The sequence below is a fragment of the Fulvimonas soli genome (assembly GCF_003148905.1).
Lineage (GTDB): Bacteria > Pseudomonadota > Gammaproteobacteria > Xanthomonadales > Rhodanobacteraceae > Fulvimonas > Fulvimonas soli.
Genome location: NZ_QGHC01000009.1, coordinates 1 through 53,794, shown reverse-complemented (window position 1 = coordinate 53,794; position 53,794 = coordinate 1). Strand labels below are relative to the sequence as shown.

The following is a 53,794-nucleotide window of genomic DNA, read 5'->3' as shown; positions in this document are numbered from 1 at the left end:
GGTGTACAGGTCGGCGGTGTCGATGAAGTTGCCGCCGGCCTCGAGGTAGCGGTCGAACATCGCGCGGGCGGTGTCCTCCGCCGCGCCCCAGCCCCAGTCCTCGCCGAAGGTCATGGTGCCGAGCGCGAGGCGGCTGACGCGAAGGCCGGAGCGGCCCAGGGTGTAGTACTGGTCGAGCGGCATGGCGGTACTCCCTCGGTGTGGTGAAGACGGGGCCAGTCTGCGCCTTGCCATTGCCGCGAAAAACCGCCAGCATCTTGAAGCGTCTTTAAGCTCGAATAATCAATCCAGGCCCCGCCGCGCCCCTGCCGGAGGATCCGCGAACCAGCCCGCGGCGCGGCGCCACGCCCCGCGGCAGCGGGCCTCCACCGCGGCCTCCGGAAGACGCGGACCTGGAGGCCCGTTGCCGCCGCACCTTCCGGAGCCCCCCATGCGCGACGACTACGCCCTGCGCACCTTCCGCGCCATCGCCGAGCACGGCAGCTTCACCCGCGCCGCGGCGGCGCTGGACGTCACCGCCTCGGCGCTGAGCCAGACCCTGCGCCGGCTGGAGCAGGACACCGGCACGCGCCTGCTCCACCGCACCACGCGGCGGGTCGGCCTCACCGAGGCCGGCCGCGAGCTGCTGCAGCGGATCGCGCCCGCGCTCAACGAGCTGGACGCGGCGCTGGACGCCCTGCGCCAGCACGGCGACCGCCCCGCCGGCCTGCTGCGGCTGACCGTGCCGGACGTGGTGGCCACCTCGCTGCTGGACCCGCTGCTCGGCGAGTTCATGGCGCGCTGGCCCGACGTGCGGCTGGACATCCACGTCGACAACGGGCTGACCGACCTGGTCGCCGGGGGTTTCGACGCCGGCATCCGCCTGGGCGAGCGCCTGCAGCGCGACATGGTGGCGGTGCCGGTGGGCGGCCCGATGCGCACGCTGGTGGTGGGCTCGCCCGCCTACCTCGCGCGGCACGGCCGGCCCGCACGGCCGGAGGACCTGCAGCGCCACGACTGCGTGAACTTCCGCCACGTCAGCAGCGGCGCGCTGTACCGCTGGGAGTTCGCGCACAGGAGCGGCCCCCGCAGGGGCCGCTGGTTCGAGATCGCGGTGAACGGCCGGCTCACCGTCAACAACCTTCCGCTGGCGCTGCGCGCCGCGCTCGACGGCATCGGCCTGGCCAACGTGCTGGAGCCGTTCGCGCGCGAGGCGCTGGCCGACGGCCGGCTGGAAAGCGTGCTGGACGACTGGCTGCCGCCGTTCGACGGCTTCTACCTGTACTACCCCAGCCGCTTCCAGGTGCCGCCGAAGCTGCGCGTGTTCGTCGACTTCCTGCGCGAGCGGCTGCGCCAGCCGGGCTGAGGCTCAGCGGTAGCGCCAGTGGCCATCCACCCAGGTGTGCGGGCCGGCCCAGTGGCCGGGCACCCAGACCCGCGCATGCTCGCGCGGCGGCACCACCACGCAGCCGGTCAGCGACAGGCCGGTGCCCAGCAGCAAGGTGGAAAGCAACAGGACGGAGGCGATGCGGCGCATGGGACACTCCTGCTTGGGGAACGTGCTCCCCGGAACGCCGCAGCGCGGCGGGCGACGACCGCCGCGCCCATCCCCGATGGCCCCCGTTCAGTCCGCGCCGGGGGAACGGTTCAGTTCCAGCGCCCGCCGCTGCCGCCTGCGCTGAAACGGCCGGCGCCCAGCAGCGCGACGGCCAGCGCGGCGCCCAGGTACATGCCCTGCAGCTCCAGCGCCCAGCCGCCGGTGTCGGCCAGCGTGAAGAACTGTCCCAGGTGCACCAGCGCGATCGCCACCAGCATGTTGACCGCGATGACCAGCGCCGCCGGCCGCCGGCCGGGTCCAGAGGCCGAGCATGACCAGCAGCGGCGCGGCCACCTCGCCGACGTAGGCGCCGTAGGCCAGCGCGGTGGGCAGGCCGGCCCGGGCCAGCTGCTGCACCACGAAGCCCGGCCCGTGGATCAGCTTGGAGACGCCATGGAACAGGATCAGCGCGCCCAGCGCCACGCGCAGCACCAGCTTGCCCAGATCGTTGCACGCCTGCATGGAACCCCTCCCCCGACGGTGCGCGGGCCCGCGCCCGCCGCCGGGGCATTCTAGGCCCGCGCAGGGTCCGGCTGCCTCGGAACGGGCGAGGCGCTCGCGCGGCGGGCGGAAAGGCCCGGCGCGGCGCGCGGCTTTCCGCACGCTCCTTGCCGGTCCTGTTCGTCGGCCGCGGCAACCGCGCGGACGCACGAACATCGACGCGGGACGTCGGCGCGCACGCTGCCGGCCGCTTCCCGGCCCGCGGCGGCTCAGCCCCCGGCCAGCCGCTCCACCGTGCGGCGGTAGCGCGCCGCGATGCGCTCCTCGTCGCGGTGACGGAAGTCGCGCACCTGCCAGCGGCCGCCGCACATCACGTCGCGCACCAGCGGCGCGTTGCCGGCGAACACGAAGCTGTCCAGCAGCGAGGTCTCGTCGCGCGCGGCGAGCAGCGGCGCGCGCTCGTCCAGCACCAGCAGGTCGGCGCGCATCCCCGCGCGCAGCTCGCCCAGCGGCAGGCCCGCCGCCTGCGCGCCGCCGCGCAGGGCGGCGCGCCACAGCGTGGCGCCCACGCTGTCGCCCGCCGCGCGCGCGGCGATGTTGCGGTGGCGCGTGGCGAGCCGCTGGCCGTATTCCAGCCAGCGCAGCTCCTCCACCGGCGAGACGGAGATGTGCGAGTCCGAGCCGATGCCGAGCGCGCCGCCCGCATCGAGGTAGTCGGCCAGCGGGAACAGGCCGTCGCCGAGGTTGGCCTCGGTGGTCGGGCACAGGCCCGCCACCGCGCCGCTGCGCGCCAGCCGCGCGGTCTCGTGGCCGGTGAGGTGGGTGGCGTGCACCAGCGTCCAGCGCGCGTCCACCTCGGCGTGGTCGAGCAGCCATTCCACCGGCCGCGCGCCGCGTACCGCCAGGCAGTCCTGCACCTCGCCGATCTGCTCGGCGATGTGGATGTGCACCGGCAGGTCGCGCGCCGCGCCGGCGGCCAGCACCGCGCGCATCGCCTCCTCCGGCACCGCGCGCAGCGAGTGCAGCGCGATGCCCACGCGCAGGTCGTCGCCCTCGTGCGCCTTCAGTGCCTCCAGCAGCCGCAGGTAGCCGGAGACGTCGTGGCCGAAGCGGCGCTGGCGCGCAGCGAGCGGGCGGCCGTCGAAGCCGCCGGTCATGTACAGCACCGGCAGCAGGGTCAGCGCGATGCCGGCCTCGCGCGCGGCCTCGACCAGCGCCAGCGACATCGCCTCGGGCTGCGCGTAGGGCGCGCCGTCCGGCTGGTGGTGCAGGTAGTGGAACTCGCACACCTGCGTGTAGCCGGCCTTGAGCATCTCCACGTAGAGCTGCGCGGCGATCGCCTGCAGTTCCTCCGGGCCGATCGCGGCGGCGAAGCCGTACATGGTCTCGCGCCAGGTCCAGAAGCTGTCGCCGCTCTTGCCGCGGCGCTCGGCCAGCCCGGCCATCGCACGCTGGAAGGCGTGCGAGTGCAGGTTCGGCATGCCGGGCAGCACCCAGGCGCCGAGGCGCTCGGCCGGTTCGCCGCCGTCCGCCGCGAGACGGCCGCGCGCATCGACGGCGAGGCGGGCGTCCGCCTGCCAGCGGCCGTCGCGCCACGCATGGTCGGCCACGTAGGTTGCTGCGTTCGGCGTCGTCTCGCTCATGCGTCGGTCCGGACTGGCGAAAGGCGCCAGTGTAATTGCCCGCCGCTGGAGTGGCGTGCCCCGCACCGTTGTCGGCGAGGACTGCCGGACAGGCGGAAGTCGGGGAATGGCTGGAGAAACCTTTCGCGGCCGGAGGCCGCGATCCCGCGCCACGGCGTCGGTCGGGCGCGATGCGCGCTGCGGCATAATGCGCCGATGGCGAAGAAGACTCCCGAGCAAGCCCCGAAGCTGCAGGTGCGCCCGGCGCGGCCGGAGGACATCCCCGCGCTGGTCGCGCTGACCGCGCGCGTGTACACGCCCGAGTGGGGCCATTCGGCGGAGATGCTGCGCTCCCAGCAGACGCATTTCCCCGAAGGCCAGTTCGTCGCCGAGTACGAGGGCCAGGTGGTCGGCTACTGCGCCACCTTCCGCATCGACGAGGCCGCCGCGCTGGCGCCGCACACCTGGGCGCAGATCACCGGCGGCGGCATGGCCTCGCGCCACAGGGCGGACGGCGACTGGCTGTACGGCATGGAGGTGGTGGTGCACCCGGACTACCGCGGGCTGCGCATCGGCCAGCGCCTGTACCAGGCGCGCAAGCGGCTGTGCACCGACCTCAAGCTGCGCGGCATCGTGTTCGGCGGCCGCATCCCCGGGCTGGCGCGGCACGCCGCGCGCTACGGCAGCGCCGAGGCCTACGTGCAGGCGGTGGTGGAAGGCCGGCGGCGCGATCCCACGCTGAGCTTCCAGCTCGCCAACGGCTTCGAGGTGGTCGGCGTGCTGCGCGCCTACGTGCCGTCCGACCACGAGTCGCTGGGCTACGCCGCGCACCTGGTGTGGCGCAACCCGCAGCGGATCGACCAGCCGGACATCCCCTCGATCCCCTCGCCGCAGCGCCTGCCCGAGTCGGTGCGGGTGGCTTCCGTGCAGTACCAGCAGCGGCGCATCCGCTCGTTCGAGGAGTTCGCCACGCAGGTGGAGTACTTCGTCGACATCGCGGCCGACTACAACGCCGACTTCGTGACCTTCCCCGAGCTGATCACCCTGCAGCTGCTCTCGATCGAGAACGAGGAGCTGTCGCCGGTCGAGGCGATCCGCAAGCTCAGCCAGTACACGCCGCAGGTGAAGGCGCTGTTCGGCGACCTGGCGGTGCGCTACAACATCAACATCGTCGGCGGCTCGCACCCCACCGCGCAGCCCAACGGCGACATCCACAACGTCTGCTACGTGTGCCTGCGCGACGGCTCGATCCACGAGCGCGAGAAGCTGCACCCCACGCCCAGCGAGCGCACGGTGTGGAACGTCACCGGCGGCGACGGCGCGGCCACCGTCCAGACCGACTGCGGCCCGGTCGGCGTGATGATCTGCTACGACTCGGAGTTCCCCGAGGTGGCGCGCCACCTCGCCGACCAGGGCGCGCTGATCCTGTTCGTGCCGTTCTGCACCGACGTGCGCGAGGGCTACCTGCGCGTGCGCTACTGCTCGCAGGCGCGCGCGATCGAGAACCAGTGCTACGTGGTGCTGTCCGGCAACGTGGGCAACCTGCCCGGCGTCAACAACTTCGACATCCAGTACGGGCAGAGCTGCATCCTCACCCCCAGCGACTTCCCGTTCGCGCGCGACGGCATCGCCGCCGACTCCACGCCCAACAGCGAGACGGTGCTGTTCGCCGACCTCAGCCTGGTCAGCCTGGCGCGCGCGCGCAACTCCGGCGCGGTGACCAACCTCAAGGACCGCCGCTTCGACCTCTACCAGACGCGCTGGACCAACAAGCCGGGGAACGGCGCATGAGCGCGCCCGGCGGCAAGGACGACGACGCGCGGCGCGGGCCGCCGCCCGCCAGCGGCTACCTGCGCCAGCTGCAGCGGCTGGGCGAGTCGGGGCTGTTCTCGCCGGTGCAGTGGCGCCGGCGCGTGCTGTTCTGGTCCGGCGCGGTGGTGGTGGGCCTGGCCGCGATCGGCATGGCGACCGCGGCCGACTGGCTGTTCGGCGTGTTCCAGTCGGTGGTCCGGCACAACCGCTACTGGCCGTTCCTGGTCACGCCGGCGGCCTTCGCCCTGCTCAGCTGGCTGACCCAGGGCGCGCTCAAGGCCACCCGCGGCTCGGGCATCCCGCAGGCGATGGCGGCGCTGGAGGTGGAGGACGAGGGCTTCCGCCGCAGCCTGCTGTCGCTGCGCGTGGCGGTCGGCAAGATGGCGCTGACCCTCGCCGCGCTGCTCGGCGGCGCCTCGGTGGGCCGCGAGGGCCCCACCGTGCACGTGGGCGCCGGGCTGCTCTACACGCTGGGCCGGCGCTTCGGCTTCGCCGACACGGTGGCCGCCGGGCGCTTCATCCTGGCCGGCGCGGCGGCGGGCCTGGCGGCGGCGTTCAACACGCCGCTGGCCGGCGTGGTGTTCGCCATCGAGGAGATGAGCGGCGCCTTCGAGCACCGCATGAGCGGCATCCTGCTCACCGCGGTGATCATCGCCGGCGTGGTCTCGCTGGGCATCCTGGGCAACTACGCCTACTTCGGCCGCTTCGACATCTCGCTGCCGCTCGGGCGGGCATGGCTGGCGGTGCTCGCCACCGGCATCGTCTGCGGGCTGGCCGGCGGGCTGTTCGCGCGGCTGATCCTGCCGCACGACCGCGGCCTGCGCGGCGTGGTCGGCCGCCTGCGCGCGCGCCAGCCGGTGCTGTTCGCCGCCGCCTGCGGGCTGGCGCTGGTGCTGCTCAGCCAGCTCACCCGCACCGGGCTCTACGGCACCGGCTACGAGCAGGCGAAGGAGATCCTGGCCGGCCACAGCGACACGGTGCAGGCCTTCGGCGCGCTGAAGTTCCTCGGCAACATCGCCTCCTACTGGGCCGGCATCCCCGGCGGCATCTTCTCGCCCGCGCTGGCGGTGGGCGCGGGGCTGGGCGCCAACATCGGCGCGCTGCTGCCGGGCACCGACCATTCCGCGGTGGTGCTGCTGGCGATGGCGGCCTACCTCTCCGGCGTGACGCAGGCGCCGCTCACCGCCACCGTGATCTCGATGGAGCTGACCGCCAACCAGCAGATGGTGCTGCCGATCATGGCCACCTGCCTGCTGGCGCGCGCGGTGTCCACCCTGCTCTGCCGCAAGCCGGTGTACCACGCGCTGGCCGACCGCCTGGTCGAGGGCTACCGCCACGAGCTGGCGCTGCGCGAGGCGCGCGAGCACGCGCAGGAAGCGCCCGCGCCGATGGTGGAGGACCCCGCCACGCCGCGCGTGGACGGCGCGCCGGAGCCGCCGCGATGACGCCGCCCTGGGACCTGCTGCTGCTCGACGCCGCCCTCGCCACCTTCGAGGGCCCGCGGCCCTACGGGCTGGTCGAGCGCGGCGCGCTCGCCGTGAAGGACGGGCGCATCGCCTGGACCGGCGCCGCCGACGCGCTGCCCGGCGCGCCGACGGAGCTCGCGGCGCGGGTCGAGCGGCTGGACGGCGCGCTGCTCACGCCCGCCCTGGTCGACTGCCACACCCACCTGGTGTTCGGCGGCGACCGCGCGCACGAGTTCGAGCTGCGCCTCAACGGCGCCGGCTACGAGGAAATCGCGCGCGCCGGCGGCGGCATCGTCTCCACCGTGCGCGCCACCCGCGAAGCCGACGAGGAGGCGCTGTTCGCGCAGGCGCTGCCGCGCGCCCGCGCGCTGCGCGCCGACGGCGTGGCCACGCTGGAGATCAAGTCCGGCTACGGCCTGGAGCCGGAAACCGAGCGGCGCATGCTGCGCGTGGCGCGGCGGCTCGGCGCGGAGCTCGGCCTCGAGGTGCGCACCAGCTTCCTCGGCCTGCACGCGCTGCCGCCGGAATACAGGGACCGCCGCGACGACTACGTGACCCTGGTCTGCGACGGGATGCTGCCCGCGCTCGCCGCCGAGGGGCTGGTGGACGCGGTGGACGCCTTCTGCGAAGGCATCGGCTTCACCCGCGCCGAGACGCGGCGGCTGTTCGAGCGCGCGCGCGGGCTGGGCCTGCCGGTGAAGCTGCACGCCGAGCAGCTCTCCGACCTGGACGGCGCCGCGCTGGTGGCCGAGTTCGGCGGGCTCTCCGCCGACCACCTCGAACACCTGAGCGAGCCCGGCGCCGCCGCGATGGCGCGCGCCGGCACCGTGGCCGTGCTGCTGCCCGGCGCGTTCTACGCCCTGCGCGAGACCCGGTTGCCGCCGGTGGACGCGCTGCGCGCGCACGGCGTGCCCATCGCCGTCGCCACCGACTGCAATCCCGGCACCTCGCCGCTGCTCTCGCTGCGGCTGGCCGCCAACATGGCCTGCACGCTGTTCCGGCTGACGCCCGAGGAGGCGCTGCGCGGCGTCACCGCCAACGCCGCCAGGGCGCTGGGGCTGGACGACCGCGGCACGCTCGCCGCGGGCCGGCGCGCCGACCTCGCGGTGTGGAACGCGCGGCATCCGGCCGAGCTGTGCTACTGGATCGGCGGCGGCCTGCTGCGTCGCAGCTACGTCGCCGGCAAGCCGGTCGGCTAGGTCGTTCCGGCAGGCGCCAGCGCTGCCGGGACGATCCCGAACGCCGGGCACCGCCGCCCCGTCCTCGCCCCACGTCCACCGTCATTCCGGCGAAAGCCGGAATCCAGTGAAATGGTGTCGTGCGCAGCACTCCGCAGCAGGTTTTGCGTGCATCGCATGAAGCACCCGGCTGGATGACTCGCTGCGCTGCCATCCGGGTGGGGCACGGCGGGCCGGCGCCGCACGCCCCGGAAAACAAAAAACCCCGCCGAAGCGGGGTTTTTCCGGTGAAGCCGAGGCCGGCTCAGGCCGACTTCTTCTTCGGCGCGGCCTTCTTGGCGGCGGCCGGCTTGGTCACGGTGGGCTTGCCGCCGGCCACGGCGGGCTGCGCGGCGTGCGCGCGGGTGTTGCCGTAGCTGCCGCGGTAGGTCTTGCCGCGACGGGTCTTGCGATCGCCCTTACCCATGGGGGAACTCCTTGATTCACAATGCGTTGAACGGCCTGTCATCGTAGCAGCGAAGCGCCAAAGCGCAAGAGTCAGCGGTGCGCGTGCCCGGCGCAGTCGTGCGCGGCCTCGTCCGGGCAGGCGACCGGGTCGATCTGCACCGTGGCGTGGAGGATGCCGAAGCGCTCGCGCAGCATGCCGTGGATCGCCGCCAGCGCCGTGGCGGCGGCGCGGTCGTCGTGCAGCCGCGCGTGCAGGGTGGCCATGCGCGCGCCCGAGGCGAGCTGCCACACGTGCAGGTGGTGGATGTCGCGGATGGAGGCGTCCGCGCGGCGCAGCGCCGCTTCCAGCTCGGCGGTGTCCAGGCCCTCGGGCACGCCTTCCAGCAGGATGTGCGAGGAGCGCCGCAGCAGCCGCCACGCACTGGCCAGGATCAGCAGCGAGACCAGCAGCGACAGCGCCGGGTCGGCCCAGGTCCAGCCGAGCCAGCGGATCGCCAGCGCCGCCAGCACCGCGGCCACCGAGCCGAGCAGGTCGCCCAGCACGTGCAGCGTGGCGGCGCCGACGTTGACGTCGTCGTGGTCGTGGCCGTGCAGCACGCGCAGCACCAGCAGGTTGACCAGCAGGCCCGCCACCGCGACCGCCAGCATCACCTCGGACAGGATGCGCACCTGCTCCAGGTGCAGCAGCCGCTGCACCGCCTCCCAGGCGATGAAGCCGACCAGCACGAACTGGGTGAGCGCGTTGACGAAGCCGGCCAGCACCTCCAGCCGGCCGTAGCCGTAGCTGCGCCGCGCGTCGGCCGGCTTGGTGGCGAGCCAGGCGCCGATCACCGCCAGCAGCAGCGCCAGCGTGTCGACCAGCATGTGGCCGGCGTCGGCCAGCAGCGCCAGCGAGCCCGACCACAGGCTGCCGGCCACCTCCACGCCCATCATCGCGGTGGTCAGCAGCAGCGCCCACAGCAGCTTGCCGCGGCTGCCGGCCGCCGCGTGCGCATGCGCGTGCCCGTCGTGGTGGTGGTGATGCCCGGCCATCGCCCGGATGCTAGGCAGCGCGCAAGCCGTTACACAATCACGGCCGCCTCCGCGCGCGGCGTCAATGCGCGCAGTGCGGGCCGTGGACATGGGCATGGGCGCGGTCGGTGCGCAGGTTGACGAAGTGCGCGCCGGCCACCAGCAGGCCGCCGCAGGTCACCAGCACGCTGTGCAGGCCGATCGAGTAGTCCTCCGCCACGGTGACGCCGAGCAGCAGCAGCGCCAGCCCCGGCAGCGCCAGCATCAGCGCCAGCGGCCGGTGGTGGCGGCGGTAGCCGTTGCCCAGGCTGAGCAGCGCGAGCGCGCAGGCGAACACCACGAAGCCGCGCTCGAAGCGGTGGTCGGCCAGGAACTCCAGCCCCACCAGCGGCAGCAGCGCGAGCACGAACGGCAGCGCCGCGCAGTGGATCGCGCACAGGAACGAGGCCGTCGCGCCGATGCGGTCGGCGATGCCCCAGCTGCGCGGGTTGTCGGTGGGTCCGTCGGCCATCGGTGTGCCTTGGGTTTCTGCGGCGGCGCTTGCGCCCCGTCGCTTTGATACATTATAACATAATGGCGATGCCATCCCATGGCAAGGGGCCGCCCCCGTCAACGCGGCATGGGAATGGCCGTTCAGTCCAAGGGACGGGCGCGGAGCGCCCTGCCCGGATCGGTCCGCGGTCCCGGGCGCACGGTTTCCGGTGCGGCATGCTTCCTCCCCGCCAACCACCGGAACGCGGGGCGCGCCACTGGAGTGGCGCGCCCCGCACCTTCGATTCGTGGCGGGCGATGTTGCAGTCTCGGCAAGGCTGGGCCGGAGAAGCCTTGTCGCGGCCGGAGGCCGCTGCCACAGGGTTTCCGCAAGCCTTGGGGAGCGGCCTCCGGCCGCGATCCCGCGCTACGGCGTCACGCCTTGCGGCACTGCTTGCAGATGCCGTGCACTTCCAGCGTCTGCGCCTGCGGGCGGAAGCCGAACGCCTTGGCCTGGGCCTCGATCAGCTGCGCGACGCGCTCGTCGCAGACCTCCTGCGCGCTGGAGCAGCTGTCGCAGATCAGGAACGGCACCTGGTGCGCCTCGGCCGGATGGTGGCAGGAGACGTAGGCGTTGATGGATTCGAGCTTGTGGATGAAGCCGTGCTCGAGCAGGAAGTCGAGCGCGCGGTACACCGTGGGCGGCGCCGCGCTGCCGTGGCGGTCGCGCAGCTGGTCGAGCAGGTCGTAGGCCTTCACCGGCCGGCCGGCGGCGGCGACCAGTTCCAGCACTTCCTTGCGCAGCGGCGTCAGGCGCAGGCCGCGCTCCTCGCTGGCGTGCTCGACCGCCGCGATGAAGCCCTGCGGGTCATCGTGGTGGTGGTGGAAATGCGGCTTGGCGGACGACGGTGCGGTCAACGGATTCACCTCGGCCGCCATCATACACCCCCGCCGTGGCGGCCCGCCCGCGGCGGCAGCGGTGGCGGCCGCGCGACGCGCGGGCGCGCCAGCACCACGATCCAGCCGATCGGCCCCAGCACCACCGCCCAGGCCACGCCTTCGGCCAGCCGCCCGCGCCACCAGCCGAGCAGCGCGCCCACCGCGACGAACAGCAGGCTCCACCAGAACAGTGCCGCCCACGGCACCAGCCGCATCAGGTTGAGGAACACCTGCCAGAACGCGCCCGGCGCGTCGGGATCGACGCCCTGCATGGCCTTGGCGAGCAGTTCGTCCATCCCGGCGGCGCCTGCCGGCGCTCAGCCCTGCGCGCGGGCGAGCGCCTCGTCGATGCGCCGCAGCGCCTCGTCGCGCCCGGCCAGGTAGATGGTGTGGTCGATCGAGGGCGACACCTGGGTGCCGGTCATCGCCACGCGCAGCGGCTGGGCGATCCTGCCCATGCCCAGGTCCAGCTTCGCGGCGACCTGCTCCACCGCCTGCTGGATCGCCTCCGGCGTCCACGCGCAGCCGGCCAGCAGCGCCTTCGCCTCGCCCAGCACGGCCGGCGCGCTGTCGTTCTGGAGGTGCCTGGCCACCGCCTTGTCGTCCCACTCGGCGATGGGGGCGTACCAGACCTTCGCGCGCTCGGCCATCTCCTTGAGCGTGTGCACGCGGTCGCGCAGCGCCACGATCACGTCGGCGGGCCTCGGCCCCTTCGAGGCGTCGATGCCGGCGCGCGCCAGGTGCCACGCGAACTCCGGCGCCAGCGCCTCCGGGTCGTCGGCCTTCAGGTAGTGCTGGTTGAGCCAGTTGAGCTTCTCGGTGTCGAAGCGCGAGGCGGCCTTGTTGACGTCGGCGACGTCGAACAGGCGGATCATCTCCTCGCGCGAGAAGATCTCCTGGTCGCCGTGCGACCAGCCCAGCCGCACCAGGTAGTTGAGGATCGCGTGCGGCAGGTAGCCGGCCTCGCGGTACTCCATCACGCTCACCGAGTTGGTGCGCTTGGAGAGCTTCCTGCCCTCCTTGTCCAGGATCATCGGCAGGTGCGCGAACTCCGGCACCTTCGCGCCGAGCGCGTGGTAGATGTTGATCTGGCGCGGCGTGTTGTTGACGTGGTCGTCGCCGCGGATCACCTCGGTGATGCCCATGTCGATGTCGTCCACCACCACCGCGAAGTTGTAGGTGGGCCAGCCGTCGGAGCGGAAGATCACCAGGTCGTCCAGCTCGGCGTTGGACCATTCCACGCGACCCTTCACCTTGTCCTGGAACACCACCGAGCCCTGCAGCGGATTCTTGAAGCGGATCACCCGGTTCGGATCGTCGCGGTAGGGCTCGTTGCGGTCGCGGTACCAGCCGTTGTAGCGGGGCTTCTCGCCCCTCGCCATCGCGGCCTCGCGCATCGCCTCGACCTCCTCCTTGGTCTCGTAGGCGTAGTAGGCCTTGCCCGCCTTCACCAGGTCCTCGGCCACCTGCCGGTAGCGCTGCAGGCGCCGGGTCTGGTAGATCGGGCCCTCGTCGGCGTCCAGCCCGAGCCAGTGCATCGCGTCGAGGATGGCCTGGACCGCCTCGTCGGTGGACCGCTCGCGGTCGGTGTCCTCGATGCGCAGCACGAACTGGCCGCCGCGGCGGCGCGCCTCCAGCCAGCAGTACAGCGCGGTGCGCGCGCCACCGATGTGCAGGAAGCCGGTGGGGCTGGGGGCGAAGCGGGTGCGTACGGTCATCGTGATGTCGGCGGCGGCGCAAGGCTAAAGCGGGGATTTTAGCGGATATGGCCGCCGCTTCCGCAGCCGGTTCCGGTCGCCCTATGCCGGAGCGGCCGTTCGCGCGGCGAAGCCGTCGACGATCATCCGCAGGCCCTGCCCGAAGCGCGCGTCGTAGCCGTCGAACAGCACGGCGCCGATGCTGCGCGACAGCGGGAAGCGCGCCGGGTCCATGCGCGCCGCGCGCACTTCCGGCGCGTAGCGCGGGTCGCGCTCGCCGGTGGGCGCGACCACCGCCTGCTCCTCCAGCACGAAGCCGATCACGTAGCTGTAGAGCGTTCCCAGGCACAGCGCCGCCTCGGCCGGCGCGATGCCGGCGTCGCGGAAGACCTGCAGGATCCGCTCCATCGGCTCGTACAGGCGGGTGTCGCCCAGGTGCGAGCCGCCGACCATGCGCGCGCCGTCGCGGTAGCGCAGCAGCGCGCCGCGCAGCGCGGCGCCGAAGCGCAGGCAGTGGTCCTGCCAGGAGGACGCGCGCTCGTCCGCCAGCTCGTCCGCCACGCCGGCCAGCACCCGCGTGGCCATCGCGTCGACCAGGTCCTGCTTGCTTTTGAAATGCCAGTACAGGCTGGGCGCCTTCACCCCCAGCGCCGCGGCGATGCCGCGCAGGGTAAGACCCTCCAGCCCGAGCTCGTTCAACAACCGCAGGCCGGCTTCCACCGCCGGTTCGCGCGCTACCTTCATGGGCCGGCACCTAATGTTGTTAGGTCAATTTAATGATGTTAGATTCTAGAGACTAACAACGTTAGATTGGAGCTCCGCGATGACCTCACCCGCCATCCTGATCGTCGGCGCCGGCCCCACCGGCCTTACCCTGGCCTGCGAGCTGGCACGCCGCGGCGTACCGTTCCGCCTGGTCGACGCGGCACCGGAGCCGTTCCGCGGCTCGCGTGGCAAGGGCACGCAGCCGCGCAGCCTGGAGATATTCGACGACCTCGGCATCGCGGCGGAGGTGGTCGGCGCGGGACGTTTCCATCTGCCGGTCCGCTTCTACGAGGCCGACGGCAGCCACCATGACGTCGATCTCCATGCGGGCCGCCATGCCCGACCCGACGCGCCCTACGGCTCGACCCTGCTGGTGCCGCAATGGCGGGTGGAACAGGCGCTGCGCGAGCGGCTGCGGGCGCTGGGCGGCCGGGTCGAGTACGGCGTGGCGCTGACGGCGTTCGCGCAGGATGCCGACGCCGTCGACGCCACCCTTGCGCATGCGGACGGGCGCGCCGAGGTGCAGCGCGCGGCCTACCTGGTCGGCTGCGACGGCGGCCGCAGCGCCACGCGCAGGCTCGCCGGCATCGCCTTCCACGGCCAGACGCTGGAGCGGCACCGCATGCTGGTCGCCGACGTCGGCGCGTCCGGGCTGGACCGCGAGCACTGGCACGCCTGGCGCGGCGCCGGCGGCTTCGTGGCGCTGGCGCCGCTGCCGGGCACTGCGCAGTACCAGTTCCAGGCGGCGCTCGCCCCCGGGCTCGACGAGGCGCCTTCGCTGGCGCTGTGCCAGCGCCTGCTGGAGCAACGCAGCGGCCGCCGCGACATCCGCCTGTCCGATCCCACCTGGATGTCGCTGTGGCGCGCCAACGTGCGCATGGTCGACCGCTACCGCGCCGGCCGCGTGTTTCTCGCCGGCGACGCCGCGCATGTGCACTCGCCCGCCGGCGGCCTGGGCATGAACACCGGTATCCAGGATGCCTACAACCTCGGCTGGAAGCTCGCCGCGGTGCTGCGCGGGGCCGACGACGCCCTGCTCGACACCTACGGGGAGGAGCGCCTGCCGGTGGCCGAATGGCTGCTCGGCCTGTCCAGCCGCCTGCATTTCCAGGCGTTCGAGGAGCGCGGCATCGCGGTCCGCCGCGACGAGGAAACGCTGCAGCTGGGCATCGGCTACCGCCATGGCTCGCTCGCCTGCGAGCTGCGCGCGCGGCCGGGCACGCTCGCCGCCGGCGACCGCGCGCCGGATGCGCCCGGCTTGCGCGACGCACGCGGCGAGTACCGGCTGTTCGATCTCCTGCGCGGCACCCACGTGACCCTGCTCGCCTTCGGCGCCGGCTGGGAGGCCCTGCTCGCCGCGCTGCGGGCGCGCTGCGGCGAGGCGGTGCGGAGCGTGGTGATCGGCGACGGGGGACTCGACGACGCGCACGGCCACGCCAGGGCGGCCTACGGCGTGGAGACGGGCCTGTTCGTGGTGCGGCCCGACGGCTACCTGGGGCTGGCGACGGACGCGCGCGAACCCGCTCCGGTGGAGGCGTACCTGAGGCGCCTGCTGGGACCGCGCTGAGGCCGCGCGATGGTGGCGGCGGGGCTGCGGCAGGCATGTCCGCGCGCCGCGCCCGGCCTGCCGCGCTACCGGGGCGGCCGGCCGCTTTCGCAGTCGCGCCCGCGGCAGATCTGCGTGTTCGGGGCGTAGGTGCCCAGCAGTTGCACCGCCGCCGGCCACGCCTGCTGCCGCGGCTGCGGCGCGACCGCCGGGCGCGCGTCCAGCGAGACCGCCGGCAGTCCGGACGGCGTGCGCGGCGCCGGCAGCAGCACGACCCTCACCTCGATCAGCGGCCGGCGCGGCGGCGCGGCGGCCCCGCCCGGCGGCGCGTCCTGGACCATGGCGGCAGGTACGGCCGGCCATGGCAGCAGCACGTACAGCAGGACGGCGCGGGCCGCGCCGCGTGCCATGGCGGCCGCCCCGCTATTTCACGTGCACGGTGATCCGCCGCGACACCACCGGCGGATCGAACGGCACGTGGTTGGCGTCGCCCAGCTCCAGCTGCAGCGTGTGCGTGCCGGGGGCGAGCTTGAGCGTGGTCTCGGTCTGGCCGCCGCCGAAGTGCAGGTGCTGCGCGTCCTTCGGGATCGGCTGCCCCGCGGGCGGCAGCTCCTTCACGTCCACCAGCAGGTGGTGGTGGCCGGTGGCCTCCTTGTCCACGCCGGCGGGCGCCACGCCCATGCCCTTCAGGCCGAAGCGCACGGTGAACTCCCCGCTCACGGTGGCGCCGTCCTTCGGCGCGATGATGTAGGCCTCGGCGCCCGCCGGCGCCTTGGCGACCGGAAGCGCGCCGGCCTGCGGGCCGTCGGCCGCGAGGGCCGCGCCGCCCAGGGATGCGAATGCCAGCGCCAGCAGTATCCGTTTCATCGTCGGTCTCCGACTCGCGTTGAGGTCCGCCCAGTGTAAGGCGCGGCGGCGTCACGGGCGCGTCACACCCGCGCCACGTCCGCGCAACCGGCCGCGCCGAAGCTGCAACGGGCCAGCCAAGACCGTTCCCATGCGCATCGGCATCGTCAGCGAGACCTATCCCCCGGAGATCAACGGCGTGGCGCTCACCGTGCATGGCCTGGCCGCCGGACTGGCGGCGCGCGGGCACACGGTGGAGCTGGTGCGCCCCCGCCAGGCGCAGCCGCACGCCGACGAGCCCGGCATCCTCGCCATGGAGGTGCGCGGCGCGGCGCTGCCGCGCTACCCGGGCCTGCGCTTCGGCCTGCCGGCCGGGCGGATGCTGCGCCGGCGCTGGCAGCGCCTGCGGCCGGACGCGGTGTACATCGCCACGGAAGGGCCGCTCGGCTGGTCGGCGCTGCGCTCCGCGGTGCGGCTGGGCATCCCCGCGGCCACCGGCTTCCACACCCGCTTCGACGCCTACGCGGACCACTACGGCGCGGGCTTCCTCACGCCGCTGGTGCGCGGCCACCTGCGCCGCTTCCACCGCCGCGCCGCCGCCACGCTGGTGCCCACCGACGCGCTGGCGGAGGAGCTGCGCGCGCTCGGCGTGGACAACGCCTGCATCCTGCGCCGCGCGGTGGACACCGCGCTGTTCCATCCCGGCCGGCGCGACCCGGCGCTGCGCGCGCAATGGGGCGTCGACGGCAGCACGCCGGTCATGCTCTACGTGGGCCGCATCGCGCCGGAGAAGAACCTGGAGCTGGCCGTGCGCGCCTTCCGCGCGGCGCAGCGCGAGATGCCGAAGCTGCGCTACGTGTGGGTGGGCGACGGCCCCGCGCGCGCGGCGCTGGCGCAGGCCAATCCCGACTTCGTCTTCGCCGGCGTGCAGCGCGGCGAGGAGCTGGCGCGGCACTACGCCAGCGCCGACCTGTTCCCCTTCCCCAGCCTCAGCGAGACCTTCGGCAACGTGATCCTGGAGGCGCTCGCCGCCGGCCTGCCGGTGGTGGCCTACGCCGAGGGCGCCGCGCGCGAGCACCTGCGCAGCGGCGCCAACGGCTTCGCCATCGAGCCGGGCAACGAGCCGTCCTTCATCGAGGCGGTGGCGAAGCTGGCCGCCAATCCCAGCCTGATCCGCCACATGGGCCGCGCCGCCTGCGCGAGTACCGCGCAGCTGTCGCCCGAGGCGGTGGTGCGCGATTTCGAGTCCCTGTTGCGCCGGCTCGCCGAGGAGAAACGCCATGCGGACCACCCTGCCGCCGTCGCCCACGCCTGAACTGCCGCTCGGACCGCGCCTGGCCTTCGACCGCCGCATGTGCGTGGCGGCCAACCGCTGGGGCGCGCGCCGCGCGGTCGGCGCGTTCTTCGGCCTGGTCAGCCGGCTCGGCGACGGCGCGTGCTGGTACGCGCTGATGCTCGGGCTGGCGCTGTCCGACCGCCACCGCGGGCTGGTCGCGGCGGCGCACATGGCCGCCACCGGGCTCGCCGCGCTGCTGCTCTACCGCCTGCTCAAGCGCTGGACGCGGCGGCCGCGGCCGTTCCGCGCCTGCCCCGGGGTGATCGCGCACGTGCCGCCGCTGGACGAGTTCAGCTTCCCCTCCGGCCACACGCTGCAGGCGGTCGGCTTCACCGTGGTGGCGCTGGCCTGGTATCCGGCGCTGGCGCCGCTGCTGCTCGGCTTCACCGCGCTGGTCGCCGCCTCGCGGGTGATCCTGGGGCTGCACTACCCCAGCGACGTGCTCGCCGCGATCGGCATCGGCGGCGCGCTGGGCGCGCTGTCGGTGTGGCTGGGCATGCTCGCCGGGCTGTTCTGAGGACGCTGTGCAAAGGCTGCGCACGGCGTCGGGGCATGCTGGCCGATCAGGCAGATAGGCCACCTTTCCACAGGCTCTCCCGGACGCTTTCCACAATCGCTGTGGAAAAACCCGCGCGGGGCTGCGCAGATGTTCCGCAAGGCGAGGCAAGTGCCTGAGCGCAAAGCCGCAGCGCGCACTTGCCCACAGGCTTATCCCGCTGGCTTCCACATGCGCTGTGGAAAACCGTGTCGCTCGGGAAGCAAGACTGTGGGAATCCCGGTTCCTTCAGGAACCCGGATGGCATCGCGCCGCGCGGCTCACGCCGCGGCGCGCGGCGCCCTCTTCAGCAGGGCCAGCACGGCGGCCAGCTTGTCGCGCATCTCGCGGCGGTCGACGATCAGGTCGATCGCGCCGTGCTCGAGCAGGAACTCCGAGCGCTGGAAGCCCTCCGGCAGCGTCTCGCGCACGGTCTGCTCGATCACGCGCGGGCCGGCGAAGCCGATCAGCGCCTTCGGCTCGCCCACGTTGACGTCGCCCAGCATCGCCAGGCTGGCCGACACGCCGCCGGTGGTCGGGTTGGTCATCACGCTGACGTAGGGCACGCCCGCCTCGCGCAGCCGCGCCAGCGCGGCCGAGGTCTTGGCCATCTGCATCAGCGAGAACAGCGCCTCCTGCATGCGCGCGCCGCCGGTGGCGGAGAAGCACACCAGCGCGCTGCGGTCGGCCAGCGCCTGCTCGGCGGCGCGGGTGAACTTCTCGCCCACCACCGAGCCCATCGAGCCGCCCATGTAGGAAAACTCGAAGGCCGTCGCCATCAGCGGCAGGCCCTTGAGCGTGCCGCCCATCGCCAGCAGGGCGTCCTTCTCGCCGGTGGACTTCTGCGCGGCGACGATGCGGTCGCGGTACTTCTTGCCGTCGCGGAACTTCAGCGGGTCGTTCGGCTCCAGCCCGGCCCACAGCTCCTGCGCGCTGCCCTCGTCGAGGAAGGACAGCAGCCGCGCGCGCGCGCCGATGGCGTGGTGGTGGCCGCACTTGGGGCAGACCATCAGGTTGCGCTCCAGCTCCGGCTTGTACAGCACCGCGCCGCAGCCGCCGCACTTCTCCCACACGCCCTCCGGCACCTTGCCCTTGCCGGCGGCGGTGGTGCCCTGCGTGCGGGCGCGGGGGGTCATGATTTTCTGGAGCCAGTTCATACGCACCAACCTCTGCTTTTAGCTCCCTCTCCCCGCCGGGGAGAGGGTTGGGGTGAGGGGACGGCCCGGCCGCGCGCCCGCACTTCTTCTTCATGAAGCCTTGTCTTGCGCCAGCAACCACCGTCTTCGCAAGCCCCGCCCCTCGCCCCGGCTCTCGCCCCGGCGGGGAGAGGGAAAAGGCGAGGTCAGGCGTCGAGGGCGGCGCGGATCGGTTGCAGGAAGGCCCGTGCGCGTTCCGCGATCTCGCCCTCCTCCGCGGCGCCCGCCAGGCGCTCGACCAGCGCGCTGCCGATGACCACCGCGTCGGCGAAGCCGGCGATCGCCTTCGCGCTCTGCGCGTCGCGCACGCCGAAGCCCACCGCCACCGGCGCCCTCGACCGTTCGCGCAGGCCGGCGACGCGCGCGGCGATGTCCGCCACGCTGAGCCGGGCCGCGCCGGTGATGCCGGCGAACGACACATAGTACAGGAAGCCCTCGGCCGACTCGCACAGCTTTTCCATACGCGCGGGTGCGGTCGTGGGCGCGGCGAGCAGGATGCGCTTCAGGCCCGCCGCGCGCAGCGGCGCGAGCACCTCGCCCTCCTCCAGCGGGCAGTCCACCAGCAGCACGCCGTCCACGCCGGCCGCCACGGCCTCCTGCGCGAAGCGCGCGTAGCCGCGGATCTCGACGGGGTTGAGGTAGCCCATCAGCACCACCGGCGTGTCGTCGTCCTGCCGGCGGAACCCGGCCACCCAGCGCAGCACGTCGTCGAGCCCGACGCCGCGCGCGAGCGCGCGTTCGCTGGCGTGCTGGATCACCGGGCCGTCGGCCATCGGGTCGGAGAACGGCACGCCCAGCTCGATCAGGTCCGCGCCGGCCTCGACCAGCGCGTGCATCAGCGCCACCGCGTGCGCGGGCGAGGGGTCGCCCGCGGTGACGAAGGGGATCAGGCCGGTGCGGCGGGCGGCCTTGAGCCGGGCGAAACGGGCGTCGATGCGGTTCATGGGAGGTAGGGAATGGGGAATGGGGAATAGTCAAGAAGCTCGCGGGGAAAGCGGTGGGACGAGGGGTGCTCTGACGATTCCCTATTCCCGATTCCCTGGCACCCGCCGCTACAGGCGGATGCCCTCGCGCGCCGCAATCGTGTGCACGTCCTTGTCGCCACGGCCGGACAGGTTGCACAGCACGATGCCGTCCTTGGGATACTCGCGCGCCAGCTTGATCGCCTGCGCCACCGCGTGGCTGGACTCCAGCGCGGCGAGGATGCCCTCGGTGCGCGCCAGCAGGTGGAAGGCCTCCAGCGCCTCGTCGTCGGTGACGCCCACGTACTCGGCGCGGCCGGCGTCCTTGAGGAAGGCGTGCTCGGGGCCGACGCCCGGGTAGTCCAGGCCCGCCGACACCGAGTGCGTCTCGGTGATCTGGCCGTCGTCGTCGCACAGCACGTAGGTGCGGTTGCCGTGCAGCACGCCGGGACGCCCCGCGGCCAGCGAGGCCGCGTGGTGCCCGGTGGCGATGCCCTCGCCCGCCGCCTCGGCGCCGACGATGCGCACGCCCGCGTCGTTGAGGAAGGCGTGGAACAGCCCGATCGCGTTGGAGCCGCCGCCCACGCAGGCGGCGAGCGCGTCGGGCAGCCGGCCGTATTCCTCCAGCACCTGCGCGCGCGCCTCGCGGCCGACGATGGCGTTGAAGTCGCGCACCATCATCGGATACGGGTGCGGCCCGGCCACCGTGCCGATGATGTAGAAGGTGTCGGCCACGTGGGTGACCCAGTCGCGCATCGCCTCGTTGAGCGCGTCCTTCAGCGTCTTCGAGCCCGAGGTCACCGGCACCACCTCGGCGCCGAGCAGCTTCATGCGGTAGACGTTGATCTTCTGCCGCTCGATGTCGGTGGCGCCCATGTAGACCACGCACTTCAAGCCCAGCCGCGCCGCCACCGTGGCGCTGGCCACGCCGTGCTGGCCGGCGCCGGTCTCGGCGATGATGCGCGTCTTGCCCATGTGCCGCGCCACCAGCGCCTGGCCCACGGTGTTGTTGATCTTGTGCGCGCCGGTGTGGTTCAGGTCCTCGCGCTTGAGCAGGATGCGCGCGCCGCCCACGTGGCGGGTCAGGCGCTCGGCGAAGTAGACCGGGCTGGGCCGGCCCACGTAGTGCTTGAGGTCGCGGTCCAGCTCGGCGAGGAAGGCCGCGTCCCCGCGCAGGCGCAGGTACGCCCCGGTCAGCTCGGCCAGCGGCGCCATCAGCGTCTCGGCCACGTAGCTGCCGCCGTAGTCGCCGAAGCGGCCGTGCGCGTCGGGCCAGCGGTGGAAGTCCTGGGAAGCGGGCATGATTCCGTCCTGTGCGGAAAACTGAAAGGCCGTCCCGGCGCGGCGGTCCGGCATGCCGGGCAATCTAGCGCGCGGCGGGCGCGACAAAAAGCGATAAGATCGAACCGATACCTCAGGAAATCTCACCTGTCCCGTGAGCCGCGAGCTGCCGCCGCTGAACGCCCTGCGCGCCTTCGAGGCCGCCGCCCGGCTGGAAAGCGTGAGCCGCGCCGCACGCGAGCTGCACGTCACCCACGGCGCGATCAGCCGCCAGCTGCGCGTGCTGGAGGAAGCGGCGGGCCGCCCGCTGTTCGCGCGGCAGGGCCGCGGCGTCGCGCTCACGCCCGCCGGCCAGCAGCTGCACGAGCGCATCGGCGCCGCCTTCGGGCAGTTGCGCGACGGCTGGGCCGCGCTGCGGCGGACGCAGGCGCAGGCGCCGTTCGTGCTCGGCTGCTCCGGCAGCGTGCTCGCGCGCTGGATGATCCCGCGGCTGGAACGGCTGGGCCGCGACCTACCCGACCTGAAGCTGCACCTCGCGGCGCAGGAGGACGCGCCCGGCGCGCAGCTGCCCGGCCTCGACGCCGCCCTGCTGCTGGCCGCGCCGCCCTGGCCGCGCGACTGGCAGGTGCACGAGCTGGCGCCCGAGCGGATCGGCCCGGTGCTGAGCCCGCGCTGGCCCGGCGCCAGGCGCCTGCGCGGCCAGCCGGCCCGCGCGCTGTGCGGCGAGGCGCTGCTGCACACCACCTCGCGCCCGCAGGCCTGGCCGAGCTGGGCGAAGTCGATGCGGTTGCCGGCCGCCGCGCTGCATCCGGCGCAGGCGTTCCCCCACCTCTACTTCATGCTGGAGGCGGCGGTGGCCGGGCTGGGCGTGGCGATCGCGCCGGAGCCGCTGGTGGCCGACGATCTCGCCGCCGGACGCCTGCTCGCGCCGTGGGGCTTCAGGCGCACCGAGGCGCGCTGGGTGCTGGCGGCGCCGGCGCGGGTGGAGGATGCGCGGGTCGAGGCGCTGGCGAAGTGGCTGCGCGCGGAGCTGGCCGTGCGCGGGTGAGCGTGGATGCCCTTCATCAGATCGCGGCCGGAGGCCGCTCCCACCAGGCTTTGCGGAAACCCCGTGGGAGCGGCCTCCGGCCGCGATCCCACCGCGATGACTGCGGAAACAGCCGCGCACGCTACAGATAGCGCTGGATCTTCGCCCGCAATGCCTCGACCTGCTCCGGCGTGAGCGGCCCCAGCACGCCGCGGCGCGCCTCGGGGATGTGCGCGGCCGGGTCCTCCTCGCCGAACACGTAGTGGTCCAGCAGGGCGCGCCACGCCGCGCGCTCGGCCGGCGGCAGCGACCGGAAGCCGAGGATGGCGTGCAGCAGGCAGCCCAGCAGGGTCATCGGCGCGGTGCCGGGCGCCGCGACCGGCTTCCACCAGTAGTTGACCAGCGCGTTGAGCCGCTTCAGCGAGGCGACGTGGTGCCACCACAGCGGCGGGATGTAGATGGCGTCGCCGGGTTCCAGCTCCGCAGCCTGCGCGTGCGCCAGCGCCTCGCGCAGGCGCGGGAAGCGCGGGTCGTCGGGGCGGTCCAGCCGCGCGACGCTGATCGCCGCGCCGGTCGGCGCGAAGTCCAGCGGGCCGATGTACAGGTTGCGCACCTGCTCGGGCGGGAACAGGGTGAAGCGCCGCACGCCGCAGACCACGCAGGCGACGTTGTGGAACTCGTCGAAGTGGGCCGGCGTGGTCACCCGGTTGCCCACCCACAGGCGCGGCTGGACCGAGGGCGGCAGCAGCGGCAGCGCATGCCGTTCCAGGAAGCCCGGCGCGCAGGCGGCCAGCGCCGCGCTCTGGATCGCCAGCCCGTTCGGGCGCTCCTGGCGTGCGTAGAGCAGCAGCTGCTTCAGCCCCTTGGTGAGCGGCACGCGGTGGTGGCGGTAGTTGAAGCCGCTGAGGTCGGCGTTGTAGCCGACCACGCCCTCGGCCTCCGGCGGCATCATCAGCGCGTCCACCGGCGTGCCGTTGTCGAAGCCGGCCAGCTGCTCGGCGAAGGTCCAGTCCGACGCGCGCGCCGCCGCCACGATGGGCCAGTCCGCGACCAGGCCGCGGATGACCACGGGGCGGGCGCCGCGCACGAGCCCGTCGAGGTCGACGGGCGCGCCGGCGGGGATTTCCTCGATCGCGGCGGTCATGGGCCGGGCGCGTCCGCCGAGGTCCGTTCCCGCTGCCGGTCCGCGGCGCGCACGGCATGGATGAAGGCCGCCATCCGCGCCGGGTCCTTCACGCCCGGCGCCGACTCGATGCCGCTGGCCACGTCCACCGCCCACGGCCGCGCGACGCGGATGGCCCCGGCCACGTTGCCGGCATGCAGGCCGCCGGCGAGCACCAGCGGCTGCGCCAGGTCCCCGGGCATCAGCGACCAGTCGAACGCCCTGCCGCTGCCGCCCGCCTCGCCGAGGCCGTGGCCGTCGAGCAGCAGCGCGGCGGCGCGCGGGTAGTCGCGCAGGCGCGCCAGCGCGGCGGCGCCCTCGCCCATCGCGATGGCCTTGAGGTAGCGGCGGCCGAACTGCGCGCACCACTCGTCCGGCTCGCCGCCGTGGAACTGCAGGAGGTCCGGCGACACCGCCGCGACCACCTCCTCCACCAGCGCCGGCGCGTCGTCCATGAACAGCGCCACCGTGGCCACGAACGGCGGCAGCGCGCGCGCGATGGCCTGCGCCTGCGCGACGGAGACGCGCCGGCGGCTGCGCGCGGTGAACACCAGGCCGATGGCGTCGGCGCCGAGGCGCGCGGCGAGCAGCGCGTCCTCCACGCGGGTCATGCCGCAGCACTTGATGCGGGTCACCGGCTCACCTCCGCCGGCAGGCCCCAGCGCGCCTCGTAGCGCGGCCCGAGGAAGGTCAGGCCGGAGGCCGGCGCGGTCGGCCCGGCCGCCTCGCGGTCGCGCCCGGCCAGCAGCTCGGCGATCCATTCGACCGGCCGCTCGCCGCGGCCGATCGGCAGCAGGCTGCCCACGATGTTGCGCACCATGTGGTGCAGGAAGGCGTTGGCCTCGATCTCCACGATCACCCGCTCGCCCTCCCGCCGCACGCCGACCGCGAGCACCTCGCGGCGCGCGTGCGCGGCCTGGCAGGACACCGCGCGGAAGGCGCCGAAGTCGTGCTCGCCCAGCAGCGCCTGCGCGGCCGCGTGCATGCGCGCGGCGTCCAGCGGCTGGCGTTCCCAGGTGACGTAGCGCGCCTCCAGCGCGGCGCGCACCGGGCGGTTGAGGATGCTGTAGCGGTAGCGCCGGCTGCGCGCGGAGAAGCGCGCGTGGAACGAGGGCTCCACCTCCTGTGCCCACAGCACCGCCACGCTGGGCGGCAGGTTGGCGCAGGCGCCGAGCGTCCAGCCGCGCATCGCGCGCCGCGCCTCGGTGTCGAAGTGCACCACCTGGCAGCGCCCGTGCACGCCGGCGTCGGTGCGGCCGGCGCAGGTCACCTCGACCGGATGCGCGGCCACCGCGGACAGCGCCGCCTCCACCGCGCCCTGCACGGTGGCGCCATGGCTCAAGCGCTGCCAGCCGAGGAAATCGGTGCCGTCGTATTCGATGCCGAGGGCAATGCGCATGGAGACCGTCGAGCCGCGTGACCGCCGCACAGATTAGCAGGGCGGAAAAAGCGCCGGGCCGGCATGGGCCGGCCCGGGCGCGCGTCGGATGGGAGGATGGCTCAGCGCAGGGTTTCGAGCAGCCTGTGGGCCACGTCCTTCTGCATCTGGCTGCCTTCCTCCAGCACTTCCTCCAGCATCGCGCGGGCGCCGTCGTGGTCGCCCATGTCGAGGTAGGCGCGGGCGAGGTCGAGCTTGGTGTCGACCGGATCGTCGCTGAGCTCGCCGAACGCGGGAGCGCCGGCGTCGAAGTCGGCGGCCGGCTCGTCGAAGCTCCAGGCGCCGCCCGCTTCCTCCCCGGCGCGGGCCTCGGCGGCCGGCTCGGCCGCCGCCGCGTCGAAGTCCGGCGCGGGGCGCGGGGCCGGCGGCGCGGGCGGGGTCAGGTTGAAGTCGAAGTGGTACTCGCTGACCTTCTGCCGCTGCGGCGGCTGCGGCAGCGGCGAGGGCGCCACCGGCTCGTCCGGCGCGCGCCCGGCGTCCTCGGCCGCGTAGCGGTCGAGATCGAAGGCGTGCAGCGCCTCCTCGTGCACCGCGTCCTCCTGCGCCGTCTCGTCGCCCGCCGGCGCGGTGCCGGCGAACAGCGGGTGCTCCGGCGCCAGGTCGCGGCCCATGCTCAGCACGTCCTGCCATTCCGGCTGGCTGGGGTCGGCGACGTGCGCGTACATCGCCTCGGCGGCCGCCTCGAAGTGCTCCACGTCGCGGCGGCTGTAGTACAGGCTGACCAGCTCCAGGTGCAGGCCGATGTCGTCCGGATGCTCGGCCAGCTGGTCGAGCAGCTCGTCCTGGTCCGGGTCGTCGCTCGCGGCCGGGATCGGCGGCAGCGCGCCGAAGCGGTCGGCCAGCGAGGAGCCGCCCTTCGCGGCGGCGGCCGGCTTGCGGCGGCGGCCGAGCAGGGCCAGCAGAAGCAGCAGCACGACCGCGCCGCCGGCCGCGGCCAGCGTCCAGGTCTGCATGTACCACGGCGTTTCCTCGACCGGCGCCGGCGCGGGCTTCGCCGGGGCCGGCTTGGGCTTGGCCGGCGCCACTGGCGCGGGCTTGGCCGCCACCGCAGGGACCGCTGCGGTGGCCGCGCCGGCGGGTGCGCCGGCCGCGGCGGCGGCGCTGCTGCCGGCAGGCGCGGGCGCGCCGGCCGCAGGATTCGCGGCGCTGCCGGCGGCAGCGGCGGCCGTCGCGGCGCTGGCGGAAGCGGCCGGAGCGGCGACGCCCGCCGCGGCCGCCCTGCCCGCGCTGGCCGCGGCGGCGGGCTCGGGCGGCAGGTTCGCCGCCTTGCGCGCCTCGGCCAGCTTGCGCTGCAGCTCGGCGATCTCGTTGTCCTTCAGCGCGAGCAGGCGCTCGTTCTTGTTGTTGATGTCCTCCAGGTCCTTCAGGCGCGACTTCAGCTCGGCGCCCTGCTGCTGCAGCGTGGTCAGGGTTTCCTGGCTGCGCAGCAGCTCCTGGCGCAGGCTGCCGGCCTTCTCGTCCTTGCCGCCGCTGCTGCCGGCGCTGCCGCCGCCCTGCCTGGCCGGCACCAGGGCGAGGCGGTCCGCCGCGACGGCGGCGGCGGTGGGCGCACTGGAAGCGCCGGCGCGGGTGGCGTTGTCGGCCACCGTGGTGGGCGCGGCGGCGCTGCCGCTGCGCCACGCCTCGTTCTGGCGGCGCACCTCGGCCAGCGCCGCGGCGGCGGCGGTGGCCTGCGCCTCCTGGCCGGAAGGCACGCGCAGCACCACGCCGCTCTTCAGCGCGTTGATGTTGTCGCGGTAGAACGCATCCGGGTTGGCCTGCTTGAGCGCCAGCAGCATCTGGTTCGTGTCCACCCCCGCCGGCGCGGTGGCGCGCGCGATCTCCGAGAGGGTCTGGCCGCGGCTGACCGGACCGTACTGGCCCGGGGCGGCGGCGGCCGGCGCCGGCCGCGGCGCGGGACGCGCCACGGCGGAACGCGCGGGCGCCGCCGGTGCCGCGGCAGCGCGCGGCGCGCTTGCGCGCGGGGCCGCGGCGGGCGCCTGGCTCACCGGCAGCGTGGCGGCGCCGCCGGGCGGGTCGAGCAGGATGGTGTACTCGCGCAGGCTCTTGCCGCTGGCGTTGTCCACCTCGATCAGCAGGTCGAGGTAGGGATCGTTGACCGCCTCGCTGCTGGTGATGCGGATGACCTTGCCCTGGCCGGCGTCGGCGATGCTGAACTGCAGCGCGACGCTTGGCCGGCCGCCGATGCCGGCGCGGGCGAAGTCCTCCGGCGAGGCCAGGTGCGCGCTCAGGTTCTGCAGCTCGGCCGCGTTCGCGGGCGTCAGCGGGATCTCGGCGAGCAGCGGCTGGCCCAGCGCGGACTTCACCTGGATCTGGCCCAGCTCGAGCGCCGCTGCCTGGCTGCTGCCCAACGCGAGCGCCAGCAGCATCGACAGCTTCAATGAACGGTTCATGCGAGTTCCCCCACCCCTGACATCGTGTGTTTGTCGGTCGCCGCCGCCGTGGCGGCTGGCGGAACGAGGCGCCACTTTAGGCGATATGGCGTCCGCTCAACAATAGCGGCAACGGCCGCTTACGCGGCATTGCTGGCGTGCATTCTCATTTCCCGCCGGACGCGGCGCGCCCGGCCGGAGCCGCCGCGGCGCCCGCCTTGAGCGCCTCGAGCTGGCGTTGCAGCTCGGCGATTCTATCGTCCTGCTCGGCCAGGCGCTGCTGCGCCTGGTGGCTCCTGGCCTCCTGCCGCTCGACCTGGCGCTGCAGGCGGTCGATCTCCGCGCTGGACCGCCGCACCTGCCGTTGCACGCCGCGGACGTCGTGCGCCGGCGCGCCGCCGCCCTGCCCCGGCGGCGCGCCCGCCAGCGCCGCGCCGGCGGCCAGCAGCAGCGACAGGAGGACGGCGGACGGCTTTCGCATCAGAGGTGGTCCCGGATCAGCAGTTCGGCGATCTGCACGGCGTTGAGCGCCGCGCCCTTGCGGATGTTGTCGGCGACGACCCACAGGTCGAGGCCGCGCTCGTGCGAGATGTCCTCGCGGATGCGGCCGACGAACACCGGGTCCTTGCCCGCGGCGTCGCCCACCGGGGTCGGGTAGCCGCCGGCCTGGCGCTCGTCCATCAGCACCACGCCCTCGGCCCCGGCCAGCAGGGCGCGCGCCTGCTCGGCGGTGATCTTGTCGCGGGTCTCGATGTGCACGGCCTCCGAGTGGCCGTAGAACACCGGCACGCGCACCGCGGTGGGGTTCACCTGGATCGACTCGTCCTCCAGGATCTTGCGCGTCTCCCACACCATCTTCATCTCTTCCTTGGTGTAGCCGTTGGGCTGGAACTCGTCGATGTGCGGGATCACGTTGAAGGCGATCTGCTTGGGGAACTTGGCCCGCTCCACCTCCTGGAAGTTGAGCAGCGCGGCGGTCTGCTTGCCCAGCTCCTCCATGCCCGAGCGGCCGGCGCCGGAGACCGACTGGTAGGTGGCCACGTTGATCCGCTCGATGCCCACCGCGCGGTGGATCGGCGCCAGCGCCACCAGCATCTGCATGGTCGAGCAGTTCGGGTTGGCGATGATGCCGCGCGTGGTGTACTGCGCGATGGCGTGCGGGTTCACCTCGCTCACCACCAGCGGGATGTCGTCCTGGTAGCGGAACTCGGAGGTATTGTCGATCACCACCGCGCCGGCCGCCGCCGCGCGCGGCGCGTGCTCGCGGCTGACCGAGCCGCCGGCGGAGAAGAAGGCGATGTCCACGCCGTCGAAGTCGTAGTCGGCGAGGTTGCGCACCGTCACCTGCCTGCCGGCGAATTCCACCTTGCCGCCCGCCGAGCGCTCGCTGGCCAGCGGCACCAGCTCGCTCACCGGGAAGTCGCGTTCGGCCAGGATCGCCAGCAGGGTCTCGCCGACCGCGCCGGTGGCGCCGACCATCGCCACCTTGTAGCTGCTCTTCTTGCTCATGGAGTCCAGATTCGTTGAGGAGTGGATGGACCGCGCGGCCGCTCCCCGCATCAGCGGGAATCTAGCCGGGACGGGAGGCAAAACAACACGCGGCGCCCGCTGGCGTGAATGGCTTCACGTTTTGCGGGCACGGCGGCCGGCTTCCAGCACCGCCGGGTTGAGCGGCGCGGGCGGGCGGCCGGGCACCAGGCCCAGCGCGGCCAGCACATTCTCGGCCGCCAGCTCCGCCATCGCGTGGCGGGCGTCGGCGCTGGCGCTGGCGATGTGCGGGCTGAGCACCACGTTGTCGAGCGCGAGCAGGTCCGGGTGCACCCGCGGCTCGCCCTCGAACACGTCCAGCCCCGCCGCGGCCAGCCGGCCCTCGCGCAGCGCGGCGGCCAGCGCGGCGTCGTCGACGATGCCGCCGCGGGCGATGTTCACCAGCACCGCACGCGGCTTCATCAGCGCCAGCTCGGCGGCGCCGATGGCGTGGCGGCTTTCCGGCGTGTACGGCAGCACCAGCACGAGGTGGTCGGACTGGCGCAGCAGCGTGGCCTTGTCCACCCATTCGGCGCCGCCGCTCTCGCGCTCCAGCGCCTCGGGCAGCGGCGCGCGGTTGTGGTAGAGCACGCGCATGTCGAAGCCGGCGGCGCGGCGCGCCACCGCGCGGCCGATCCGGCCCATGCCGAGGACGCCGAGCGTGCGCCCGTGCAGGTCCACGCCCAGCCAGTCGTCGAAGCGCATGCCCTCCGGCCAGTGCCCGGCGCGCAGCCAGCGCTCGGCCGCGCCGACCCGGCGCGCCGCGGCCAGCAGCAGCGCCCAGGCGTAGTCGGCGGTGCTCTCGTTGAGCACGTCGGGGGTGTTGCAGGCGAGGATGCCGGCGCGGGTCAGCGCCGCCAGGTCGAGGTTGTCGTGGCCCACGCCGAGGTTGGCCACCACCCTCAGCCGCGCGTTGCCCTCCAGCGCCGCCGCGTCGATGCGGTCGGCCAGGCCGACGATCGCGCCGTCCGCCGCGGCCAGCTTCGCGCGCAGCTCCTCCGGCGCGTGGCGCCGCTCCACCGCCTCGGCCTGCACCTCGGCGTGCTCGGCCAGCCGCGCCAGCACGTCGGGGAACAGTGGACGCGACACCCAGACTTTCTTCCTGCTACTCATCGATCGACCGACTGGTGGAGCCGCCGGCGGACCGGCGGCTGGCCGGCGCGGGCCGCGCCGGCCGGGGAACGTTGCCGCATCAGGCGATGCGCGGCGCGACTTCGCCCACGTCGCCGCACTGCGCGCGGTGGCGGAGCGCGTGGTCCATCAGCACCAGCGCCACCATCGCCTCGACGATGGGGGTGGCGCGGATGCCCACGCAGGGATCGTGGCGCCCCTTGGTGACCACCTCGACCGCCTCGCCGGCCAGGTTCACGCTGCGGCCGGGGATCAGGATGCTGGAGGTCGGCTTGAAGGCCACCGAGGCGGTGACCGGCTGGCCGGTGCTGATGCCACCAAGGATGCCACCGGCATGATTGGACGTAAAGCCGTCCATCTGCAGCTCGTCGCGGTGCTGGCTGCCGCGCTGCGCCACCGCGGCGAAGCCGTCGCCGATCTCCACGCCCTTGACCGCGTTGATCGACATCAGCGCGGCGGCGAGCTCGCCGTCCAGCTTGCCGTAGACCGGCTCGCCCCAGCCCGGCGGCACGCCCTCGGCCACCACGTCCACCCGCGCGCCGACCGAGTCGCCGGACTTGCGCAGCCCGTCCATGTACTGCTCCAGCGCCGGCACCTGCGCAGCGTGCGGCCAGAAGAACGGGTTCTGCTCCACCGCCTCCCAGTCGAAGCCGTCCGGGGTCAGCTCGCCCAGCTGCGCCAGGTGGCCGCGCACGCGCACGCCGTGGCGCTCGGCCAGCCATTTCTTGGCGACCACCCCGGCCGCCACGCGCATGGTGGTCTCGCGCGCGGAGGAACGGCCGCCGCCGCGCGGGTCGCGGATGCCGTACTTGTGCCAGTAGGTGTAGTCGGCGTGGCCCGGGCGGAAGGTCTGCGCGATGTCGCCGTAGTCCTTGCTGCGCGGGTCGGTGTTGCGGACCAGCAGCGCGATCGGCGTGCCGGTGGTGCGGCCCTCGTACACGCCGGAGAGGATCTCCACCTCGTCGCTCTCGCGCCGCTGCGAGGTGTGCCGGCTGCGGCCGGTGGCGCGGCGCTCCAGGTCGTGGCGGAAGTCCTCCGCGGCGAGCGCCAGCCCCGGCGGGCAGCCGTCGATCACGCAGCCGATGGCCGGGCCGTGGCTTTCGCCGAAGGTGGTGACGGTGAGGAGCTTGCCGAAGGAGTTGCTGGACACGGGGCATCGGGAAGGCGGCGGGGAAACCGCCACAGCTTACCCGCGATCCGCCCCGGGCGCCCGGAGCTCCGCCCACTCGCGGCCCTGCTGCGCCGGCGCCAGGGCGATGCCCAGCTCCACGGCGGCCTCGTCCACGAAGTGCAGGCCGAGGTCGCCGGCCAGTTCGCCGGAATCGCGCCGGCGCAGCGCGAACTGGAACCAGCTGCCGGGCGCGCCGAAGGCGATGCCCCGCTGCTGCTCGATGAAGCGCGCCGCGTCCTCGATCGCGCCCGGGCGCCAGCCCTGGAAGCGCGCCATTGTCGGGTCGGCGCGATAGGCGAACAGCGCCGCGGCGGCGGCGGCGCGCAGGCGGTCGAGCCGCAGCCGTGGCGTGGTCAGTTCCATGGATGTTCGCTCCGCTGCGGCGATGCCTTGTCCGGTCATGCCGTCGCTTACTGCGCGTCATGCCATCGTTACCGCGCGCCGTCATTCCCGCGCAAGCGGAAATCCAGGTGGCTCTTGCGCAGGACCGACGATGGATTCCCGCTTGCGCGGGAATGACGGTCCCAAGGGGAAGGCATGCGCCGCCGAACGCCGGAGCGCGCCCCCTCGGTGCCCTCAGCGCCGCGCCGCGGCCGCGGCGCGGATCGCCGCCGCGTGCTCGACCAGATCGCGCCGCTCCAGCGCGAAGATGCCCATCGGCCCGACCTTGAACTCCAGCCACACGAACGGGACCTCCGGCAGCAGCTCGGCCAGCGCCCGCTCGCTCTCGCCCACCTCCACGATCAGCAGGCCGTCCTCGCTCAGGTGCTCCGGCGCCGCCGCCAGGATGCGCAGGCAGATGTCCAGCCCGTCCGCGCCCGAGGCGAGGCCGAGCTTGGGCTCGTGCGCGTACTCGCCGGGCAGCGCGGCGTATTCGTCCTCGGTGACGTAGGGCGGATTGGAGACGATCAGGTCGTAGCGGCGGCCGGCCAGGCCGTCGAAGAGGTCCGACCTGATCGCCTCGACGCGGTCGCCGACGTGCTGGAAGGCGATGTTCTCGCGCGCCAGCGCCAGCGCCTCGTCGCTGATGTCCACCAGGTCCACCTGCCAGTCCGGCCGGTGCACCGCCATGGCGATGCCGATGCAGCCGGAGCCCGTGCACAGGTCCAGCGCGCGCTCCACGTGGCGCCCGTCCAGCCAGGGCGAGAAGCCGCTCTCGATCAGCTCGGCGATCGGCGAGCGCGGCACCAGCGCGCGGCGGTCGCTCTTGAACTTGAGGCCGGCGAACCACGCCTCGCCGACCAGGTAGGCCACCGGCAGGCGCTCGGCGATGCGCCGCTCGATCAGCGCCAGCACGCGCTCGCGTTCCTCCGCGGTGAGCCGGCCGGCGCCGTAGGCGGGCGGCAGGTCCGGCGGCAGGTGCAGGCTGGCCAGCACCAGGTGGGTGGCCTCGTCGATCGGGTTGTCGTGGCTGTGGCCGAAGGTCAGCCCCGCCGCCGCGAAGCGGCTGGCGCCGTAGCGGATGAAGTCGATGATGGTGGACAGTTCGGCGGTCACGGACCTGGTCCTGGCGGGCGCGCGGCAAAAAGGCCGTGCATTATACGGGGCCGCCACGCCCTAGGCCCCCCTCCCGTCGGGAGAGGGGTTGGAGGTGAGGGTCCGGCAATACCGACCTGCTTCGCTCCGCCCGTACCCTCACCCGGCTGCCGCCCCCTCTCCCGCAGGGAAAGGGAACGCAGGTCGAAGGTTGCGGCTGCCCGTATACTGGCCGGATGACCTTCAAGGCATTCCTGCAGTACATCCTGCCCCACCGCTTCCTGTCGCGGCTGGTCTACTGGGCCACGCGCTGGACCTTCGCGCCGTGGAAGAACTGGCTGATCGGCACCATCGTGCGCAACTACCAGGTGGACATGGGCGAGGCGGCGCAGCCCGACCCGCTGGCCTACCAGCACTTCAACGCCTTCTTCACCCGCAAGCTGCGCCCCGGCGCGCGGCAGGCCGACCCCGACCCGGCCGCCCTGCTCTGCCCGGCCGACGGCCGCGTCAGCCAGGCGGGGAAGATCGTCGACGGCCGCATCTTCCAGGCCAAGGGGCAGGAGTACACCGCCGCCGAGCTGCTGGCCGACGAGGCCGCGGCGGCACCGTTCCGCGACGGCCGCTTCGTCACCGTGTACCTGTCGCCGCGCGACTACCACCGCGTGCACATGCCGCTGGCCGGCACGCTGCGCGAGACGGTGCACGTGCCCGGCCGCATCTTCAGCGTGGCACCGTTCGCGGTGGAGGCGATCCCGCGGCTGTTCGCGCGCAACGAGCGGCTGGTGTGCCATTTCGACGGCCCGCGCGGCCCGTTCGCGGTGGTGATGGTGGGCGCGATCCTGGTGTCCTCGGTGGCCACGGTATGGGACGGGCTGGTGATCCCGCCCTACGCATCGTCGGTGCGGCGCAAGTCCTTCGCCGGCCAGGGCGTCACGCTGGAGCGCTTCGCCGAGATGGCGCGCTTCAACATGGGCTCCACCGTGATCCTGCTGCTGCCCGCGGGCATGGCCGAGCTGGACCGGCTGGAGCCGCAGCAGCCGGTGCGGGTCGGCCAGCGGCTGGGGCTGTGCCCGGCCACGGCATGACGTTTTGCGTCGTTTTGTGACGCGAAAGGTACAAAACTCGCCCCGTTCCGGCTAAGCTCCCGCCGGATTGATGACGCCGCCCTCCGGCGGCGACCCGGAACCGGGGGAGTTCGATGCGCCTATTCAGTCAACTCATCGCCTTGAGCCGCAGCCGCCAGCTGGGCCGCCAGTTCAAGGAGATCGAACGCTGCATCAAGGCCCTGCCGCGCCAGGCCCGCGCCCGCCTGGGCATCCAGACCCTGCGCGAGATCGGCCAGGCCTCGCGGATGGAATTTCCGCACCTCTACGGCACCGCGCCGGAGGCGCGCTACCTGCCCTGGGGCCAGGGCACCGAGATCGGCTACGCGCGGGCGCTGTCGGACAACCCCGAGGTGGCCCTGCGCGGCATCGCGCTGTGGCTGGCGGTGGCCTACCACGAGACCAAGGACTGCACTCACGCTGCGCTGCAGGCGCAGCACCGCCAGCTCCTGCGCGTGGTGCGCGAGCTGAAGGAGAGCCACCGCGGCGGCGACCCGGTGCAGGAGTGGATGAACACCGGCGCCGCGGCCTGAGCCCCGCTTCGCGGGCGGTTCCCCGGAGCCTTTCAGGACATTCCCGCGCCGGGAACCGTCCACGCGCGCCGGGGAAGCGCGAAAGAAGCGATGCGACGCGCCGCTGGCGGTCCCGCGCCAGGTCGATCGCGGCCGGAGGCCGCTCCCACGGGGAGCCTCGCCAGCCTGGTGGGAGCGGTCTCCGGCCGCGATGCCTGGTGCCATCGCCCCACGCCCACCATGCCGCGCCGTCGCGGATCGGCGTCCACTGCCGGCGCGCGCACCCTCAGCGGCACACGGGCAGCTTCAGCACTTGGCCCGGCTTCAGCCGGTGGTGCCTGAGCCCGTTCATCTCGGCCAGGTCCTGCACGTCGGCGCAGCCGCTCTTGCGCGCGATGCCGGTCAGCGTGTCGCCGCGCCGCACGGTGTAGCTGCGCGTGCGCGGCGCCGCGCGGGCCGGCGCCGGCGGATCGGCCACCATCGGCACCACGGCGTTGTGCAGGTCGCCGGCCAGGATCGGCCAGGGACCGTCCACGCAGCGCGCGGCGTAGGCCTTCTCCAGCTCCTTCGGCACCACCAGCCGGCTGCCGGCCGGCTGCTCGGCCTGCGGGTCGAGGCGCGGGTTGAGGTTGCGCAGGGTGCGGAACCAGCCGTCGTACATGCCGCCGGCCGAGCCCAGGCAGACGGTGAGCTCGGTGAGCGAGGCCGGGCGCTTCAGCGTCACGCTGCCCGGCGCGCCGTCGATGCGCGGGAAGCGCAGGTTGTAGCTCTCCGGGTGCAGGAACAGCCAGGCCGCCGCCAGCACCGCCGGCACGTACTCGCGCGTCTCCTGCGAGAGCTGGCCGTAGATCTTCGGGTCGTACAGGCTCACCGAGGGGTCGTCGCCCACCATGCGCCGGATGCGCCCCTCGCCGCCGTTGTAGGCGGCCAGGGTCAGCTCGAGGTTGTTGTTGAAGGCGCGCAGCTGCTCGTCCAGGTAGGCGGCGTTGGCGCGCGCGGCCAGCGCCGGGTCGAAGCGCTGGTCGAAGCCGCCGTCGCTGGACAGGCCGAAGCGCAGCCCGGTGGCGTACATGAACTGCAGCGGCCCGGCCGCGCCCGAGCGCGACACCGCGTGCACCTTGCCGCCGGACTCCTTGGCCAGGATGCCGAACAGCAGCGCCTCCGGCAGGTCGGCCTGCTGGTACTGCGGCCACATCTGCCAGCGCAGGAACTGGTAGTTGATCCAGGCGTCCATCAGGTTCGGCCGCCACTGGGTCAGCCACATCTCCAGCGCCGCCTTCACCGGCCCGTTCATCGCGATCAGTTCGGACAGCTTCTGCCCGCGCAGCAGGGTCACGCTGCGCTGCGCCTCCGGCAGCGCGGCGGTCACCGGCGAGACCTCGCTGCCGGTGTGCCCGGATTCCGGGCCGCCGCCGGCCAGCGCGTCGTCGTCGCCGGCGAAGAAGCTGCCGTCCTTCAGGCGCAGCAGGCGGTCGAACACCGAGAAGAACCGCTGCGGATCGCAGCCCGGCGTGCTGCCGCAGCGCGCGGCGGCGTCCTTGAGCTGGTCCAGCGAGGCTTCCAGGGTCTTCTGCGAGGCCGCGCCGTCGCCCTCGCGCGCCTGCTGCAGCGCCGTCTCGTAGCCCTTGCCGGCCTGGTCGAGGCGTGCGTACAGCGCGTCCACCTGCGGCGTCGCGCGGCCGTGGGGAGAGCCGCCGGTAGCGCAGGCGGCGAGCAGCGCGGCGGCGGCCAGGGGCAGCAGGCGCAGGGAGTGGCGGGAAGGCGGCATGGGATCGACACGGAGGAATGCGGCAAACGACTCAAGATACTGCGCGCAAGCCACTGGCTCAACGCGCGCCCGTCAGCGGTAGCTGGCCTCCAGCAGGCGCCGGGCCAGATCGCCCAGCCACGGGTGGTCGGCGCTGCTGTTGTTCACCACCACCACCGTGTGCCCGTCGTCCAGGGTGCACCGCGCCGACACCCGGAAGGCGCCATTGGAGCCGTATTCGTCGAGCAGCCCGAGCCCGGTGCCGCCCACCGCTACCCCGCCGCACGCGGCCGCCCGGCGCGTAGTGCTGGGCCGGCATCTGCACGGTGAGCAGCATCCGCGTGGCCCACGGCGACAGCACGCGCCCCCGCGCCACCGCCTCCAGCAACGCTGGCCAGGCCGGCGGCGTCCGCGCGGAAGCCGCCGGCCGCCAGCATGTAGCCCGGGATCCGATCCGGCGGGAGGTGACGAGGGTTTAAGCCGCCCCGCCGGGACATGCCATCGGCCGCAGCGCTCCTGCGCGCGGCCTGGGCAGGGAGAAGCGGCCACGTCCGCGGCGATGGCGCGGCCTACTCGGGAAGGGACGACACGCCCTAGAATCGCCCGATACGTCAAGGAGCGAAGCCCATGGGCGAGATACTGATCGGCCGCAACGACAGCACCAGCGTCAGCCTGGACCCGCATTTCGGCAACCGCCACGGCATGATCGCCGGCGCCACCGGCACCGGCAAGTCGGTCTCGCTGATGGTGCTGGCCGAGGGCTTCTCGCGGCTGGGCGTGCCCTGCTTCCTGGCCGACGCCAAGGGCGACCTGGCCGGCCTGGCGATGGCCGCCGGCGAGCCCGGCGACAAGCTCAAGGCGCGGCTGGAGAAGCTCAAGCTGGCCGACTGGAAGCCGCAGGCCAACCCGGTGGTGTTCTGGGACCTGTACGGCAAGCTCGGCCACCCGGTGCGCGCCACGGTGAGCGAGATGGGCCCGACCCTGCTCGGCCGCGTGCTCGAGCTCAACGACACCCAGCAGGGCGTGCTGGAAATCGTGTTCAAGGTCGCCGACGACCAGGGCCTGCTGCTGCTCGACCTCGACGACCTGCGCGCCCTGCTCGCCTTCGCCGCCGACAACGCCAAGGACATCTCCGGCCGCTACGGCCTGGTCAGCCCGCAGAGCATCGCCGCGATCCAGCGCGCGGTGCTGAAGCTGGAGCAGGACGGCGCCGAGCAGTTCTTCGGCGAGCCGGCGCTGGACCTGGCCGACCTGATGCGCCAGGACATGAGCGGCCGCGGCGTGATCAACGTGCTGGCCGCCGACCAGCTGATCCTCAAGCCGCGGCTGTACTCCACCTTCCTGCTGTGGCTGCTGTCGGAGCTGTTCGAGCGGCTGCCCGAGGTGGGCGACCTGGAGCAGCCCAAGCTGGTGTTCTTCTTCGACGAGGCGCACCTCCTGTTCGACGACTGCCCGCCGGCGCTGCAGCAGCGCGTGGAGCAGGTGGTGCGGCTGATCCGCTCCAAGGGCGTGGGCGTGTACTTCTGCTCGCAGAACCCGGACGACGTGCCCGACGTGATCCTCGGCCAGCTCGGCAACCGCGTGCAGCACGCGCTGCGCGCCTTCACCCCGCGCGACCAGAAGGCGGTGAAGGCCGCCGCCGAGACCTTCGCGCCGAACCCGAAGCTGGACGTGGCCAAGGCGATCGGCCAGCTCGGCGTGGGCGAGGCGCTGGCCTCGGTGCTGGCCGGCTCGGGCGTGCCCACGCCGGTGGAGCAGGTGCTGGTGACCACGCCGTGCTGCCGCATCGGCGCGATCACCGAGGCCGAGCGCGCCGCCGTGCGCCAGCGCTCGCCGGTGGGCGGCAAGTACGACGCCGCGGTCAACCGCGAATCGGCGGCGGAGCTGCTCGCCGCGCGCGCGCAGGGCAAGGCGGCCGCCCCCGGCCAGGCCGGCGGCGCCGATGCCGCGCAGCCGGCCGCGGCCGGCGCAGGCTCGGCCTGGGGCGCGATGGTCCACGATGCGCTGTTCGGCACCAAGCGCCGCCAGGGCATGATCGAGACCATGGGCAAGCAGGTGGCGCGCAGCATGGGCAGCAAGCTCGGCCAGCAGATCGTGCGCGGCGTGCTGGGCGGCATCTTCGGCGGGCGCTGAGGCGGCGGGCGACGCATGGGCCGCTGGCGACCGCCTTCCCCCTCCTCCACCGCGATCATCACCCGCGCCGGCTTCGAGAGGCTGAAGGCCGAGCTCGACCACCTGTGGCACGCGCTGCGCCCGGAGGTGGTGAAGGCGCTGGCCGCCGCCGCGGCCGAGGGCGACCGCTCGGAGAACGCCGAGTACACCTACCGCAAGAAGCAGCTGGCCGAGATCGACCGCCGCGTGCGCTACCTCGGCAAGCGCATCCCCGCGCTGAAGGTGGCCGAGGGCGCGCCGGCGGACCGCGACACGGTGTTCTTCGGCGCGTGGATCGAGCTGGAGAACCTCGCCAGCGGCGAGACGCAGCGCTACCGCATCGTCGGCCCGGACGAGACCGACGCGCGCCAGGGCTGGATCAGCGTGGACTCGCCGCTGGCGCGCGCGGTGCTGAAGAAGCGCGTCGACGACGAGTTCGAGGCCGAGCTGCCCGGCGGCCGCACGGCCTTCCTCGTCGCCGGCGTGCGCTACGAGGAGTGAGCCGCGCGGCTCACTGCGCCTGCTGCGCCCGGGCCGACTGCATCAGCGCCTCGATCTGCGCGCGGTGCGATTCGTAGAAGGCCACGTTGGCGCTGTTGACCTTGCTCTGGTCGATCATCTTCGCCAGCTCCGGCTGGCTCTTGGACTGCACCACCAGCCCGGCGTTCATCAGCGCGATGTTGGCCAGCAGGAACTCGCGCGGGGTGAAGCCGTGCTTGGCGATCAGCGGCGCGATGCGCTTGTCGCTGCCGACCGCCTGGTTGGCCAGGTCGTCCAGCGAGTGGATCTGCGAGGGGTCGCCGGACTGCTGCGGGTGGATGCCCGCGGCCTGCGCCTCCTTGGTGGTCGCCACGAGGCGGTTGAACACGTCCTCGTTGAGCGTGTAGTGCTGGATCGCCTGCTTGTCGGCCTCGGGCAGGCCCGGCGCGGCCTGCGCCTTCGCGCCGAGCGGCAGCGACGCGGCGATCGCCAGCAGGAAGGCGGCATGCAGCCAGCGGCTGCGCAGGGACAAGGACGGCATGGGACACCTCGGCATGTGGAAGGAACGACCGAGCCTAGCACCGCATACGTAACTGCGCGATGCACGCCGTTCAGCGGCCGAGCAGCGCGCGCAGGCTGCGCTGGTGCTCCAGCTCCACCTGGGCCAGCCGCGCCGCCCGCGCCTCCTCGCTGACCCAGTGGCCGTGCGCGGCCTGCTCGCGCAGCAGCGCGTACTGCAGGTCCACGAACGGGCGCAGCGCGTCGTTGCCGGCCGGCGCGAACTCGGCCAGGTCGGGGATGCGCGCCAGGTTGCGCCGCTCGCGCGCGCCGGCCGCGCCCGGCGCGTGGCCGTACCCGCGCAGGAAGGCGGCCAGCCGCTCGCGCAGCGCTCCGTCCAGCCCGTCGCGCACCACCAGCACGCCGCAGGGGATCGGCGAGGATGCCCAGATGCTCTTCAGGTGCGCCGCCTCGTGCGGGAAGTGGCGGCGGAACAGGTCCAGGTCCGGGTTGTTGCCGGCGGCGACGTCGATCTCGCCGTTGGCCACGGCCAGCGCGTTGTTCTGGTGGTTGTCCACCTTCACGCTGGCGAAGAAGGTGTCGGAGTTCAGCCCGCGCGGGGCGAACACCTCCGCCTCGGGGGCGATGTAGCCGGTCACCGACAGCGGCTCGCCGCGGCCGTAGCGCCAGCGCCCCGGATGCGCCAGCAGGTCGTCCAGGCCACGGACCGGCCCGTCGTCGCGCACGATCAGCAGCGCGTGGTTGCCGCGCGCGCCGTCGCTGCGCACGAACTGCGCCACCACCGTCATGCGCTGGCGGCTGACCGCCTCGACCGCCAGGCGCCCGGACAGGAAGGCCACGTCCACGCGCTGCCGCCCGATCGCGTCGGACAGGCCGGCGTAGCTGGCCACCGAGATCATCGTGACCGGCCGGCCCAGCTCCCGCGCGAGGTCGTCCAGCAGCGGGCGCCACTGCGCCCGCGACTCGGCGGCGCTGCCGATCGGCAGGATGCCGAAGCGGACCGGCGCGTCCGCCCGCGCGGGCGCCAGCGCCGGCCAGGCCAGCGCGAGAGCGCACGCGAGGCCCCGCAGGAGGACACCGCGCCATCGCCGCATGCCGCTTCGCATCCGCCTTCCCCGGTCGCCCCGCTCCGGCGAGGTATAGCCGCTTCGCGCTTCCCGGGCAAATCGCGCGGCTCAGGCGCGCAGCGGCGCCGGATAGCGCCGCCCCGGCCGCAGCGGGCGGAAGCACGGCGCGGTGCGGTAGAAGTCCTCGTCCGCCGTGGCCGGGTGCCAGCCCGGGATGCCCGACAGCGGCAGCGGGCGCAGCTCCTGCGGATCGCGCAGCAGCCGGCCCGCGGCGATGGCGGCCGCGCATGCCGCGACGGCGTCCTGCAGCGGCGCGGCGTCCGGCAATACGCAGGCCAGCGCCTTGCCGACCAGCAGCCTGCCCGGCGTCAGCGCGTGCTCCAGCAGGGCATGACCGGCCACCGCCACCTGCAGCGCGCCCTCGCGCCAGGCCGCCCGGTGGCGCCAGAACAGGCCGTGCCAGTCGTGCGCGTCCCACGGCGCCAGCAGCGCCGGATCGCGCAGCGCGACGACCACGCCCGCCTCGTCGAAATGGGTCAGCGCGCACTGCGGCCGCGAGCGCCGCTTCGGCCCCATGCGGGCGACCTCGGCCGCCTGCCGCGCGTTGAGCGCCCGCTTGAGCGCGGGCTGGCGCAGCCAGACCAGCGCGTTGAACAGGTCGTGCCAGTTCGCCTCGCGGGTGGCGACCACGCCGCGCTCGGCGATGCGCTGCTCGTAGTGCAGGCCGTCGGCGAGCAGCTCGCGCGTCTGCGCGGCGAGGCGCACGCCCGCGCCGGGCGGCAGGCGCGCGTCGAGCGCCGCGACCGCCGGCCAGTCCGGCCCTTCGAGCAGGTCGGCGCAGTCGCGCCAGTCCGCCAGCGGCGGGCGGCCGAACACGCCGGGATCGACCGTGCCGCGCGCCGGCGCGACGTAGCGCACGGCGCGCCTCAGACCACCTTGAGCACGGGATGGGCCAGCCGCGCGCGCAGGTCGTGCTCGTCGGCCGCCTCGACCGTCACCTCGACGAACTGGCCGGGCTTCAGGCCCTGGCCGTCGGCGATGCGCACCACGCCGTCGATCTCCGGCGCGTCGGCGGAGGAGCGCGCCACCGCGCCGTCGGCGCCGGCCTCGTCCACCAGCACGCGGATCGTGCGGCCGACCTTGCGCGCGAGCTTGGCGGCGGAGATCTCCGCCTGCACCGCCATGAACTGCTCCAGGCGGTCCTCCTTCAGCTCCTCGGACACGGCGCCGGGCAGCTCGTTGGCCTTGGCGCCCTCCACCGGCGAGTAGGCGAACGCGCCGACGCGGTCCAGCTCGGCCTCGCGCAGGAAGTCCAGCAGTTCCTCGAACTCGGCGTCGGTCTCGCCGGGGAAGCCGACGATGAAGGTGCTGCGCAGGGTCAGCTCCGGTACCGCCCTGCGCCAGCCGCGGATGCGCTCGAGCGTCCGCTCGATGTTGCCGGGCCGCTTCATCAGCTTCAGGATGCGCGGGCTGGCGTGCTGGAACGGGATGTCCAGGTAGGGAAGGATCTTCCCTTCCGCCATCAGCGGCATCACCTCGTCCACGTGCGGGTACGGGTAGACGTAGTGCAGGCGCACCCACGCGCCCAGCTCCGCCAGGCCCTCGCACAGCCCGGTCATGCGCGTGCGGTAGGCCCTGCCGCGCCAGGCGCGCTCGGCGTACTTCAGGTCCACGCCGTAGGCGCTGGTGTCCTGCGAGATCACCAGCAGCTCCTTCACGCCGCCCTTGACCAGCTTCTCGGCCTCGGCCAGCACCTCGTCCACCGGGCGCGAGACCAGGTCGCCGCGCATCGACGGGATGATGCAGAAGCTGCAGCGGTGGTTGCAGCCCTCGGAGATCTTCAGGTAGGCGTAGTGCTTCGGGGTGAGCTTGACCCCGACCGAACCGTCGGCCTGGGCGTCGGGACGCCCAAGCGGACCGATGTCCAGGAACCTGTCGCGCTTCGGCGGCAGCGCCTCGTGCACCGCGCTCATCACGCTGGCGTAGTCCTGCGGGCCGCTGATCGAGAGCACGTCCGGGTAGGCCTCGCGGATCAGCTCCGCGCGCTTGCCCAGGCAGCCGGTGACGATCACCTTGCCGTTCTCGTGCAGCGCCTCGCCGATCGCGTCCAGCGACTCCTGCACCGCCGCGTCGATGAAACCGCAGGTGTTCACCACCACCGCGTCGGCCGCCTGGTAGCTGGGCACGATCTCGTAGCCCTCGACCTTGAGCTGGGTGAGGATGCGTTCGGAATCGACCAGCGCCTTGGGACAGCCAAGGCTCACGAAGCCGATTTTCTGGGAAGCCTGCGACATGGCCTGCGCTACCGTAAGCGTGCGGAAAACAGGCGATTATACGCCAGCGCCGGCCGCGCGGCCGGCCCGCTAGACTCGGCGGCTTCCGGCAACCCTCGTGGAGGAGATCGCATGGGCCAGCAGATCAACGTTCCCACCGCGGGCACCCAGTGCATCGGCGCCTACCTCGCGCAGCCCGCCGGCAAGCCCAGGGGCGGCATCGTGGTGATCCAGGAGATCTTCGGCGTCACCGCGCACATCCGCGACGTGGCCGACCGCTTCGCCGCGGCGGGTTACGCCGCCATCGCGCCGGCCTTCTTCGACCATCTGGAAACCGGCGTGGAGCTGCCCTACGACCAGGCCGGCATGGCGCGCGGCCGCGAGCTGGTCGGCGAGCTGGGGCTGGAGCGCGCGGTGGCCGACGTCGGCAGCGCCGCCGAGGCGATCGCCTCGGCCGGGCGGATCGGCACGGTCGGCTACTGCTGGGGCGGCACCGTGGCGCTGCTCGCCGCGCTGCGGCTCGGGCTGCCCTCGGTGAGCTACTACGGCGCGCGCAACCTGCCCTTCCTCGACGAGACGCCGAAGGCGCCGGTGATGTTCCACTTCGGCGAGAAGGATCCGGGCATCCCGCCGGAGGCGGTCGAGCAGCACCGCCAGAAGCTGCCGCAGATGGACGTGTTCACCTACCCGACCGGCCACGCCTTCAACCGCGACGCCGACCCGCACGTCTACGACGCGGCCAGCGCGGAGCTGGCCTGGCGGCGCACGCTGGCGTTCTTCGACCAGCACCTGGCCGGCGCATGAGCGCGCCCGGCTTCGCCCTCGATCCCCGGCTGGAGGCCGACACCGTGGCGGTCGCCGCGCTGCCGCTGTGCGAGCTGCGGCTGATGGACGACGCGCGCTTCCCCTGGCTGGTGCTGGTGCCGCGCCGCCCCGGCGCGGTGGAGATCGCCGACCTGGCCGAGGCGGACCAGGCCGAACTGTGGCGCGAGGTGAACCGGGCCGCCGTCGCGCTGCGCGCCGCCGCCCCGTGCGACAAGCTCAACCTCGGCGCGCTCGGCAACATCGTGCGGCAGCTGCACGTGCACGTGGTGGCGCGCCGCGAGGGCGACGCCGCGTGGCCGGGGCCGGTGTGGGGCAGCGGTGCGGCGGAAGCCTACGCGCGCCCCGACCGGGAAACGCTGGTCGGGCGCCTGCGCGCCGCCCTGGCGGACTGAAACGCGAACGCCCGCGGCGCGCGCCGCGGGCGTTCGGCCATGCGAGGGCAAAGACCTCTTCAGTGCTGCTGTTCGGGCGGCTCGTAGCCGCCGCTCGCATCCTTGCCCTTCATCTCGTCGTTCATCTTGGCCGGCGCGTGGTAGTCCTCGAGGTCGCGCGCCTTGGTCTCCACCGGGTTGATCTTCTTCAGCGTGCCGCCGTCGTCGTAGTAGACGATGAAGCCGTAGTCCAGCTGCATGCGCGCCATGAACTGCAGGTGCTGCTTGCGGATCTTCGAATCGTCGCTGGGCGTGAGCAGCACGGTCTTGGGCAGGTGGCCGGTGTCCTTCAGGTAGGCGAAGTGGCTGCCGGTGTCCAGCGCCGACAGCACCGCGCCGTCGACCAGGAACTGGCCGCTCTTGTAGGCCTGGATGGTGGCGTCGAACTGCTGCTGGCCCTGCGGGGTGACGTATTCGTCCTTGGTCGCGCCGCGGTGGCAGCCGGCCAGCGCCAGCAGGCCGGCCAGCATGAGCGCCGCGAGGGCATGGCGGAGCAGCGGGTGGAAACGGGTCATGCTCGGGATCTCCTGCGAAACGGCAAACGGTCTGGATTCGAGAGTCTAGCGCCGCCGGGGGCCGTGGCCGCGCCGCGCGCGCGCGTCGTTCAGGCAACGCGACGGATCAGGTGCGCGGCAGCGTCACGCCGCGCTGGCCCTGGTACTTGCCGCCGCGGTCCCGGTAGCTGGTCTCGCACACCTCGTCGGACTCGAAGAACAGCATCTGCGCCACGCCCTCGTTGGCGTAGATGCGCGCCGGCAGCGGCGTGGTGTTGGAGAACTCCAGCGTCACGTGGCCCTCCCACTCCGGCTCCAGCGGCGTGACGTTGACGATGATGCCGCAGCGCGCGTAGGTGCTCTTGCCCAGGCACACCACCAGCACGTTGCGCGGGATGCGGAAGTACTCCACCGTGCGCGCCAGCGCGAAGCTGTTGGGCGGGATGATGCACACGTCGCTCTCCACGTCGACGAAGCTCTTGGAGTCGAAGCGCTTGGGGTCGACGATGGTGGAGTTGATGTTGGTGAACACCTTGAACTCGCGCGAGCAGCGCACGTCGTAGCCGTAGCTGGAGGTGCCGTAGCTGACGATGCGCTGGCCGCCGGCGTCCTGCTTCACCTGGCCCGGCTCGAACGGCTCGATCATGCCGTGGCCCTCGGCCATGCGGCGGATCCACTTGTCGGACTTGATGCTCACTCGGGCTCCCGTTGCGTCGGTGGTCCGTCCGGCGGCGGCGCGGAGCGGAAGTCGCGGAAAAATAGCGGATCGGCCAGGGAGCCGCCAGTCGGGCGGGCGCGCGGGCGGCCGGCGCGCCGCGCACACGCGGGCGTCCATGTCGTTGCAGATCATGCTGACGGGAGCCTTCAGCTCCGGCGGCAGCGGCCAGGGCTCCATCCCGCCGCCGGCGGGATAGCGGTAGCGCAGGCAGTCGTGGTGGACCAGCCCGGCCGGCATGCGCGGCACGCCCTTGGAGGCTCCCCGTTGACCTGCCGGAGCCTGCCGTCCGGCGAGCAGCAGGACCTGGCGCAGTCGCTGGTGGTGGTCGGCCGGAACCTGGCCATCGCCGGCGGCGCGGCGGGCGGCGCGCTGCTCAAGCATGCCGGCGCGGCGATGCTGCCGTGGTCGCTGCCGCCGCTGCTGGCGCTGACGCTGCGGGTGACGCTGGCGGCGAGGAAGGCGTGGGCCTGGCGCCCCGCGCGGGCGCGCGGCGGCTCAGGCCAGCCCTTCGGCCAGGCGGTCCAGCGCCGCCCGCAGCTCGGCGCGGCGCTCCGCGCTGGCCAGCACCTGCTCCGCCGTGCAGCCCGCGCCGGGCAAGGCCACCGGGAACGGCCGCGCGCCCAGCAGGGTGGCCGACATCGTGCGCAGGATCTCCGCCAGCGCCGCCTGCCCGTGGTGCGCGCCGCGCGCCGAGGTATCCAGCAGCAGCACCGGCTTGCCGGGGAATTCCAGGCTGCCCACCAGCCAGTCCAGCAGGTTCTTGAAGGCGCCGGGCACGCCGTGGGCGTACTCGGGACAGGCGACCAGCAGGGCGTCGGCACGCCCCACCGCCTCGCGCAGCGCCAGCACCGGCGCGGGCAGCGGGTCGTGCTCGTCGTCGGGATTGAACGGCGGCAGCGCGGCAAGGCCGTCGTAGAGATGCAGCTCCAGCGCGGGCCGCGCCCCGCGCGCGGCCGGGCCGGGGCCGCCGGCCTGCGGCTCCCGCCGGAGCGACGGCGCGTCCCCGGGGCGCGCCAGCCGTTGCGCGGCCTCCAGCGCGGCGCGGTTGGACGAGACCCGGCGCAGGCTGCCGCACAGGCACAGCACGCGCCGCGTCGCGCTCACGCGGCGGGCTTTCCCTGCACCACGATCTTGCCCAGCCCCAGCGACTTGTTGCGCGGCTGGCGCGACAGCCGCCCCGCGGCGTTGCGCGCGATCTCGCGGTAGCGCGCGGCGAGGTCCGACTCCGGCATCGCCGCCACCGTGGGCGTGCCGCCGTCGGCCTGCTCGCGGATGCGGATGTCCAGCGGCAGCGAGCCCAGGCAGGCCACGCCGTACTGCGCGGCCATGCGCGCGCCGCCGCCCTCGCCGAAGATGTGTTCCTCGTGGCCGCACCGCGAGCACACGTGGGTGGCCATGTTCTCCACCACGCCCAGCACCGGCACATCGACCTTCTCGAACATCTTCAGCGCCTTGCGCGCGTCCAGCAGGGCGATGTCCTGCGGCGTGGTGACGATCACCGCGCCGGCCACCGGCACCTTCTGCGCCAGGGTGAGCTGGATGTCGCCGGTGCCCGGCGGCAGGTCCACCACCAGGTAGTCGAGCATGTCCCAGCGGGTGTCGTTGAGCAGCTGCATCATCGCCTGGGTGACCATCGGGCCGCGCCAGATCATCGGCGTCTCCTCGTCCACCAGGAAGCCGATCGACATCGCCTGCACGCCGTGCGCGGCCATCGGCGTGATGCTCTTGCCGTCCGGCGACTCCGGCTTGCCGGCGATGCCGAGCATGCGCGGCTGGCTGGGGCCGTAGATGTCCGCGTCCAGCACGCCCACCTTCGCGCCCTCGGCGGCCAGCGCCAGCGCCAGGTTGGCCGCCACGGTGGACTTGCCCACGCCGCCCTTGCCGGAGGCGACCGCGATGATGTTCTTCACGTTCGGCAGCGGCGCCAGCGTGCCCTGCACCTTGTGCGGCTGGATGCGGCTGGCGACCGAGACCGCGGCGGACTCGACCGCCGGGTCGGCTTCCAGCGCGGCGCGCGCCTGCGCGGCCAGCGCCCCGGCCGCGCCCGCGGCCGGGTAGCCGAGCAGCAGGTCCACCGACACGCGCGCGCCGTCCACGCCGACCGCGCGGATCGCCTCGGCCAGCGGCGCGCCGGTGTGGGGGTCGATGAGGTCGCCGAGCAGCCGGCGGACCAGGGCTTCGTTCGCCTGTGTCATGGAGGGTGGCATCGGGTGGGGTATCGCATTATGCCAGCGCCCCGCGGGCCGCCGTCTGCCCTGGATCATGGCGCCCCGGCGCATGGCGCATGGCGCATTGCAGCTTGACGCCACCGGGGAGCCCGGCCACGCTCCGACCATACCTGTTCGTATGGGAGGAGGTTCGATGAAGCGCGTTTTCCAACTGGCCGCCGTCGCCGGCCTGTTCCTCTCCAGCATGCTGGCCCATGCCGCCAGCGACAGCCCGGTGGGCACCTGGAAGACCATCGACGACGCCACCGGCAAGCCCAAGTCGATCGTGCAGATCTACGAGCAGAACGGCGAGCTGCAGGCCAAGGTGCTGCAGGTGCTGCAGTCCGACGAGGGCCCGCATCCCGTCTGCAAGAAGTGCGAGGGTGCGCGCAAGGACCAGCCGGTCGAGGGCATGGTGATCATGTGGGGCGTGAAGAAGGACGGCGACGTGTGGGACGGCGGGCAGATCCTCGACCCCCACAACGGCAAGACCTACAAGGTGAAGCTCAGCCTGGTCGACGGCGGCGCCAAGCTCGACGTGCACGGCTACATCGGCTTCGCGCTGCTCGGCCGCAGCCAGGTGTGGGAACGCCAGGACTGAGCCGCGCGCTCCGGCGGCCGACGATCCAGCGCGCCCGCGGGCGCGCTTTTCGTTTGCGCGGCGCGCACGCGCGGGCTCCGGCCAGGGCGGCATGCCATAATCTCCAGCCGTTTTCCGCCAACGGCCCGCCATGAGTCGCCGACTGCTCGTCACCAACGCCCTGCCCTACGCCAACGGCCCGCTGCACCTGGGCCACCTGCTCGGCTACATCCAGGCCGACATCTGGGTGCGCGCGCAGCGGATGGCGGGCCGCACGGTGGCCTACGTCTGCGCCGACGACGCCCACGGCACGCCGATCATGCTGGCCGCCGAGAAGGCCGGCATGAGCCCGCAGGCCTTCATCGAGGGCATCCGCCGGGGCCACGAGGCCGACTTCGCCGCCTTCGGCGTGGCCTTCGACCAGTACCACACCACCCACTCGGCGGAGAACCGCGAGCTGGCCACGCTGATCTACGCGCGGCTGCGCGACGGCGGCTACATCGCCAAGCGCACCATCCAGCAGCTGTACGATCCGCAGAAGGAGATGTTCCTGCCGGACCGCTACATCAAGGGCACCTGCCCCAACTGCGGCACGCCCGACCAGTACGGCGACAACTGCGAGCACTGCGGCGCCACCTATTCGCCCACCGAGCTGATCGAGCCGTACTCGGTGGTGTCCGGCGCCACCCCGGTGCTGCGCGACTCGGAGCACTACTTCTTCCAGCTGTCGAAGTTCGAGGCGCTGCTGCGCGACTGGTTCGACGGCCGCTACACCCAGGGCCGCCCGGTGGCCAACCCCGGCGTGGTGGCCAAGCTGCGCGAGTGGCTGGACGGCGGCCTGAAGGACTGGGACATCTCGCGCGACGAGCCCTACTTCGGCTTCCCGATCCCCGACGCGCCGGGCAAGTTCTTCTACGTGTGGCTGGACGCGCCGGTGGGCTACCTGGCCAGCTTCAAGGCGCTGTGCGAGCGCACCGGCGCCTCGTTCGACGACTACCTCGCGCCGGGCAGCGACGCCGAGCTGCACCACTTCATCGGCAAGGACATCATCAACTTCCACGGCCTGTTCTGGCCGGCGATGCTGCACGGCGCGGACCTGCGCGTGCCCACCGCGCTGCACGTCAACGGCTACCTGACGGTGAACGGCGCGAAGATGTCCAAGTCGCGCGGCACCTTCATCCAGGCGCGCACCTACCTCGACGCCGGGCTCCATCCCGAGTTCCTGCGCTACTACTTCGCCACCATGCTGAGCGACGCGCCGGTGGACGTGGACCTGGACCTCAAGGCCTTCGAGGAGCGCGTCAACTCGCACCTGGTCGGCAAGTGGGTGAACATCGCCAGCCGCACCGCCGGCTTCGTGCACAAGTTCTTCGGCGGCCGCCTCGCCGGCGGCTTCGGCGCCGAGGAGCACGCGCTGTGGCAGCGCCTGCTGGAGCACTACGGCGACGTGCCGCAGCTCTACGCCGACGGCGACTTCGCCGAGGTCGCCCGCCGCTTCGTCACGATGGCCGACCTGGTCAACGGCCACATCGCCGCCAGGGCGCCGTGGGCGCTGGCCAAGGACGAGTCGCGCCGCGCCGAGCTGCACGAGGTGTGCTCCTTCGCCATCGCCGCCTTCCGCCTGCTCTCGGGCCTGCTCAAGCCGGTGCTGCCGGCCACCGTGGCCGCCGCGGAGGCCTTCCTCGACGCGCCGGTCGCCGACTTCGACGACGCCTGCGCCGAGCTGCACGGCCACGCCATCGCCGCCTTCGAGCCGCTGCTCGGCCGCGTCGACCCCGGGCGCATCGAGGCGATGATCGAGGCCTCGAAGGAATCGCTCGGCGCGCCGCCCGCCGCGGCCGATGCGAACGCCGACCCCAAGAACAAACCCAGCAAGGAGAACCGCAAACCCATGACCGACGCCGCCACGCCCGCTGCCGCCGCCACGCCTGCCACGATCGGCATCGACGATTTCGCCAAGCTCGACCTGCGCGTCGGCAAGGTGCTGGCCTGCGAGTTCGTGGACGGCTCGGACAAGCTGCTGCGCTTCGAGCTGGACGCCGGCCCGCTGGGCAAGCGGCAGATCTTCTCCGGCATCCGCGCCGCCTACGGCGAGCCGGACAGGCTGGTCGGCCGCAACGTGGTGTTCGTCGCCAACCTGGCGCCGCGCAAGATGCGCTTCGGCGTGTCCGAGGGCATGATCCTGTCCGCCGGCGAAGGCGGCAGCGACCTGTTCCTGCTCGACGCCGACCCGGGCGCGAGGCCGGGCGCCACGGTGCGGTAGGGAGTGGGAGGGACGAGTAGCGAGGGCGCAAGCCCGTGCGGCGTCGCCCCCGCCCTGCGCACTCCGTCGCACCCCGCACGCCGCGCCGGCACCGATCTTCGCGCCCTCACTACTCACCACCAACTACTCACTCCTCGCTCCCATGCTCCCGCTCGCCGACCGCATCGACGCCCTGCTGCCGCAGACGCAGTGCGAGCGGTGCGGCTACCACGGCTGCCGCCCTTACGCGGAGGCCATCGCCGCCGGCGAGGCGGAGATCAACCGCTGCCCGCCCGGCGGCGCGGCCGGCATCGCCAGGCTGGCGGCGCTGCTGGGGCGTCCGGCGCTGCCGCTCGATCCCGCGCGCGGCGTGGAGAAGCCGCGCATGCTGGCGCGCATCGTCGAGGCCGACTGCATCGGCTGCACCAAGTGCATCCAGGTCTGCCCGGTGGACGCCATCGTCGGCGCGGCCAAGCTGATGCACACGGTGATCGCCGACCAGTGCACCGGCTGCGAGCTGTGCGTGCCGGCCTGTCCGGTGGACTGCATCGCGCTGGAGCCGATGCCCGCCGCGCAGCTCGACCAGGCGCACGCCGACGCGGCGCGCGCGCACTTCCGCCGCCGCGAGGCGCGCCTGGCGCGCGAGCGTGCCGAGCGCGCGGCGGAACTGGCCGCGCGCAAGGCCGCGCTGGACGATGCCGCCGCGCCGGCCAACCCCGTGCTGGCCGCGCTTGCGCGCGCCCGCGCGAGGCAGCCGGGAGTCGCCAAGTGAAGCACGCCGAGGTCGTCGAGCTGTTCACCCGCCTGCGCGAGCTGAACCCGCATCCCACCACCGAGCTGGAATACCGCACGCCGTTCGAGCTGCTGGTGGCGGTGGTGCTGTCCGCGCAGGCCACCGACGTGGGCGTGAACAAGGCCACGCGCAAGCTCTTCCCGGTGGCGAACACGCCGGGGGCGATCCTGGAGCTCGGCGAGGAGGGGCTCAAGAAGTACATCGCCACCATCGGCCTGTACAACGCCAAGGCGAAGAACGTGGTCGCGCTCAGCCGCATCCTGATCGAGCGCTACGGCGGCGAGGTGCCGCGCACGCGCGAGGCGCTGGAGGCGCTGCCCGGAGTGGGCCGCAAGACCGCCAACGTGGTGCTCAACACCGCCTTCGGCGAACCGACCATCGCGGTGGACACGCACATCTTCCGCGTCTGCAACCGCACCGGGCTGGCTCCCGGCAAGGACGTGCGCGCGGTGGAGCAGCGGCTGGAGAAGGTGGTGCCGGCCGAGTTCCGGCACGACGCGCACCACTGGCTGATCCTGCACGGCCGCTACGTGTGCAAGGCGCGCAAGCCGGACTGCCCGCGCTGCGTGATCCGCGACCTGTGCCGCTACAAGGACAAGACCCCGGCGGCGTGAACGGCCTGCGCGCGGGGGAAAAGCAAACGGCGGGCATGCGCCCGCCGTTTCTCCGTCCATGGGCCGAACTCCCTTCCGATGTCCACGTCCCATGCCCGCACAGCATGCCTCGCGGCGATGACCATGGGGCTACAACGGGAAGACGGCTCCGTGGCCCGCCCGGCGGGCGCGCCCGCCGCGCTCCCTCCCCGCGGGAGGGAGCGCGGGCCGTCGATCAGAACTTCACCTCGCCGTACACGCCGACCTCGTTGGTCTTCACGTTCTGCACGTGCGCCGGGACCGGGGTGGCGACCGTCGCGTCGGCCTTCTCGTGCTTGTACACGCCGGCCAGGCGGAAGCCCTTGGTCACCTGGTACTCGATGCCGGCGTTGTAGTAGACGTCCTTCTTGTCCGAATCCAGGTCCTTGCTCAGCTTGGCGTTGTCGTAGCGGGCGAACAGGCTCCACACGTCGTTGAGCGCCACGCTGCCCCAGATCGAGTAGCCGTCGGCCTTGTCGGCCGGCACGGCCAGCACCTGGTTCCAGTTCTTCGCGGTGAAGTACTCGCCGCCCAGGCGGAAGTTCTTGTCGGCGTAGGCCACCATGATGTCGCCGCGCTGCGCGGTATGCTGCGCGTCGACGGTCTCGGTTTCCTGGCCGCGGTGGCCGCTGTAGCCGCCCAGCGCGACGACGAAGCCGTCGAACGGCACGAAGCCCACGCGGCCCTCGAAGTCCACGCCCTTGGAGCGGCTCGGGTTCTTGTAGCCGGCGCCGTTCACCGCCGACACCGAGTAGTTGAGCACCTTGCCGGCCAGGTCGCCGCCCACGTTGACGCCCCAGTCGGCCGAGTTGCCGTACTTCAGGCGGTCGGTGAGGGTGTTGTCGACGTAGCGGTAGCCGTAGTAGCTCTCCACGAACGGGATCCACGGCATGTCGTAGGAGCCCAGGCGCAGGATGAAGGCGTCGTCGAACTTGCCCTGCACGTAGGCCTTCTTCACGAACAGCTCGGTGGCGCCGACGGCGCTGCTGTACTGGAAGTCGGTGGTCAGGTTGGCCGACCAGATGTCGTTGAACTTGTGCGTGACGCCCAGGTAGAAGCGCTTCACGTCGAAGCCCGTGCCGCTGGTGGCGGTCTTGCCGGTGTCGCTGTTCTTCTGGTCGATGTTGCTCAGGTCGAAGAACATCGTGCCGGACAGCGTGGTGTTGTTGGTGATCTTGTCGATCGCCGCCACCTTCTTGTCGGACGCGGCCTGCGCCTTCTGCACCTGCTCCACGGCCTGGCCGGTGCTGACGTTGATGTCGGACTGCGCGTCCGTGCGCGACTCCAGCTCGGCCACCTTGGCCTGCAGCGCCTCGAGCTGGGCCTTCAGCGCCTCGATCTCGGCATTCTGGGTGGTCTGCGACGCGGCCGGGGCGGCGGTCTTGTGGGACTTCTTGGACGCCTGCGCCGGATCGGCCGAGACGTGCAGGCTGACCACGCCCAAACCGGCAGCGACGGCTACCGCGAGCAACTTGGAACGCATGGAATATCTCCGCATGTAGGAAGGAACCACCTGGACCGCCCCCTTCGATCGCGTTGGCCGGCCAAGCACGGCGGCAGGATGCGGTGGCGCCTTTACGGTTGGATGCCGTTTGCATGACAGAACGAAGACAGCGCGCCGCTCACGGCCCGGCGGGGCGGCTGATATGCTTCGGCGATGGAGAACCTGAAGAACAGCCTGTCCGCGCGCCTTTGCGAGCGTTTCCGCGGCTTCCTGCCGGTAGTGGTGGACGTGGAGACCGGCGGCTTCGACGCCGAGCGCGACGCCCTGCTGGAGATCGCGGTGGTGCCGATCGGCATGGACGGCGAGGGCCTGCTCCACCCGCACCCGGCGGTGTCCACGCACGTGGAGCCGTTTCCCGGCGCCAACATCGACCCGCGCTCGCTGGAGGTCACCGGCATCGACCCGGACAACCCGCTGCGCGGCGCCCTGCCCGAGCGGCAGGCGCTGGACCACGTGTTCGCGCCGGTGCGCCAGGCGGTGCGCGAGACCGGCTGCCAGCGCGCCATCCTGGTCGGCCACAACGCGGCCTTCGACCTGGGCTTCCTCAACGCCGCGGTGCGCCGCTGCGGGCACAAGCGCAACCCGTTCCATCCCTTCAGCTGCTTCGACACCGTCACCCTGGGCGGCCTGGCCTACGGCCAGACCGTGCTGAGCAAGGCGGTGATGGCGGCGGGCCGCGATTTCGACGGCAACTCGGCGCACTCGGCGGTCTACGATGCCGAGCGCACCGCCGAGCTGTTCTGCGCCATCGTCAACCGTTGGCGCCAGTTGGAGACTTTCGAGCGGGAGCAGATCGGGGTGGGGGTGCTCTGATTTCGCCGGTGGCGCTTGGAAGCGGTGGCCTCCGGCCTCGGTGGCGCTCTTGGTCGACTGCTTTGTCGGCAGGAGTGTCGTTTCTTTCCTTTATGTATTCGTAGCCGGTGCTGAGCGCTCCCGCGGCTGGGTCGCCTGCGGCGGGTTTCGGTCGCCTGCCGGCCAGCGAGTTCCCTTGCTTTGCTGGCCCAAAGAAAAGGAACCGAAAGAAACGGCCTGGATGAGCCCGGGGAAAGGAAAGAGCCTGCACGGCCACACCTTGCCTTGCCAGC

55 protein-coding genes and 1 pseudogene (1 of these 56 cut by a window edge) are annotated in these 53,794 nt (G+C 73.0%); 19 read left to right on the top strand and 37 right to left on the bottom strand.

Annotated elements, in window-relative coordinates; genetic code table 11:
* Positions 1–183, bottom strand: partial view of an aldo/keto reductase gene (locus C7456_RS12680; protein ID WP_109724140.1) — the start only. It extends 936 nt beyond the left edge of the window; 183 of the gene's 1,119 nt are visible here — the first part of the coding sequence; it begins with the start codon at positions 181–183; its stop codon lies off the left edge, out of view.
* A 247-nt stretch (positions 184–430) separates the two neighbouring features.
* Here C7456_RS12680 and C7456_RS12675 point away from each other — a divergent pair, with 247 nt between their 5' ends.
* Positions 431–1,345, top strand: a complete 915-nt coding sequence (locus C7456_RS12675) for a LysR family transcriptional regulator (protein ID WP_109724138.1) — start codon at positions 431–433, stop codon at positions 1,343–1,345.
* Between the two features lie 3 nt (positions 1,346–1,348).
* On the opposite strand, the gene C7456_RS17210 is transcribed toward C7456_RS12675, so the two are convergent.
* From C7456_RS17210 to C7456_RS12665, 4 genes and pseudogenes are all read right to left on the bottom strand, one after another.
* Positions 1,349–1,516 carry a YXWGXW repeat-containing protein gene (locus C7456_RS17210; RefSeq protein WP_170120218.1) on the bottom strand — a complete coding sequence of 56 codons (168 nt, stop codon included), beginning with the start codon at positions 1,514–1,516 and terminating at the stop codon, positions 1,349–1,351.
* Positions 1,517–1,626: 110 nt separating this feature from the next.
* Positions 1,627–1,794, bottom strand: coding sequence for a hypothetical protein (locus C7456_RS17540; RefSeq protein WP_245889866.1), 168 nt, complete (start codon positions 1,792–1,794; stop codon positions 1,627–1,629).
* Between the two features lie 79 nt (positions 1,795–1,873).
* Positions 1,874–2,038 (bottom strand): annotated as a pseudogene (locus C7456_RS17535) (DoxX family membrane protein); the annotation flags it as partial.
* 248 nt (positions 2,039–2,286) lie between these two features.
* The gene (locus C7456_RS12665; protein ID WP_109724137.1) at positions 2,287–3,660 is read right to left on the bottom strand and encodes a formimidoylglutamate deiminase; all 1,374 of its coding nucleotides are present in this window, start codon (positions 3,658–3,660) and stop codon (positions 2,287–2,289) included.
* Positions 3,661–3,855: 195 nt separating this feature from the next.
* Here C7456_RS12665 and C7456_RS12660 point away from each other — a divergent pair, with 195 nt between their 5' ends.
* The 3 genes from C7456_RS12660 to hutI are packed head-to-tail and all read left to right on the top strand — an operon-like array spanning position 3,856 to position 8,116.
* Entirely contained in the window at positions 3,856–5,430 is a 1,575-nt protein-coding gene (locus tag C7456_RS12660) for a carbon-nitrogen hydrolase family protein (RefSeq protein WP_109724136.1), read from the top strand.
* Positions 5,427–6,896 carry a chloride channel protein gene (locus tag C7456_RS12655; protein ID WP_109724135.1) on the top strand — a complete coding sequence of 490 codons (1,470 nt, stop codon included), beginning with the start codon at positions 5,427–5,429 and terminating at the stop codon, positions 6,894–6,896. The genes C7456_RS12660 and C7456_RS12655 overlap by 4 nt, the downstream gene beginning before the upstream one ends.
* Positions 6,893–8,116 carry an imidazolonepropionase gene (hutI, locus tag C7456_RS12650; RefSeq protein WP_109724134.1) on the top strand — a complete coding sequence of 408 codons (1,224 nt, stop codon included), beginning with the start codon at positions 6,893–6,895 and terminating at the stop codon, positions 8,114–8,116. The genes C7456_RS12655 and hutI overlap by 4 nt, the downstream gene beginning before the upstream one ends.
* Before the next feature lie 283 nt (positions 8,117–8,399).
* On the opposite strand, the gene C7456_RS12645 is transcribed toward hutI, so the two are convergent.
* The 7 genes from C7456_RS12645 to C7456_RS12615 all read right to left on the bottom strand — a co-directional run bounded on the left by C7456_RS12645 (position 8,400) and on the right by C7456_RS12615 (position 13,404).
* Positions 8,400–8,561, bottom strand: coding sequence for a 30S ribosomal protein THX (locus C7456_RS12645; RefSeq protein WP_109724132.1), 162 nt, complete (start codon positions 8,559–8,561; stop codon positions 8,400–8,402).
* A gap of 71 nt (positions 8,562–8,632) precedes the next feature.
* Positions 8,633–9,574, bottom strand: a complete 942-nt coding sequence (locus C7456_RS12640) for a cation diffusion facilitator family transporter (RefSeq protein ID WP_109724130.1) — start codon at positions 9,572–9,574, stop codon at positions 8,633–8,635.
* A 61-nt stretch (positions 9,575–9,635) separates the two neighbouring features.
* On the bottom strand, positions 9,636–10,064 hold the full coding sequence (locus tag C7456_RS12635) for a MerC domain-containing protein (protein ID WP_109724129.1): 429 nt from the start codon (positions 10,062–10,064) through the stop codon (positions 9,636–9,638).
* Between the two features lie 395 nt (positions 10,065–10,459).
* Positions 10,460–10,966, bottom strand: coding sequence for a transcriptional repressor (locus C7456_RS12630; protein WP_109724128.1), 507 nt, complete (start codon positions 10,964–10,966; stop codon positions 10,460–10,462).
* Entirely contained in the window at positions 10,963–11,259 is a 297-nt protein-coding gene (locus C7456_RS12625; RefSeq protein ID WP_109724127.1) for a hypothetical protein, read from the bottom strand. Before C7456_RS12625 ends, C7456_RS12630 begins: the two co-directional genes overlap by 4 nt.
* A gap of 21 nt (positions 11,260–11,280) precedes the next feature.
* On the bottom strand, positions 11,281–12,681 hold the full coding sequence (gltX, locus tag C7456_RS12620) for a glutamate--tRNA ligase (RefSeq protein ID WP_109724126.1): 1,401 nt from the start codon (positions 12,679–12,681) through the stop codon (positions 11,281–11,283).
* Positions 12,682–12,762: 81 nt separating this feature from the next.
* Positions 12,763–13,404 carry a TetR/AcrR family transcriptional regulator C-terminal domain-containing protein gene (locus C7456_RS12615; RefSeq protein ID WP_109724125.1) on the bottom strand — a complete coding sequence of 214 codons (642 nt, stop codon included), beginning with the start codon at positions 13,402–13,404 and terminating at the stop codon, positions 12,763–12,765.
* 79 nt (positions 13,405–13,483) lie between these two features.
* Between C7456_RS12615 and C7456_RS12610 the strand changes: the two genes are divergently transcribed.
* Positions 13,484–14,992, top strand: a complete 1,509-nt coding sequence (locus C7456_RS12610) for an FAD-dependent monooxygenase (RefSeq protein WP_109724124.1) — start codon at positions 13,484–13,486, stop codon at positions 14,990–14,992.
* Between the two features lie 65 nt (positions 14,993–15,057).
* Here C7456_RS12610 and C7456_RS12605 read toward each other — a convergent pair whose 3' ends face one another.
* Positions 15,058–15,381: a hypothetical protein gene (locus C7456_RS12605; RefSeq protein WP_109724123.1), complete on the bottom strand. Its 324-nt coding sequence runs from the start codon at positions 15,379–15,381 to the stop codon at positions 15,058–15,060.
* A gap of 13 nt (positions 15,382–15,394) precedes the next feature.
* The gene (locus tag C7456_RS12600) at positions 15,395–15,838 is read right to left on the bottom strand and encodes a DUF4399 domain-containing protein (RefSeq protein ID WP_109724122.1); all 444 of its coding nucleotides are present in this window, start codon (positions 15,836–15,838) and stop codon (positions 15,395–15,397) included.
* A gap of 130 nt (positions 15,839–15,968) precedes the next feature.
* Between C7456_RS12600 and C7456_RS12595 the strand changes: the two genes are divergently transcribed.
* Positions 15,969–17,132 carry a glycosyltransferase family 4 protein gene (locus tag C7456_RS12595; protein ID WP_109724121.1) on the top strand — a complete coding sequence of 388 codons (1,164 nt, stop codon included), beginning with the start codon at positions 15,969–15,971 and terminating at the stop codon, positions 17,130–17,132.
* Positions 17,098–17,670: a phosphatase PAP2 family protein gene (locus C7456_RS12590; protein WP_109724120.1), complete on the top strand. Its 573-nt coding sequence runs from the start codon at positions 17,098–17,100 to the stop codon at positions 17,668–17,670. The genes C7456_RS12595 and C7456_RS12590 overlap by 35 nt, the downstream gene beginning before the upstream one ends.
* Positions 17,671–17,969: 299 nt before the next feature.
* Here the strand turns inward: C7456_RS12590 and accD are convergent, their stop codons facing one another.
* The 3 genes from accD to trpB form a co-directional block, all read right to left on the bottom strand.
* Complete coding sequence (gene accD / locus C7456_RS12585; protein WP_109724119.1) at positions 17,970–18,845, bottom strand: acetyl-CoA carboxylase, carboxyltransferase subunit beta; 876 nt, start codon at positions 18,843–18,845, stop codon at positions 17,970–17,972.
* A 185-nt stretch (positions 18,846–19,030) separates the two neighbouring features.
* Positions 19,031–19,828, bottom strand: a complete 798-nt coding sequence (gene trpA, locus C7456_RS12580) for a tryptophan synthase subunit alpha (RefSeq protein WP_109724118.1) — start codon at positions 19,826–19,828, stop codon at positions 19,031–19,033.
* A gap of 108 nt (positions 19,829–19,936) precedes the next feature.
* Positions 19,937–21,148: a tryptophan synthase subunit beta gene (gene trpB / locus C7456_RS12575; protein WP_109724117.1), complete on the bottom strand. Its 1,212-nt coding sequence runs from the start codon at positions 21,146–21,148 to the stop codon at positions 19,937–19,939.
* Positions 21,149–21,281: 133 nt separating this feature from the next.
* Between trpB and C7456_RS12570 the strand changes: the two genes are divergently transcribed.
* Entirely contained in the window at positions 21,282–22,175 is an 894-nt protein-coding gene (locus C7456_RS12570; RefSeq protein ID WP_109724116.1) for a LysR family transcriptional regulator, read from the top strand.
* A 121-nt stretch (positions 22,176–22,296) separates the two neighbouring features.
* On the opposite strand, the gene C7456_RS12565 is transcribed toward C7456_RS12570, so the two are convergent.
* The 10 genes from C7456_RS12565 to prmB form a co-directional block, all read right to left on the bottom strand.
* Positions 22,297–23,298, bottom strand: a complete 1,002-nt coding sequence (locus tag C7456_RS12565; protein ID WP_109724115.1) for a cupin-like domain-containing protein — start codon at positions 23,296–23,298, stop codon at positions 22,297–22,299.
* Positions 23,295–23,951 carry a phosphoribosylanthranilate isomerase gene (locus C7456_RS12560; RefSeq protein WP_109724114.1) on the bottom strand — a complete coding sequence of 219 codons (657 nt, stop codon included), beginning with the start codon at positions 23,949–23,951 and terminating at the stop codon, positions 23,295–23,297. The genes C7456_RS12565 and C7456_RS12560 overlap by 4 nt, the downstream gene beginning before the upstream one ends.
* Positions 23,948–24,715, bottom strand: coding sequence for a tRNA pseudouridine(38-40) synthase TruA (truA, locus tag C7456_RS12555; protein WP_109724113.1), 768 nt, complete (start codon positions 24,713–24,715; stop codon positions 23,948–23,950). Before truA ends, C7456_RS12560 begins: the two co-directional genes overlap by 4 nt.
* A gap of 101 nt (positions 24,716–24,816) precedes the next feature.
* Complete coding sequence (locus C7456_RS12550) at positions 24,817–27,147, bottom strand: motility hub landmark protein FimV (RefSeq protein ID WP_109724112.1); 2,331 nt, start codon at positions 27,145–27,147, stop codon at positions 24,817–24,819.
* A gap of 145 nt (positions 27,148–27,292) precedes the next feature.
* Complete coding sequence (locus tag C7456_RS12545; RefSeq protein ID WP_109724111.1) at positions 27,293–27,607, bottom strand: hypothetical protein; 315 nt, start codon at positions 27,605–27,607, stop codon at positions 27,293–27,295.
* On the bottom strand, positions 27,607–28,635 hold the full coding sequence (locus tag C7456_RS12540) for an aspartate-semialdehyde dehydrogenase (RefSeq protein ID WP_109724110.1): 1,029 nt from the start codon (positions 28,633–28,635) through the stop codon (positions 27,607–27,609). Before C7456_RS12540 ends, C7456_RS12545 begins: the two co-directional genes overlap by 1 nt.
* Positions 28,636–28,749: 114 nt before the next feature.
* Positions 28,750–29,766 (bottom strand): 2-hydroxyacid dehydrogenase, encoded by a 1,017-nt coding sequence (locus C7456_RS12535; RefSeq protein WP_109724109.1) that lies wholly within the window; start codon positions 29,764–29,766, stop codon positions 28,750–28,752.
* 79 nt (positions 29,767–29,845) lie between these two features.
* Positions 29,846–30,934 (bottom strand): chorismate synthase, encoded by a 1,089-nt coding sequence (gene aroC, locus C7456_RS12530; RefSeq protein WP_109724108.1) that lies wholly within the window; start codon positions 30,932–30,934, stop codon positions 29,846–29,848.
* A 36-nt stretch (positions 30,935–30,970) separates the two neighbouring features.
* Positions 30,971–31,318 carry a GNAT family N-acetyltransferase gene (locus C7456_RS12525; protein WP_109724107.1) on the bottom strand — a complete coding sequence of 116 codons (348 nt, stop codon included), beginning with the start codon at positions 31,316–31,318 and terminating at the stop codon, positions 30,971–30,973.
* Between the two features lie 213 nt (positions 31,319–31,531).
* Positions 31,532–32,452 carry a 50S ribosomal protein L3 N(5)-glutamine methyltransferase gene (prmB, locus tag C7456_RS12520; protein WP_109724106.1) on the bottom strand — a complete coding sequence of 307 codons (921 nt, stop codon included), beginning with the start codon at positions 32,450–32,452 and terminating at the stop codon, positions 31,532–31,534.
* Positions 32,453–32,667: 215 nt separating this feature from the next.
* Between prmB and asd the strand changes: the two genes are divergently transcribed.
* Together asd and C7456_RS12510 are read left to right on the top strand one after the other, a co-directional pair.
* On the top strand, positions 32,668–33,516 hold the full coding sequence (gene asd, locus C7456_RS12515; protein ID WP_109724105.1) for an archaetidylserine decarboxylase: 849 nt from the start codon (positions 32,668–32,670) through the stop codon (positions 33,514–33,516).
* Between the two features lie 113 nt (positions 33,517–33,629).
* Positions 33,630–34,067, top strand: coding sequence for a hypothetical protein (locus C7456_RS12510; protein WP_109724104.1), 438 nt, complete (start codon positions 33,630–33,632; stop codon positions 34,065–34,067).
* Between the two features lie 265 nt (positions 34,068–34,332).
* Here C7456_RS12510 and C7456_RS12505 read toward each other — a convergent pair whose 3' ends face one another.
* Positions 34,333–35,814 carry a transglycosylase SLT domain-containing protein gene (locus C7456_RS12505; protein WP_109724103.1) on the bottom strand — a complete coding sequence of 494 codons (1,482 nt, stop codon included), beginning with the start codon at positions 35,812–35,814 and terminating at the stop codon, positions 34,333–34,335.
* Between the two features lie 606 nt (positions 35,815–36,420).
* Here C7456_RS12505 and C7456_RS12500 point away from each other — a divergent pair.
* Both C7456_RS12500 and greB read left to right on the top strand, forming a co-directional pair.
* Positions 36,421–37,926 (top strand): helicase HerA-like domain-containing protein, encoded by a 1,506-nt coding sequence (locus tag C7456_RS12500; protein WP_109724102.1) that lies wholly within the window; start codon positions 36,421–36,423, stop codon positions 37,924–37,926.
* 15 nt (positions 37,927–37,941) lie between these two features.
* Entirely contained in the window at positions 37,942–38,445 is a 504-nt protein-coding gene (gene greB / locus C7456_RS12495; protein ID WP_109724101.1) for a transcription elongation factor GreB, read from the top strand.
* 10 nt (positions 38,446–38,455) lie between these two features.
* Here the strand turns inward: greB and C7456_RS12490 are convergent, their stop codons facing one another.
* From C7456_RS12490 to rimO, 4 genes are all read right to left on the bottom strand, one after another.
* Positions 38,456–38,965 (bottom strand): hypothetical protein, encoded by a 510-nt coding sequence (locus tag C7456_RS12490; RefSeq protein ID WP_109724100.1) that lies wholly within the window; start codon positions 38,963–38,965, stop codon positions 38,456–38,458.
* 70 nt (positions 38,966–39,035) lie between these two features.
* Positions 39,036–40,037 (bottom strand): phosphate/phosphite/phosphonate ABC transporter substrate-binding protein, encoded by a 1,002-nt coding sequence (gene phnD / locus C7456_RS12485; protein ID WP_109724099.1) that lies wholly within the window; start codon positions 40,035–40,037, stop codon positions 39,036–39,038.
* A gap of 81 nt (positions 40,038–40,118) precedes the next feature.
* Positions 40,119–40,928, bottom strand: a complete 810-nt coding sequence (locus C7456_RS12480; RefSeq protein ID WP_109724098.1) for a DUF3025 domain-containing protein — start codon at positions 40,926–40,928, stop codon at positions 40,119–40,121.
* Between the two features lie 8 nt (positions 40,929–40,936).
* Positions 40,937–42,304, bottom strand: coding sequence for a 30S ribosomal protein S12 methylthiotransferase RimO (gene rimO, locus C7456_RS12475; protein ID WP_109724097.1), 1,368 nt, complete (start codon positions 42,302–42,304; stop codon positions 40,937–40,939).
* 111 nt (positions 42,305–42,415) lie between these two features.
* On the opposite strand from rimO, the gene C7456_RS12470 reads away from it, so the two are divergent.
* Together C7456_RS12470 and C7456_RS12465 are read left to right on the top strand one after the other, a co-directional pair.
* On the top strand, positions 42,416–43,087 hold the full coding sequence (locus tag C7456_RS12470) for a dienelactone hydrolase family protein (RefSeq protein WP_109724096.1): 672 nt from the start codon (positions 42,416–42,418) through the stop codon (positions 43,085–43,087).
* Positions 43,084–43,500, top strand: a complete 417-nt coding sequence (locus C7456_RS12465; protein ID WP_109724095.1) for an HIT domain-containing protein — start codon at positions 43,084–43,086, stop codon at positions 43,498–43,500. Before C7456_RS12470 ends, C7456_RS12465 begins: the two co-directional genes overlap by 4 nt.
* Before the next feature lie 59 nt (positions 43,501–43,559).
* Here the strand turns inward: C7456_RS12465 and C7456_RS12460 are convergent, their stop codons facing one another.
* From C7456_RS12460 to apbC, 4 genes are all read right to left on the bottom strand, one after another.
* A complete protein-coding gene (locus C7456_RS12460; protein WP_109724094.1) occupies positions 43,560–44,054 on the bottom strand; it encodes a hypothetical protein in 495 nt (164 codons plus the stop codon).
* A gap of 106 nt (positions 44,055–44,160) precedes the next feature.
* Positions 44,161–44,730 carry a dCTP deaminase gene (gene dcd / locus C7456_RS12455; protein WP_109724093.1) on the bottom strand — a complete coding sequence of 190 codons (570 nt, stop codon included), beginning with the start codon at positions 44,728–44,730 and terminating at the stop codon, positions 44,161–44,163.
* A 516-nt stretch (positions 44,731–45,246) separates the two neighbouring features.
* A complete protein-coding gene (locus C7456_RS12450) occupies positions 45,247–45,855 on the bottom strand; it encodes an NADPH-dependent FMN reductase (RefSeq protein WP_109724092.1) in 609 nt (202 codons plus the stop codon).
* Positions 45,852–46,946 carry an iron-sulfur cluster carrier protein ApbC gene (gene apbC, locus C7456_RS12445; RefSeq protein ID WP_109724091.1) on the bottom strand — a complete coding sequence of 365 codons (1,095 nt, stop codon included), beginning with the start codon at positions 46,944–46,946 and terminating at the stop codon, positions 45,852–45,854. The genes C7456_RS12450 and apbC overlap by 4 nt, the downstream gene beginning before the upstream one ends.
* A gap of 166 nt (positions 46,947–47,112) precedes the next feature.
* Here apbC and C7456_RS12440 point away from each other — a divergent pair, with 166 nt between their 5' ends.
* From C7456_RS12440 to nth, 4 genes are all read left to right on the top strand, one after another.
* Complete coding sequence (locus tag C7456_RS12440) at positions 47,113–47,559, top strand: DUF2147 domain-containing protein (protein ID WP_109724090.1); 447 nt, start codon at positions 47,113–47,115, stop codon at positions 47,557–47,559.
* 130 nt (positions 47,560–47,689) lie between these two features.
* Entirely contained in the window at positions 47,690–49,801 is a 2,112-nt protein-coding gene (gene metG, locus C7456_RS12435) for a methionine--tRNA ligase (RefSeq protein WP_109724089.1), read from the top strand.
* Between the two features lie 142 nt (positions 49,802–49,943).
* Positions 49,944–50,552, top strand: a complete 609-nt coding sequence (locus C7456_RS12430) for an RnfABCDGE type electron transport complex subunit B (RefSeq protein ID WP_109724088.1) — start codon at positions 49,944–49,946, stop codon at positions 50,550–50,552.
* Positions 50,549–51,187: an endonuclease III gene (nth, locus tag C7456_RS12425; RefSeq protein WP_109724087.1), complete on the top strand. Its 639-nt coding sequence runs from the start codon at positions 50,549–50,551 to the stop codon at positions 51,185–51,187. The genes C7456_RS12430 and nth overlap by 4 nt, the downstream gene beginning before the upstream one ends.
* A 214-nt stretch (positions 51,188–51,401) precedes the next feature.
* Here the strand turns inward: nth and C7456_RS12420 are convergent, their stop codons facing one another.
* A complete protein-coding gene (locus C7456_RS12420) occupies positions 51,402–52,688 on the bottom strand; it encodes a porin (protein ID WP_109724086.1) in 1,287 nt (428 codons plus the stop codon).
* 174 nt (positions 52,689–52,862) lie between these two features.
* Between C7456_RS12420 and rnt the strand changes: the two genes are divergently transcribed.
* Positions 52,863–53,522 carry a ribonuclease T gene (gene rnt, locus C7456_RS12415; protein ID WP_109724085.1) on the top strand — a complete coding sequence of 220 codons (660 nt, stop codon included), beginning with the start codon at positions 52,863–52,865 and terminating at the stop codon, positions 53,520–53,522.
* Positions 53,523–53,794 lie beyond the last annotated feature (272 nt).

What these genes read in the sequence shown, in the direction of transcription:
- C7456_RS12675 (WP_109724138.1), top strand. Translation starts at nt 431, where the DNA reads ATGCGCGACGACTACGCCCTGCGCACCTTCCGCGCCATCGCCGAGCAC.
- C7456_RS17210 (WP_170120218.1), bottom strand. Translation starts at nt 1,516, where the DNA reads ATGCGCCGCATCGCCTCCGTCCTGTTGCTTTCCACCTTGCTGCTGGGC.
- C7456_RS17540 (WP_245889866.1), bottom strand. Translation starts at nt 1,794, where the DNA reads ATGCTGGTGGCGATCGCGCTGGTGCACCTGGGACAGTTCTTCACGCTG.
- C7456_RS12665 (WP_109724137.1), bottom strand. Translation starts at nt 3,660, where the DNA reads ATGAGCGAGACGACGCCGAACGCAGCAACCTACGTGGCCGACCATGCG.
- C7456_RS12660 (WP_109724136.1), top strand. Translation starts at nt 3,856, where the DNA reads ATGGCGAAGAAGACTCCCGAGCAAGCCCCGAAGCTGCAGGTGCGCCCG.
- C7456_RS12655 (WP_109724135.1), top strand. Translation starts at nt 5,427, where the DNA reads ATGAGCGCGCCCGGCGGCAAGGACGACGACGCGCGGCGCGGGCCGCCG.
- hutI (WP_109724134.1), top strand. Translation starts at nt 6,893, where the DNA reads ATGACGCCGCCCTGGGACCTGCTGCTGCTCGACGCCGCCCTCGCCACC.
- C7456_RS12645 (WP_109724132.1), bottom strand. Translation starts at nt 8,561, where the DNA reads ATGGGTAAGGGCGATCGCAAGACCCGTCGCGGCAAGACCTACCGCGGC.
- C7456_RS12640 (WP_109724130.1), bottom strand. Translation starts at nt 9,574, where the DNA reads ATGGCCGGGCATCACCACCACCACGACGGGCACGCGCATGCGCACGCG.
- C7456_RS12635 (WP_109724129.1), bottom strand. Translation starts at nt 10,064, where the DNA reads ATGGCCGACGGACCCACCGACAACCCGCGCAGCTGGGGCATCGCCGAC.
- C7456_RS12630 (WP_109724128.1), bottom strand. Translation starts at nt 10,966, where the DNA reads ATGATGGCGGCCGAGGTGAATCCGTTGACCGCACCGTCGTCCGCCAAG.
- C7456_RS12625 (WP_109724127.1), bottom strand. Translation starts at nt 11,259, where the DNA reads ATGGACGAACTGCTCGCCAAGGCCATGCAGGGCGTCGATCCCGACGCG.
- gltX (WP_109724126.1), bottom strand. Translation starts at nt 12,681, where the DNA reads ATGACCGTACGCACCCGCTTCGCCCCCAGCCCCACCGGCTTCCTGCAC.
- C7456_RS12615 (WP_109724125.1), bottom strand. Translation starts at nt 13,404, where the DNA reads ATGAAGGTAGCGCGCGAACCGGCGGTGGAAGCCGGCCTGCGGTTGTTG.
- C7456_RS12610 (WP_109724124.1), top strand. Translation starts at nt 13,484, where the DNA reads ATGACCTCACCCGCCATCCTGATCGTCGGCGCCGGCCCCACCGGCCTT.
- C7456_RS12605 (WP_109724123.1), bottom strand. Translation starts at nt 15,381, where the DNA reads ATGGCACGCGGCGCGGCCCGCGCCGTCCTGCTGTACGTGCTGCTGCCA.
- C7456_RS12600 (WP_109724122.1), bottom strand. Translation starts at nt 15,838, where the DNA reads ATGAAACGGATACTGCTGGCGCTGGCATTCGCATCCCTGGGCGGCGCG.
- C7456_RS12595 (WP_109724121.1), top strand. Translation starts at nt 15,969, where the DNA reads ATGCGCATCGGCATCGTCAGCGAGACCTATCCCCCGGAGATCAACGGC.
- C7456_RS12590 (WP_109724120.1), top strand. Translation starts at nt 17,098, where the DNA reads ATGCGGACCACCCTGCCGCCGTCGCCCACGCCTGAACTGCCGCTCGGA.
- accD (WP_109724119.1), bottom strand. Translation starts at nt 18,845, where the DNA reads ATGAACTGGCTCCAGAAAATCATGACCCCCCGCGCCCGCACGCAGGGC.
- trpA (WP_109724118.1), bottom strand. Translation starts at nt 19,828, where the DNA reads ATGAACCGCATCGACGCCCGTTTCGCCCGGCTCAAGGCCGCCCGCCGC.
- trpB (WP_109724117.1), bottom strand. Translation starts at nt 21,148, where the DNA reads ATGCCCGCTTCCCAGGACTTCCACCGCTGGCCCGACGCGCACGGCCGC.
- C7456_RS12565 (WP_109724115.1), bottom strand. Translation starts at nt 23,298, where the DNA reads ATGACCGCCGCGATCGAGGAAATCCCCGCCGGCGCGCCCGTCGACCTC.
- truA (WP_109724113.1), bottom strand. Translation starts at nt 24,715, where the DNA reads ATGCGCATTGCCCTCGGCATCGAATACGACGGCACCGATTTCCTCGGC.
- C7456_RS12550 (WP_109724112.1), bottom strand. Translation starts at nt 27,147, where the DNA reads ATGAACCGTTCATTGAAGCTGTCGATGCTGCTGGCGCTCGCGTTGGGC.
- C7456_RS12545 (WP_109724111.1), bottom strand. Translation starts at nt 27,607, where the DNA reads ATGCGAAAGCCGTCCGCCGTCCTCCTGTCGCTGCTGCTGGCCGCCGGC.
- C7456_RS12540 (WP_109724110.1), bottom strand. Translation starts at nt 28,635, where the DNA reads ATGAGCAAGAAGAGCAGCTACAAGGTGGCGATGGTCGGCGCCACCGGC.
- C7456_RS12535 (WP_109724109.1), bottom strand. Translation starts at nt 29,766, where the DNA reads ATGAGTAGCAGGAAGAAAGTCTGGGTGTCGCGTCCACTGTTCCCCGAC.
- C7456_RS12525 (WP_109724107.1), bottom strand. Translation starts at nt 31,318, where the DNA reads ATGGAACTGACCACGCCACGGCTGCGGCTCGACCGCCTGCGCGCCGCC.
- asd (WP_109724105.1), top strand. Translation starts at nt 32,668, where the DNA reads ATGACCTTCAAGGCATTCCTGCAGTACATCCTGCCCCACCGCTTCCTG.
- C7456_RS12510 (WP_109724104.1), top strand. Translation starts at nt 33,630, where the DNA reads ATGCGCCTATTCAGTCAACTCATCGCCTTGAGCCGCAGCCGCCAGCTG.
- C7456_RS12505 (WP_109724103.1), bottom strand. Translation starts at nt 35,814, where the DNA reads ATGCCGCCTTCCCGCCACTCCCTGCGCCTGCTGCCCCTGGCCGCCGCC.
- C7456_RS12500 (WP_109724102.1), top strand. Translation starts at nt 36,421, where the DNA reads ATGGGCGAGATACTGATCGGCCGCAACGACAGCACCAGCGTCAGCCTG.
- greB (WP_109724101.1), top strand. Translation starts at nt 37,942, where the DNA reads ATGGGCCGCTGGCGACCGCCTTCCCCCTCCTCCACCGCGATCATCACC.
- C7456_RS12490 (WP_109724100.1), bottom strand. Translation starts at nt 38,965, where the DNA reads ATGCCGTCCTTGTCCCTGCGCAGCCGCTGGCTGCATGCCGCCTTCCTG.
- phnD (WP_109724099.1), bottom strand. Translation starts at nt 40,037, where the DNA reads ATGCGGCGATGGCGCGGTGTCCTCCTGCGGGGCCTCGCGTGCGCTCTC.
- rimO (WP_109724097.1), bottom strand. Translation starts at nt 42,304, where the DNA reads ATGTCGCAGGCTTCCCAGAAAATCGGCTTCGTGAGCCTTGGCTGTCCC.
- C7456_RS12470 (WP_109724096.1), top strand. Translation starts at nt 42,416, where the DNA reads ATGGGCCAGCAGATCAACGTTCCCACCGCGGGCACCCAGTGCATCGGC.
- C7456_RS12465 (WP_109724095.1), top strand. Translation starts at nt 43,084, where the DNA reads ATGAGCGCGCCCGGCTTCGCCCTCGATCCCCGGCTGGAGGCCGACACC.
- C7456_RS12460 (WP_109724094.1), bottom strand. Translation starts at nt 44,054, where the DNA reads ATGACCCGTTTCCACCCGCTGCTCCGCCATGCCCTCGCGGCGCTCATG.
- apbC (WP_109724091.1), bottom strand. Translation starts at nt 46,946, where the DNA reads ATGACACAGGCGAACGAAGCCCTGGTCCGCCGGCTGCTCGGCGACCTC.
- C7456_RS12440 (WP_109724090.1), top strand. Translation starts at nt 47,113, where the DNA reads ATGAAGCGCGTTTTCCAACTGGCCGCCGTCGCCGGCCTGTTCCTCTCC.
- metG (WP_109724089.1), top strand. Translation starts at nt 47,690, where the DNA reads ATGAGTCGCCGACTGCTCGTCACCAACGCCCTGCCCTACGCCAACGGC.
- C7456_RS12430 (WP_109724088.1), top strand. Translation starts at nt 49,944, where the DNA reads ATGCTCCCGCTCGCCGACCGCATCGACGCCCTGCTGCCGCAGACGCAG.
- C7456_RS12420 (WP_109724086.1), bottom strand. Translation starts at nt 52,688, where the DNA reads ATGCGTTCCAAGTTGCTCGCGGTAGCCGTCGCTGCCGGTTTGGGCGTG.
- rnt (WP_109724085.1), top strand. Translation starts at nt 52,863, where the DNA reads ATGGAGAACCTGAAGAACAGCCTGTCCGCGCGCCTTTGCGAGCGTTTC.